We start from the raw sequence: 57,020 nt of genomic DNA, 5'->3' as shown, positions 1-57,020 counted from the left end.
CCCCACCGCATCCGCCGCCCTCCCCGCGCCCTTCGACGGCGACCCGGTCAAGGTCGCCCTCGTGCGCCAGAGCGGTGCCGGCGACTACTTCGAGGCGTGGGGCGCCGGCGCCCAGGCCCAGGCGGAGTTCGCCAACATCGAGCTGCAGGTGACGGATGCGCGCAACGACAACGCGAAGCAGGCCAGCGACCTCGAACAGGCCATCGCGTCGAAGCCCGACGCCATCATCATCGACCACGGCCAGACCGACACGCTGCAGCCCCTCGTCACCGAGGCCGTCGACGCCGGCATCCCGGTGATCGTCTACGACCTGGCGCTGACCGACTCCGAGGGTGTCATCACCTCGAGCCAGTCCGACGAGTCGATGGCCTCGGGCGTGCTCGACCAGCTGATCGACGACGTCGGAGACGGCGCGAAGGTCGGCTACGTCTCGGCCGAGGGCTTCGCCGCTCTCGACCGCCGTGCCGTGGTGTGGAACGACTACGTGAAAGAGCACGACCTCGACGTCGTGTTCTCCACCGGCAAGGTGAGTGAGTCCACCGCGACCGACAACATCCCGCTCGTCGACGCGGCGCTCAAGCAGAACCCCGATGTGCAGGCGATCTTCGCGCCTTACGATGAGATCACCAAGGGCACGGTGCAGGCCGTCATCCAGAACAACCTGCAAGACAAGGTGAAGGTGTACGGAATCGACATCTCGAACGCCGACATCGAGGTCATCACGGCCGACGGCAGCCCCTGGGTCGCCACCTCGGCCACCGACCCCGCCGCCGTCGGCGCCGGCGTCGTGCGTGCCCTCGCCCTGAGCCTCGCCGGCCAGCTCGACGAGACCGACGTGCAGTTCCCCGCCAAGACGATCACGCAGCAGTTCCTGGCCGACAACAAGGTCACGAACGTCACCGAACTCCGCGTCGCCGAGCCTTCGCTGAAGCTCGACGACCAGGTCGTCGCAGATTGGCTGCCCGCGGTCTCCGAATGACCACTGTTCCAACCACTCCGGTCGAGGGGCACGACGCGAGCGTCGTGTCCCTCGTCGGCGTCTCGGTCGCCTATGGCTCCAACGTCGTGCTCACCGACGTCGCCCTCGAGTTCCGGCCCGGAGAGATCACCGCGCTGCTCGGCGCGAACGGGGCGGGCAAGTCCACCCTGATCAAGGCGCTTTCGGGCGCCAACTCCCGCTACAGCGGCGAGATCAGCATCGGCGGCGACGTCGTGCACCTGTCGTCGCCCGTGCAGGCCAGGCACCTCGGCATCTCGGCGGTGCACCAGAAGGTGGCCGACGGCATCGTTCCGGGCCTGTCGGTGGCCGAGAACCTCACACTCGACGACCTCGCGCAGGCGTCGCGGCATCCGCTTCGCAACAAGCGCGCGGCCACGGCCGACGCCCGGGCGGCGCTGGCCACGCTGGGGCTCGACTGGTCCGACTCGGTGCTCGCTCAGGATGCCGCCGACCTCGCCATCTCCGACGCCCAGCTGCTCGTGCTCGCGCGCGCCCTGCGCAGCACTCCGCGGCTGCTCATCCTCGACGAGCCCACCTCGGCGCTCACCGCCGCCGAAGCCGAGCGGCTGTTCGACGTGCTGCGGTCGCTGCGCGCCTCCGGCCTCTCGATCATCTACGTGTCGCACCGTTTCGGCGAGATCGAGGCCCTCGCCGACCGGGTCGTCGTGCTGCGCGACGGCATCGTGCAGAGCGAGAGCGCGCGCCCGTTCGAGTGGCACGAGATTCTGCACGACATGCTCGGCCGCGCCACCGACCTCGCCCACGACCGGGGCTCGAGCCACCACGGCACCACCGTGATCGCGCGCCTCGACGGCATCCGGCTGTTCCCCGAGTCGGCCCCGGTCGATCTCGACATCAAGGCCGGCGAGGTGCTGGGCATCCTGGGCCTGATCGGCGCCGGCAAGACCGAGATCGCCGAGCTGCTCGGCGGCCTGGCCACCCCGCTGGCCGGATCGCTCACCCTGTCGGGGGCGCCGTATGCACCGAAGCGGCCGGGCGACGCCATCAAGGCCGGCGTCGTTCTCGTGCCCGAAGACCGTCAGCGGCAGGGCATCCTGCCCGGCTGGTCGGTGCTGCGCAACATCACGCTGCCGTTCCTCGCCGAATCGAGCGTCGCCGGTCTCGTGCGCCGGCGCTTCGAGCGCTCGCGCGCCGACACGGTGATCGACACCCTCTCGGTCGTCGCGAGCGGGCCGGATGCCTCGATCGACGACCTCTCGGGCGGCAACCAGCAGAAGGTCGTCGTGGGCCGCTGGCTCTCGGCCCGGCCGAAGCTCGCCCTGCTCGACGAGCCGTTCCGCGGGGTCGACATCGCCGCCCGCCGCGAGATCGGCGCGCGCCTGTCGGCCATCGCCGCCGAGGGTGCGGCCGCGGTCGTGCTCTCGAGCGACGTCGACGAGATCTTCGAGGTCGCCGACCGCATCGTCGTGCTCGTCAGCGGCCAGATCGAGCTCGACCGCTACGCCGACGAGGTCGACCGCTCCACGGTCATCGGCGCCTTCCTCGGCCAGCGCCACGAGCCACCGGATGCCGCGGCCCTCGCCACCCCGCCCGCGGCCGCCACTCCGCCCGCGGCCGCCATCCCGCCGGCCGCCGCCACCCCGGCCCCCAGCGCCCCCGAGTCCGACTCCCGAAAGGATCTCGAATGACCAGCCCCACCGTGACCCCCGGCGCGGTCGCCACGAGATCCTCCGTCGGCGAGCGCGCCGCCGCCTTCGTGGTGAAGTGGGGGTTCGTCGCGGTCACCGTGGCGCTCATCCTCTTCTTCGTCATCACCGAGCCCAGCTTCCGCACCGTCGACAACATCTTCGGCATGCTGAAGTTCATCGCCCCCACCGCCATCGCGGGGCTGGGCGTGATGCTCGCCATGACGGTCGGCGGCATCGACCTGTCGGTGGGCGCGAATGCCGGCTTCGCCGTCTCGATCGCCGCGTGGACCATGGTCATCGGCAACCAGGTGGGCGGCGTGGCCGTCTCGGTCGTGCTCGTCTGCGGCGTGCTCATCGGGGCGCTGAACGCGTTCCTCATCGTGGTGGCGCGCATCCCCGACCTGCTCGCCACCCTCACCACGATGTTCGTCATCGTCGGCCTCAAGCTCATCATCGTCGACGGCAAGTCGATCTCGTCGCAGATGACCCTCTCGAACGGCACCACCGCCCCGGGCAAGTTCACGGCCGACTTCCTGTGGCTCGACCGCGGGTCGATCGGGCCGGTGCCGGTTCCGGTCATCATCTTCGTGGTGATCACCGTGCTGCTGTGGTTCCTGCTCGAACGCACGCGCTGGGGTCGGGCGCTGTTCGCCGTGGGCACGAACTCCGAGGCGGCCCGGCTCAGCGGCATCCGGGTGCAGTGGTATCGAACCGTCGCCTACATGGGCTGTGGGCTGCTCGCCTCGATCGCGGGCCTGCTGCTGGCCGCCCGCATCGGCCAGGGCGACGTGAGCGCGGGCAACTCCCTGCTGCTCGACGCCGTGGCTGTCGCGCTCGTGGGCGTGAGCGTTCTCGGCATCGGGCGGCCGAACGCCTGGGGCACGGCGCTCGGCGCGGTGCTGATCGCCGTCATGGTGACGGGCTTCACCATGCTGGGGCTGCCCTACTACGCGCAAGACTTCGGCAAGGGCATCGTGCTACTCGTCGCCCTGCTGTTCAGCTTCACGTTCTCGCGCCGGCGCACCGTCGTCACGGCCGGTTCCACCACCTCGGCGTCGTGATGTCCGACTTCTCGCAGCTCGAGCCCGGCAGCGTCGTCGCCTATCTGGCGAGCCGTTCGACCCTGGCGACGCACATCGACGCCGGCCGCATCGCCTCGGTGCGGGAGGTGGGCGACGGCAATCTCAACCTCGTCTTCATCATCGAAGACGAGGCGGGGTCGTCGATCGTGCTCAAGCAGTCGCTGCCGCACGTGCGCACCGACCCGTCGTGGCCGATGACCCGCGAGCGATCGGCGCGCGAGGCGACCGTGCTGGGCCGCCACGTCGTCGCCGACCCCCGTCACGTGCCGGCCTTCTACGACTTCGACGCCGAGAACTACGTGCTCGCCATCGAGAACCTCTCCGACCACCGCGTGTGGCGCAACGAGCTCAACGAGGGCCGGGTGCACGACTACGCCGCGGCCGAGATCGGCGCCTACGTCGCTCGCACGGCCTTCGCCACCTCGCCGCTCGGCCTCGACCCGCTCGAGCACAAGCGCCTGATCGCGCGGGCCGTGAACCCAGAGTTGCAGCAGATCACCGAAGACCTGGTGTTCACCGAGCCCTACATCGAGCACGAGCACAACGCGGTGCTGCCGGCCAACGAGCCCGACGTCGCCGACCTCCGGGCCGACGCGGCGCTGGTGCGCGAGATGGGGGTGGCCAAGTTCCGGTTCATGACCACCGCGCAGTCGCTCATCCACGGCGACCTGCACACGGGCTCGGTGTTCGTGCGGGCCAAGACCCCGGATGCCGCGGCATCCGTTCGCGCCTTCGACAGCGAGTTCGGGTTCGTCGGCCCGACGGGCTTCGACCTCGGCGCCCTCTGGGGCAACTTCATCATCGCGGCCGCGCGGGCGGAAGCCCTCGGCGAACCCGATCGGGCCGAGCTCATCCTGAGCCTTCCCGGCCGCCTCTGGGCGAGCTTCGAGGCCGAATACCGCGCTCTGTGGCCGTCGCGCCTCGACCCGCGCGTGTTCACCGATGCCGTGCTCGAGCAGCTGCTCGCCGGCATCCGCGACGACGCGGCGGTGTTCGCGGCCGCCAAGGCCATCCGCCGCATCGTCGGCTTCGCGAAGGCCAGCGACATCGAGACCCTGCCCCCGCCCCTGCGCGAGGGTGCCGCCCGTGGCGTGCTGCACGCCGGCCGCGCCCTGGCCCTCACCCGCCACGGCATCGCCGACGTCGACGCCCTCGCCGCCGAATCCCTGGCCACCCTCCGCGCCGCCGCCACCCCCTGACCCGGGCGCGCCGCGGTCGGCTGCTGACCCTGGCGCCGCCGCCCGCCCTAACCCTCGCGCCGCCGCCCGCCCTAACCCTCGCGCCGCCGCCCGACGTCACCCGCGCGCGCTCCGGGCGCCTTCTGCTTCTCCGCGCCCTGCATGTCCTGCGCGCACGAACAATTGGGGCGCGGAGGCGGAGAACGTGGGCTCGGTCGCCACGTACGTGCGCGGAGCTCGACGCCGCGCGCGCCACAAATGTTTCGGCGCGCCCGTCATGCAGGGCGCGGTGAAGCAGAACGGGCGCGACGAGCAACCGCGACACCGGGCGGCGACACCGAGCGAACACGCGCTGTCGGGCGAGGTGCGCGTGGCCGGCGAGGTGCGCATGGCCGACGAGGGCGACGTCCGGCCCGCTGCGAGGCGGCTAGCGCGGGGTGGCGCTCGGCGCGAGCGCGAGCGCGCGCGGCGGGGCGCGAGCGCGCGGGGCGGAGGTCGAGCAGACTGGTCGGGTGGGTCACGAAGGGCGATCCGCGATGAGCAGGAGGCAGCGCGATGACGGATGATTCGAACCAGAAGCTCGGCGACCTGGTGGTGTTCGTCGACACGCCGAGCGCCACACCCGACGCCCCCGCCGCCGAAGACGCCACACCCGACGCCCCCGCCGCGAAAGACGCCCCCGCAGACGAGACCTCCCCCACCCCGCACCCGGTGCCGCTCGCCGAGGCAGCCGTCAACGTCGGCGACCTCGCCGTGTCGCGCGGGGACGGCATCTTCGAGTCGATCGCCGTGATCGGCGGGCGGTTCATCGCCCTGGGGCCGCACCTGGCGCGACTGGCGCACTCGGCCGAGCTGCTCGAGCTGCCCGCGCCCGACCTCGCCGCCTTCGAGCGAGCCGCACGGGCCGGGGTCGACGCGCACACCGCCGAACCCGAGCTGCTGGTGAAGCTCGTCTACAGCCGCGGCATCGAGGGCGACGGCCGCGCCAGCGGCTGGGTGCAGGTGCTGAGCGGCGCGAACCACGCGGAGGCGCGCGGTCGCGGCATCCGGGTCGTCACGCTCGATCGCGGGTATCGGCACGACATCGCCACCACCTCGCCGTGGCTGCTGCAGGGGGCGAAGACGCTCTCCTACGCCCTCAACAAAGCCGCGCTGCGCGAAGCCGCCCGACGCGGCGCCGACGACGTCGTGTTCGTGAGTTCCGACGACGTGGTGCTCGAGGCCCCCACGTCGAACGTGCTCGTGCGGCACGGCGACCTGTTCCGCACCCCGCGCACCGACCTCGGCATCCTCGCCGGCACGACCCAGGCCGCCGTGTTCGACACCCTCGACCGTCTCGGCTTCGAGACCGCCGAGACCGTGCTCTCCACCGCCGAGCTGGCCGCGGCCGACAACATCTGGCTGCTCTCGAGCGGGCGCCTGGTCGCGCCGGTGCGCGAACTCGACGGCCGCGCCGTGGCGGTCGACCACGAGCTCACGGCGAAACTGCTCGACGAAACCTTCGGCGTGCTGGCACCATAGGTTGCGATCGGCCCAGGTCGGGCCGAGACGCCGAGGAGTCCCCGTGAGCGAAGCCACGCCCCCCGAGCCACGCAGCGGTCCCATCACGCTCCCGCGCACCTTCTCGGGCCGACTGCGCCGCATGACCGGCCGCGACCCGAACGAGTCGCACCGCACCGCCACCCCGCTCGAGCTGCTCTTCGACCTCGCGTTCGTGGTGGCGTTCAGCCAGGCGTCGGGCCAGTTCTCGCACTTCGTGGCCGAGAACCACGTGGCCGCCGGGCTCGCCGGCTTCGCGTTCTCGATGTTCGCGGTGTGCTGGGCGTGGGTCAACTTCTCGTGGTTCGCGTCGGCCTACGACACCGACGACTGGTTCTACCGCATCACCACCATGGTGCAGATGATCGGCGTGGTGGTCGTGGCCCTCGGCATCCCGCCCCTGTTCCATTCCCTCGAAGTGGGCGAATACGTCGACAACTCCATCGTGGTGGCCGGCTACGTGGTGATGCGCATCGCGATGGTCGCGCAGTGGCTGCGGGCGGCGCACCAGGATCCCGCCCGGCGCCGAACCAGCCTGACCTACGCCGGCTTCATCACGCTCGCCCAGGTCGGCTGGATCCTCGTCGCGGTCGCGCACACCACATTCGTGATCGCCGCGCTCTGGTCGCTCGTGCTGTTCGCCGTCGAGCTGGTCGGGCCCTACATCGCCGAACGGCGGGTCGGCGGCACCCCGTGGCACGCGCACCACATCGCCGAGCGCTACGGCCTGCTCACCATCATCGCCCTCGGCGAAGGGGTGTTCGGCACGGTCACGGCGGTGTCGGCGGTGACCGAGCTCCAGGGCTGGACGCTCGAGGCCGCCCTGCTCGTGCTGGCCGGCATCGGGCTCACGTTCGGGGTCTGGTGGACCTATTTCCTCATGCCCTCGGGCATCATCCTGCAGCGCTACCGATCGAAGGCGTTCGTCTGGGGCTACGGGCACATCATCGTGTTCGCCGCCATCGCCGCGACCGGCGCGGGACTGCACGTGGCGGCCTACGTGATCGAGGGAGTGAGCGAGATCGGCACCGTGGGCGCCGTGCTCTCGGTGGCCATTCCGGTGCTCATCCTGTGCCTCGGCATCTTCGCGCTCTACGACTACCTCGTCGCCGAGATCGACCGGTTCCACTTCTGGTTGATCGCGGGCACGGTCGCGCTGCTCGTCGCATCCGTTCTCGCCGCCACCGCGGGCGCGTCACTCGGCGTGTGCCTCATTCTCATCACCCTGTCGCCCTACGTGGTGGTGGTGGGCTACGAGACGCTCGGCTACAAGCACGAGACCGCGGTGCTCGCGAAACGCCTGGCCTGACCGCGAACGGATGCCGCCACTCACGCGAGCGGCCCCTGCGAGCCGCGCGCATCGAACGCGCCGCGCGCATCGACCTCATCGAACGCATCCAGCGCGTCGACCTCGCTGCGGTCGCCCAGCAGCTCCCACCGCTGCAGCGAGAACGGCAGGTTGCCGTTCTTCCACACCCAGTCGTGGAACGCGCGGAAGTCGAACGGCCCGGTCGACCGCTCGATCGCATCGGCGAGCATCCGCATCAGCTGGAGCTTGCCCACCAGATACGACATGCCGAGCCCGGGAGTCGCCAGATAGAAGGCGGTCTCCTCGCGCGCGGTCGCGTCATCCATCGGCACCCGCTCGACGAAGGCCCGCACCCCCTGCTCGAGCGTGAACCGCCCGGTGGCGAGATTGACGTCGACCACCACCCGCAACGATCGCAGCCGGTTGAAGTTGTGCACGACGTTGCGTGACGCGGGCGCGTCGTCGAAGAGGCCCGCCTGCAGCATCATCTCCTCGTTGTAGAACGCGATGCCCTCGTTCGCGATCGAGTCGTAGTAGTGCCGCCGCAGCGCGTTCTCGTGACTCCACGCCCGCACGAGCTGCTGGTAGTGCGCCCCCTCGTGGATGATGCCGAGCCGCGGATCGATCGCGTTGGCCGCATAGAAATAGGGCAGCCCCGGCCCCGGGTCGGGCGTGTAGGCCAGCCCGTCGACCCCCGGCCGGTCGTAGTCGGTCAGGTCGTCGTTCACGCCGAACCAGTGCAACGGCTCCACATAGGCCGGCACCGGATGCACGTGATAATGCCCGTAACCCTCCTGGCTGAGCAGCGCCGACCGTTCGGCGAAGGCGCGCATCGCCTGCTCGTCGGCACGCTGCCGGGCGAGCTGGTCGTCGATGGTGGCGAACGGCTCCGGCCGCTCAGGGTGCGCGTTCTTCGCGAGCGCCTCCCACACCACGGCCCGCCGATACTCCTGCTCGGCCGCCGCCACGAGGTGCTCGGGCTCGTCGGCGATGAGGGCAACCGTGCGCAGATAGCGGATGAACCGCTCACGCCCGATCGCCACCGACGGCCCGAAACCCGGCAGCGAGGCGTCGAGCCACTCGCGGAACGACACGAGCGCGGCACCGGCCACCGCAGCGGCCTCGGTCGCCTCGGCGTGAACCCGCTCGGCCAGGTGCGGCGCGAGCGCGGCGACCGACGCGGCGAGCCGCTCGTCGATGGCCTCGAGCTCTCCGATGGCGATGCGTGCGAGGTCGGCCACGCCGTGCCCCTCGAGGTTCGCCCGGGCCTGCTCGAGCTGCCCCGGGATGGCCGTGAGGGAGTGCAGGATGCCGGCCTGGCGCTCGGCCGAGAACGGCGGCCGCGGCAGCAGAAGATCGAAGTAGGGCCCGACGACCTGGCCCACCAGGAAGTGGGCGTCGAACCGCCACGACGGCAGGTCGTCGCACTCCCAGCCGACGCGCGCCAGCACGGAACCGAGCAACCGGTGGTCGATCTGCGTGGCGACATCGGCGGCGGTGACGTCGATCGCCGCCCACTGCTCGGCGAACCGCGCCCGCTCCGCCCGTCGCTCGTCGATCGCCTCGGGTGAGAAGTCGGGCAGCCAGAGCGGGTCGTGCGGCACGCGCGGAATGTCGTCGGCGGTGCGGAACGAGGTGCACACGCGCCAGTTCCAGAGGCGTTCGCCCAGCTCGGCGACGTCGTCAGAGGTCATCATCGGCCCTTCTCACTGTTCCTCACTGTTCGTTCCACCCTCTCACCACCGGCAGCACCGTGTCGCCGAGCAGTTCGACCGCGGCGACGGGGTCGTCGCCGAGCGGCGGCCCGAAGGAGAGATGGCGGGCGCCGAGGTCTCGCAGCGACGCGCACCGCGCGATGACGGCATCCGGAGCCCCCGCGATGCCGAGCGCGAGCATGCGGGGTGTCACGGCATCCGCGGCCGCTTCGGGGTCGCCCCGACGCAGAGCGGCGTCGACCTCGGCGAAGTCGGCGCGCGAGAGTCCGGCGCGACCGAGCAGGTAGGGCGAGAACGCCGAGCCGTAGTAGGCGAGCTTGTGCGCGAGCGCCCGTTCGGCTCGGCGCTGGTCGTGATCGATCGAGAGCCACACGCAGGCCGGCAGATCGAAGGCGCCTGGCGAGCCGGCGCCTGAGCCGTCAAGCGAGCGGGCGCCGGCGCCATCCGGCGCACCGTCGAGCGACCGGCCGGCCGCCGCCGCTCCCGCCGACACCTGCGCGGCCACGGTCGAGAAGTGCTCAGGCGGAAACAGCAGCGCGAGCACCCCGTCGGCCTCCGCCCCGGCGAACTCGACCATGCGCGGACTCATCGCCCCGACGTAGATGGGCGTGGGCTGCGGTGGCACGCGCAGGTAGGCCTGGTCGGTCCAGCCCGAACCCGAACCCTCGATCGTGAGCGGCTTGCCGCCGTTCAGCAGCGCCCGGAGCGATCGCAGCGCTTCGCGCACCGCGGTCAACGGCTTCGGTTGCTCAATGCCGACCCAGCCGAGGAAGTCGGCGGCTCCGGCGGCGAGCCCGAGCAGGAAGCGGCCGCCAGACAGCTCCTGCATGGTGGAGGCCATCATCGCGATCTCGGCGGGGTGCATCGTGTAGGGGTTCACGATGCCCACGCCCAGCGAGATGCGGCTCGTCGACGTGGCCAGCGCGCCGAGCAGCACGGGCGCCGAGCGCAGCATGAGGTCGTGCGACACCCAGAGCTGGTCGAATCCGGCCGCTTCGGCAGCCCGGGCGAGGTCGATCAGCTGCCCGGGTTCGAGGTCGTTGTTGAGCCGCAGGCTGGTGCGCACGGCTCAGGCCTCCAGCAGGGCGAGTTCCCGTGCCGGTCCGCCGGCGGGCTGCAACCAGCAGGCCGCCTCGCGAGAGCCCTCGACCGTCACGAGCGCGGGGTCGTCGGTGAGGCAGCGCTCGAACGCGAGCGGGCAGCGGGGGTGGAACCGGCATCCGGCGGGCGGCGACGAGGGGTCGGGAACCTCGCCGCGGGGCGCGACCGGCGTGGTGGCCGTGAGCCCGAGCTGCGGGATGGCCTTCACCAGCGCGTCGGAATAAGGATGCAGGGGCTCCGACCAGAGCGACTCGGTCGGCGAGGTCTCGACGATGCGGCCGAGATACATCACCGCGACCCGATCGGCCATGTGCCGCACGCCCGAGAGGTCGTGCGAGATGAACAGCACGCCCATGCCGCGGTCGCGGGCGATCTGCACGATGAGGTTCGACACCTGCGCGCGGGTCGAGGCGTCGAGCGCCGACACCGGCTCGTCGGCCACGATCACGGCCGGCTGCGCGGCGAGCGCCCGCGCGATGGCGATGCGCTGGCGCTGGCCGCCCGAGAACTCGTGCGGAAAACGGTCACCGGCCGAGGCGGCCAGCCCCACGGCGTCGAGCAGCTCGTTCACGGCGGCGCGGCGGCGGCCGGCGGAGCGCGCCCCCGATGCGTCGGCCGGCAGCCCGTCGGCGATCTGACGCCAGATGCGCCGGCGCGGGTTGAGCGACGAATAGGGGTCTTGGAAGATCATCTGCAGACCGCGATCGGCCACCGGGCGCGCACCGCGGCCGAGTGGGGTCACCTCGTGCCCGTCGAGGGTCACAGACCCCCGCGCGAGCTTCTCGAGCCCCACGATGGCGCGCCCGAGCGACGACTTGCCGCACCCCGACTCGCCCACGAGGCCCACGATCTCACCGGCGCCGACCTGCAGGCTCACCCCGGCGACGGCGTGCACCACCGGCCGGCCGCTGACCTTGTAGTCGACCACCACGTCGTTCACGTCGAGCACCGTCATGAGCTGCTCCTTCCGTAGAGTTCGGCATCGGTCGGGCCCACGTTGGCTCCGGATGCCGCAGCCGCCGCGCCCGCTCGGGATGCCGTGCCCGCTCGGGATGCCGTGCCCGCTCCGGATGCCGCAGCCGCCGCGCCCGCCACCGCGCCCACCGTGGCGAACGGATCGACGTGGCACGCCAGCTCCCGCTGGCCGCCGATGTCGCGCAGCGCCGGCACCTCGGTGCGGCAGCGGTCCTCCGCGAACGCGCACCGGGGGTGGAACGCGCAGCCCGCAGGCCGCCGCTCGGGAGTCGCCGCCTCACCCGGAATCGCGACCAACGGCAGACCCAGGTTCCTGGCATCCGGCAGCGCGTCGATCAGGGCGCGGGTGTACGGATGCCGCGGGGCAGCGAGCACTTCACGGGTGCCCCCTTGCTCGGCCACACGCCCGGAGTACATCACATAGAGCGAATCGGTGGTCACGTTCATGACCCCGAGGTCGTGGGTGATGAACACCACCGCCATGCCGAGCTCGCGCCGCAACTGGTCGAGCAACCCCAGGATGCCGGCCTGCACCGTCACGTCGAGGGCCGTGGTCACCTCGTCGGCGATGAGCAGCTTCGGGTCGCAGGCGAGCGCGCTCGCGATGGCGATGCGCTGCCGCATGCCGCCCGAGAAGTGGTGCGGAAAGGCCGAGAGCGCCCGCGCCGGGTTCGGGATGCGCACGAGCTCGAGCATCTCGATCGCCCGCGCCCGCGCCGCCCGCTTCGACAGGTTGCGGTGCACCCGCAACTGCTCGGTGAGCTGGGTCTGGATCGACAGCATCGGGTGCAGCGACGTCATCGGGTCTTGGAACACCATGGCCACGGTGGTGCCGCGCACCTCGCGCAGCCGCTTCTTGTCCATGGTGAGCAGGTCTTCGCCGTCGAGGCGCACCGCTCCGGTCGCGGTCGCGCCCTCGGGCACGAAGCCGAGCGCGGTCAGCGCGGTGACGGTCTTGCCGCTGCCGCTCTCGCCGGCGAGCCCGACCATCTGGCCGGAGTCGACGGTGAGCGAGACGCCGTCGACGAGCACCCGGCCGGCACCGGTGGTGGGCAGGGTGATGGTGAGGTCGTCGATTTCGAGAAGGCTCATGGTGCTCCTAGATCTCGGCGTCCGACAGCGATTTCGACGAACGCGGGTCGAGTCCGTCGCGCAGCGCGTCGCCGAGGAAGTTGAAGGCCAGCACGATCGAGAAGATCGCGATGCCCGGGAAGACGGCGATCCACCAGTTGTTGAAGGTGCGGGCGCCGTCGCTGACCATCGCGCCCCACTCGGGCGTCGGCGGCACGGCGCCGAGGCCGAGATACGACAGGCCCGACAGCAGCAGCACGGCGGCACCGAGTTCGAGGGTGGCGAGCACGAGCACCGGTCCGGCCACGTTCGGCACCACCTCGCGCACGAGGGCTCGCGCCGACGACGTGCCGAGCAGCCGCGACGCCGCGATGTAGTTGGTCGAGCGTAGGCTCAGCACGAGCGATCTCGTCACCCGGGCATACGACGGCCACGACACCACCACGATCGCGACCACCGCGTTGGTGAGCGACGGGCCGAGTGCGGCGGCGATCGCCATGGCCAGGATGATGCTGGGGAAGGCGAAGAACAGGTCGACCACCCGCATCAGGATGCTGTCGACGACGCCGCCGGCGTAGCCCGCGACCGCGCCGATGACACCGCCGACGATCACCGAGAGCACTACGAGCACCACCGCGATCGGCAGGCTGATCTGGGCGCCGTAGATCACCCGCGACAGCACGTCGCGGCCGACGCCGTCGGTGCCCATCCAGTGCTCGGGTGAGGGCGGGAGGAAGCGCGGCGAGTCCTGGGCGAGCGGGTCGAAGGGCGCGAGCAGCGGCGCGAACAGCGCCACCAGCACCCAGAAGGCGATGATCGCCACGCCGGCGATGCCGAGCGGGCGGCGCCAGGCGCGGGGCACCCGCACGCGGATGCTCCAGCGGTTCGGCGCCGTCGGCAGGCCGTCGGGTTCGATCTTGGGGTCGACGATCGGGGCGGCGGTCATGAGGTCCTGATCCTGGGATCGATGAGTCCGTAGAGCACGTCGACCAAGAAGTTCACCGCGATGAAGACGAGGGCGACGAAGAGGGTGACGCCGACGATGGCCGGCAGGTCGAGGTTCGAGGCGCTGCGGTAGGCGTAGGAGCCGATGCCGGGCCAGGCGAAGATCTGCTCCACCAGCACGGTGCCGGCGAGCAGCGACGCGAACGCCGAGCCCAGCACCGTGATGACCGGCACGAGGGCGCCGCGCAAGGTGTGCCGGCGCACCACGAGCCCGGGCGGCAGGCCCTTCGCGTTGGCCGACCGCACGTAGTCGTTGCCGATCACCTCGAGCATCGACGACCGCGTGAACCGCAGCAGCAGGCCCACCATGGGGGCGGCCAGCACGAGGGCGGGCAGGATGAGGTGCCCGACGGCCGAACCGAAGGTCGCCCAGTTGGCCGTGAGAAGCGAGTCGAGCGTGTAGAGCCCGGTGATGTGCGGGGGCGGCGTCTCGCCGGGGTTCAGGCGGCCCGACGAGGGGAAGATCCTCAGCTGGGTCGAGAAGATGAACACGGCGATGAGCGACAGCCAGAAGATCGGGATCGAGACGCCGCCGAGGCTCACCACGCGCAGGGTGTGGTCGAGCGGACGGTCGGGGCGGAGGGCCGCCACGATGCCGAGGCCGACCCCCACGATCACGGCGATGACCGTGGCCGTCACCGCGAGCTCGAACGACGCCGGACCGAACTGGCCGAGGTCGGTGAGCACCGGGTTGCGGCTCTGCAGCGACGTGCCGAGGTCGCCCTGCACGAGGTGGCCCAGATAGATGAAGAACTGGGTGTAGAGCGGCTGGTCGAGGCCGTTGGCCTTCATGTAGGCCGCCACGATCTCGGGGTCGGCCGCGGCACGTTCACCCAGCTGGGCCGTTGCCGGGTCACCCGGCAACAGGGCCGTGAGAGCGAAGGTGACGACCACGATGCCGAAGGCGAGAAGCACGGCGGCCCCGATCCTCTTCAACAGAAATCGCCCGAACACGTCGTGCTCCTCGTCAGATCCAGGGGGTGGAGCCGGGCTCCCCCGCACGCAGGGGAGCCCGGCGGATGGGCCGGCGACGACCGCCGGCCCATCCGGGGTTGTGACTATTGTCCGATGGCCGCGATGTCGAGACCGAACGCCGGGCTGTAGAGAACCTCACCCACCGCCGACGACGCGACGACGGATGCCGAGGGCTGGAACAGCGGGTTGAACACGCCGGCCTCGTTCAGCTTGGTCTGGAACTCCTCGTAGAGCGGCGCGCGCTCCTCGTCGGAGACCGTGACGGCGGCCTGAGCGGCGATGTCCTCGATCTCGGGCGCCGATCCGGCAGCCCAGCCGGCCCGCAGGCCCACGGTCGCGCCCGGGCCGAAGACCAGGTAGTCCGACGGGTCGGGGAAGTCGGGGCTCCAGAGCCACAGTCCCATCTCCTCGGTGCCGGCGCGGTAGTTCTCGAGCGCGGTGGCGACCGGTGAGGGCGAGAGGTTGACCGTGATGCCCACCTCGGCGAGGTTGGCCTGCACGCGCTCGGCGATCGGGCCGAAGTCGAGACCGTTGCTCGAGATGTCGCTCGGGTACTCCAGGCTCACCGTCGGCGTGCCGCCGAGGGCGGCGACCGCGGCCTTCGCCCGGTCGACGTCGCGCACGATCGCGTCGCTCTCCTTGAGAGCGCCGAGGAACGAGTCGGGCACCACACCGGCGGCACGGATGGCTCCGTCGCCGGCGAGTTCGAGCAGCGAGTCGTAGTCGAGACCGTAGGTCACGGCCTCACGGAACTTCGGGTCGGAGCTGATGGTCGAGACGGCCGGGTCGGCGTTGGAGAACAGGAAGAAGATCGTCGGTGACGACGTCGTGCTGATCACCACGGCCGAGTTGCCCTCGAGCGACGCGATCTGGTCGGAGCCGAGGTCGAGAGCCACCTGGGCCGTTCCGGAGACGACATCCGAGCTCTGGGTCTCGGCGGTCGCGTTGCGCAGCACGACCTTGTCGTACTTCGGCTTCGTGCCCCAGTAGTCGGGGTTCGCCGTGATGACCGTCTCGGTCGTGATGTCGAACGAGTCGAGGATGTAGGGGCCGCTGCCGGCCGAGGCGCCGTTGAGGTACTCCTCGGCGGTGTCAGCCGTGTCGGCGCCCTCCGCATCGGAACCGCCGTTCTCCTCCACGACCTTCGAGTCGAGGATGCCGAGGGTCGGGCTCGTCATGATGGCCGGGATGGCGGTGTTCGGCGCCTCCGACGTGATGACGACGGTGGTGTCGTCGACCTTCTCGGCGGTGAGGCCCGCCATGAGGAACGATCCGTTGCCCTTGACGTTCTTCGCCCGCTCGAGCGAGAACACCACGTCGTCGGCGGTCAGCTTGTCGCCGCTCGCGAACGTGATGTCGTCGCGCAGCGTGAAGGTGTATTCCGTGGCGTCGTCGTTGCCCGACCACTCGGTGGCCACCATGGGGATGGGGGTCGAGCTGTCGCCGTTCTCGAACGTCACGAGGGTGTCGTAGAGCGCTCGGCCCAGGATGTTGCCGGTGGTCTCGAAGTTGCGAGCCGGGTCGGCCGTCTTGAGGTCGAACGACTTGTCGATCACGAGCGTTCCTCCGGCGGAGTCGGAGCTCGGCGTCGAACCGGTGGCGCTGCACGCGCTGAGCAGCAGTGCTGCTCCGAGGAGTCCGCCGAGGAGCGCGGAGCCACGTGAGAGTCGTTTCACTGGTGGGTCCTTTCGTGTGTGGTGATCGGAATGCGGTGGAATTCGTGGTGAGGGTGGTGCGGATGCCGCCGGCCGGGGTCAGCCGGGCAGCACGTCTTCATGGTTGTGCACGTTGAGCCAGGTGCCGTCGGTGAGCCGCCAGACCCCGGTGTTGCGGATGCGCTCCGGCGCCTGGGCGCCGCCTTCGAAGCGCACCGTCAGCAGGTGACGCGTGATGGCCACGTCGCCGAGCACCGTGATGACCTCGTCGTGGGCTTCGAGAGCCTCGACCTTCACGGCATCCGGCCCCGTCGGTCGCTGGTCGCGCACCGCCTGCAGCCCGCCGAGCCCGCGGATGAGGGGCTCGTAGGCCGAGTCCCACATCGTGCCGTCGGGGTGGATGTGGCGATCGGTGCGTGCCCGGTCGGAGGTGAGGAACCCCTGGTACATGTCGAGCTGCGCGGCCCAGATGGTGGCGGCAGCGTCGGGCTCGGCGTGATTCTCCATGACCCCATGTAAGGGCATTAATGTCACATGAAAGGTGTGATTGTGTTACAACAATGTAAATGCGTGCAAATCCCCCGAATTCTCAAGGCATTTGAAAGCTGACCTAACGAATCGCGTGGCGGCGTATCACTCGTGCGTCGCATCCGGGTCGCTCCGCAGCATGCGCTCGCTGTAGTCCTCGGTGATGAGGTTGCCGAGGCCGAGCATCGTCTCGATGCGGGCAACGTTCGGAATCTGCCACACCCGGTCGAGCAGCAGTTCGCGCAGGTGCCGCTGGTCGCTCAGCCGAAAGCGGGCGAGCAGGTCGTAGCGGCCCGCCACCACGGTGAGCTCCTCGAGCTCGGGGATCTCGCGGAACGCCGCGAGCGTTGGCTCGATGTCGCCGCCCGACTCCAGGGTGATCGGCATGAACACCACGACGTCGTAGCCGAGGCGGTCCCAGTCGACGTTGATCGAGTACTTGCGGATGACCCCGTTGCGCTCGAACCGGGCGATGCGCTCGGCCACGGCGGGAGCCGACATGTTGATCTGGCGGCCGAGCGCGCGCTGCGACTGCCGCGAGTCGCGCGAGAGTTCGCGCAGCAGCGCGCGATCGATGTCGTCGAGCTGCACGTGCTCCTGCGGGCGTTCGATCGCCCCGGCGAGGATCGCGGTGTGGCTCTTCTTGACCATGTGAACCTCCGGCTCGCGTTCGGTGAACGGGTGGGATCGATCCCGCTATGACTGTACTGGTCAGCCGTTGGCGACCAGGGTTCGCGGATGCTCGTTGAGGCTCACCGTGTCGCCCTCGGTCACGACGAAGACGTCTTCGACCCGCACTCCCACGCGCCCGGGCCAGAACACCGAGGGCTCGATCGTGAACGACATGCCGGGTTCGAGCACCGTGTGGTCTTCTTCGGAGATGTAGGGCAGCTCGTGCACGTCTTTTCCGATGCAATGACCGGTGCGGTGGCGGAACCACTCGCCGTAGCCGCCGTCGACGATCACCGCCCGGGTCGCGCGGTCGACGTCGGCCGCCGTCGCACCGGGGCGCGCCGCCTGTCGCCCGGCCTCCTGCGCCGCCATCACGAGTTCGTGCACCCGCACGTACTCCTCTCCCGGCTCGCCGATGTGCACCGTGCGGCCGAAGTCGGAGCAGTAGCCGTCGACGATGGCCCCGAAGTCGAAGCTCACCCCGGCACCCGGCGCGAGCACGGCGTTCGAGAGCCGCACCGAGGCGTCGCGCGCCGTGCTCGGCCCCATCGACCAGACGCCGGTGTCGAACGAGGCTCCACGGGAGCCGAGGCGGCGCATGCGCAGGTCGATCTCCGAGGCCAGATCGAGTTCGGTCGCCCCGGCCACCACGAACGGCTCGACGTCGGCCAGCACCGCGTCGACGAGCCGCGCGGCGCGGCGCATGAGGTCGAGTTCGTCGGCGTCTTTCACGCGGCGGAGCCGGTTGGTCAGCGCTCCGGCGTCGATCAGCTGGGCTCCCGGCCGGGCCTCGAGCAGGTGGATCGCCGTCTGGGCCCAGGCGCGCGGGCCGATGCCGATGCGGGTCGCCCGCGGAGCGGCGGAGTCGAGCGCCGCGCGGAACATCGCGGCCCCGTCGTCGAGCTCCGACACCGTCACCACGTCGCCGTCGACGCCCGCGGGCAGATCGAATTCGCGGATCATCCGCGGCAGCACGAACACCGGCGCCGCACCCGGAACGATGAGCGCCCCCGCCACCCAGTGGTGCGCGTAGCCGATCTCGCCGAACGACGGCAGCCGGCGCTCCAGTCCGGTGACGTACTCCAGGTCGGCCTGGGGTGGCAGGAAGAGCACGTCGATGCCCGCCTCGTCGAGAGCGGCCCAGAGTCGCGTCTGCCGGGCGGCGTGGTGGGGCGTCATCCGCTGCTCCTTCCGGCCAGCCGCGCACCGCCGCCCGTCTCGTGATACCAGGCCAGCAGCCGGTCGATGCCGACGGCGAGCTGCGGCAGGCTGGTGGCGAGCGAGAGTCGCACCTGGTCGGCCGCCACTCTGCCGAACGCCGTTCCCGGCGCGACCGCGACTCCGGCGTCCACCAGGTCGATGGCGGCCGCGCGCGAGTCGACGCCTGGCGCGAGCGGAACCATCACATAGAACGCCCCGGCCGGCGCGTCGATCGGGATGCCGCCGTCGCGCAGTCGCCCGACCACGTAGTCACGGGCCTGCCGATAGCCCTCGCGCATCACCGCGACGTCGGTCTGCGGCCCGCGCAGGGCGGCGAGCGCGGCACGCTGCGACACCGTCGACACGCACGAGATGAGGCTCTCCTGGATGTGCCCGACGGTCTGGGCCAGAGCGGGCGGCAGCACCAGGTAGCCGACCCGCCAGCCCGTCATCGCGTAGGTCTTCGAGAAGCTGAACACCGACACGACGTCGTCGGGAGCGATCGCGGCGGCGAAGGTGGGCTCGCCGTCGAAGATGAGTTCGTCGTAGACCTCGTCGGAGACCACCACCACACCGGCCCGTGCCGCGATGGCCACGATCTGCTCCACGAGGGCCCGCGGCATCACGGCGCCGGTGGGGTTGCCCGGGGAGTTGATGACGAGCACGCGCGTGGCCGGGGTGATCAGCCGCTCGATCTCGGCGGGATCGGGGAGGTAGCCGCGTTCGCGAGGCAGCCCGTAGGGCACCGGGGTGGCGCCGCGCATGGTGGTCATCGCGAGGTAGTTCGGCCACGCCGGGTCGGGCAGCACCACCTCGTCGCCCGGGCGCACGAGCGCCTCGAACACGGCGGCGATGCCCTGCGAGCCACCCTGGCTGATCACGATGCGCGACGGGTCGATCACGGTGCCGTAGCGCCGGGCGAGAGCGTCGGATGCCTCGGTGCGCAGTTCGAGCAGGCCCGCGCTCTGGGTGTAGCGCACCTCGCCGTGCGCGGCGAGCGCGCCGGCGTCGGCGATGTGCGCGGGCACCGGGTAACCCGGCTCGCCGAGTTCGAGCCGCACGACGTCGCCGCCGCGCAGCAGCACGAGGTCGAGGATCTCGCGGATGCCCGACACCGGGTAGTGCGCCATCTTCATGCGGGGCGGTCTCCTCGTCACGCGGTGCAGTGCCACCGTTGCGAACTGTGTCACTGTCATGATCTCGGCAGATCAATTCCGAAAGGTAAATTCAGGTAAATGGCATGTAACAAGATGCGAACTGGCCATAGCACCTGGCAATTGATAACTCTAGGCTGATTCCGATCAACCAACTGCAAATTGCCACCGCTGACCTGGGAGCCCCGATGACCGCGACCACCCCTGCCGACTCCGAACCGGCGTGGGGCGTCTGGGCCACCCTCGGCGAGCCGGGCCTGCTCGATCCGCTCGCCCGGGCCAGTTTCGACTGGCTCTGCCTCGACGCCCAGCACGGCCGGTTCGACGACCGGGCGCTGCGCGAAGGGCTCGACGTGAGCACCGCGGCGGGCGCGACCGCGTGGGTGCGGGTGCGCTCCAACGACGCCGGACTGATCGGGCGCGCGCTCGATTCCGGGGCACGCGGGGTGATCGTGCCGCTCGTCGACACGCCCGCCGACGCCGCCGACGCCGTTCGGTCGGCGTTCTACCCGCCGCGCGGGTCGCGCAGTTTCGGGCCCTACCTCGGCACGGGAGCCCAGCCGACCCCGACCGAGGCGAACGACTCGACCGGCGTCGCGGTGATGATCGAGACGGCCGCGGGGTTGGCAGCGGCCTCGACCATCGCGGCGACCCCCGGCATCGAGGGCGTCTTCGTGGGCCCCGTCGATCTCGCGCTCTCGCTCGGCACCACCGTCGACGACCTGCTGGCCGACGAGTCGCCTGATTCGGCACTGCGACGGATCGCTCGGGCGGCCGTCGAGGCGGGAGTGACACCGGGCGCTTTCGCGGGCAGCCCGGGCACCGCCCATGCCTTCGCCGCGCTCGGCTACCGGTTCATCGCCGCGACGACCGACTCCGCGGTGCTCGCCGCCGGTGCCGCGGGCCTGCGGGCGCAGCTGACCTGATCGCGGCCGGCGATTGCGGCGCGCACGGGAGGCGTGTTAGCGTTCCGGCGATCGTGATCACGATGATCCATCGACAGGAGGTGAGACCCATGAACGCAGTGTCCACAGTGGGTGCTCCCCCGCCGTCCACGATCGCGCGACTCGACTAGTCGCCGCGTGGGAGCGCCCGACCGGCGATCTCGCGAAAGGCGACTCCCATGAACAACTCTTCTTCCTCGCATCCTTCTTCCTCGCATCCTTCTTCCTCGCATCCCTCCTCGCCGCAGGGGCCCGCCGAGCGGGCGCTCGTGCTCGCCGGCGGTGGAGCGGCCGGCAACGCCTGGCAGCTCGGCCTCATCGCGGGGCTCGCCGAGGCCGGCCTCGACGTGACCGGTGCCGATCTCGTCGTCGGCACGTCGTCGGGCTCGACGGTGACCGCGCAGATCACGAGCGGCACCCGGCCGGGCGACCTCTACGCCGCGATCCTCGCCGAGACGCCGCCATCGCGGCCGGCGGGCGGAGCAACGGCCCCTCGGCCGGCCCGGACGCTGTCGGGCCCCGACTACCTGGCGTGGTCGAACGCGATCATCGCGTCGGCCCGCGATGCCGACGACATGCGCCGCACGCTGGCCGCCGCCGCCCTCGAGCTCGACCGCCTCGACCGCGATTCGCACCCCGACGGCGAGTCGTCCGGTGGCTCACCCGCCGAGTCGTCGGGCCGGCCCGGGCGAACCCGGTGGCACGACATCGTGGCCGCACGGCTGCCGAGCCACGACTGGCCGGCGCAACGGGTGCTGATTCCGGCGTTGGATGCCCGCACCGGGCAGCCGGTGGTGTTCGACCGTCACAGCGCGGTCGGACTCGTCGACGCGGTCGCGGCCAGCACTTCGGCCCTGACGCCCTATGCCATCGGCGAGCAGCGCTACCTCAACGGCGCCTACCGGCGCGGCTCGAACGCCGACCTGGCGGCCGGCTACCGGCGGGTGCTCGTGCTCGATCCGTTCAGCGGCCGCTCGCGCACACCGCGCGAGTGGGGCGTCGATCTCGCGACGCAGGTCGACGAACTGCGTGCGGCCGGCAGCACGGTCGAGGTCGTGCATCCGGATGCCGGCGCCGGCGACGTGTTCGACGCCCATGCGCTCGATCCCTCCACCCGCCTGCCGGCCGCCCGGGGCGGCCATCAGCAGGGCCTCCGGCTCGCGGCGAGTCTCGAGGAGTTCTGGCGGTGACGCTCAGCGCTTGAGCTCGACCTCGACGAACACGATGCCGTCGCCGTCGGCGGTCACCGTGTGCGCGAGCCCGGCCGTGCCGGTGTAGGGCACGCCCGCCTGCTGGGTGATGGTGCGGGTCGAGCCGTCGTCGGTCGACACCGCGGTGAGGGTGCCGCCGCTCACCGGCACGAGCACGTAGTCGAACTCGTGCACGTGGGCGCCGGTGCTGTCACCCGCGTGCTCGAACGACCAGGTGGTCACGCGCACGCGCTCGTCGTCGATCGTGGTCTCGCCGTGTGCCGGCATGGGGGCTCCTTCGTGGGTGTGCGGATGGTCGATGAGAGCGTCGATGAGGCTCAGCGCGTCGCGAGCGCGATCTGCAGCAGCGCCTCGGTGAGTTCGAGGTGCCAGCGGGCCTGGCGCAGGTCGGCGCCCCAGGCGTAGATGCCATGACTAGCCACGATGAGGGCCGGCACCTCGGCGGCATCCGGAGTCGACGGCTGGTAGACGCGCTCGAAGTCGTCGCCGAGCACCCGCATGTCTTGGTGGTTCTGCACCACGGGGATGACGACCCGCTCGCCGTGGGCGCTGTGGCCGATGCCCTTCAGCATCTCGAGGTCGTGCAGCACGACGCCGTCGGGCCAGGCGTGGCCGGCCCGCACCGCCGCGAGCGCGTGCACGTGGATGACGGCGCCGGCTCCGGCGACCCGGGCGATGCGCGCGTGCAGCCCGGCCTCGGCCGAGGGCTTCGACGCGAGACCGAGGTCGGCCGTGAAGGCTTCGGGCGACGCGGCATCCGTGACCCACTCCCCGCGGTCGTCGACGAGCACGATGTCGGCCGCGGTGAGCTCGCCCTTGTCGAGCCCCGAGGCGGTGACGGCGAGGCGCAGCGGATCGCGCGCCAGGGTGACCGAGAGGTTGCCCGCCGTGCCTGGCATCCAGCCGAAGCCGGCGAATCGCGCCGACTCGGCGGCCAGGGCCGCACCGGCGTCACGCAGCGACGACACGCTCACGCCGGTGTCGTCGAACACGTGGCCGGCGTCGACGGCGGAGGGGGCGGCCGCGACCGGGTCGGTCACGGCAGCACGACCTCGACGTCGTCGAACGACGTCACCACCGCGGCGGCCCCGAAATCGGCCTCGAAGAACGGCTCGCCCTCGCGCGAGAACGCCACCACCTGCCAGCCCGCGTCGATCGCGGCCGCGACCTCGCCCGGGTTGTCGGTGAAGAACACGGTCTCGCCCGGCGTGGAGCCGAGGGCGTCGGCGATGGCCTGATACGAGGCGGCCTCCTTCTTCGGCCCGGCACTGACCGTGTCGAAGAACTCGGTGATCAAGCCGGTCAGGTCGCCGTCGGGCGAGTGCCGGAACCACGGCACCTGCGACGCGACCGACCCCGACGAGAACACGGCGAAGCGCACGCCGTGCGAATACCAGTCCCGCAGCTTCGGAATGACGTCGTCGAAGAAGTGCGACGAGATCTCGGCGCGCTCGAAGCCCTCGGCCCAGATCTGTCCCTGCACCGTTTTGAGCGGGGTGGCCTTGACGTCGCGTTCCATCCACTCGTGCAGCACGGCCACGATCTGGTCGGTCGTGGCGTCGGAGGCGAGCTCGGCGTCGTGGATGACCTGCTCACGCGCCTCGGCGATCGCCGGGTCGTCGGCGTGGTCGTCGAGCCACGAACCGAGGCGCGGGCGGGCGTAGTCGTAGAGGTCGCCGAGGATGAATCCCGCGGCGCTCGTGGTGCCCTCGATGTCGATGACGACGTATCGCGCCGAGACGGCGAGCGGATCGGGCGTCGGGGTTGCGGTCACGGGGCGCTCCTTCAGAACGTGGTCGGTCGGCGGGTCGGCACGGCGGTGCCGGTGAGGATGTGGTGCCTGGCGGCGTCGAACAGGCGCATCGAGGCATCCGGCAGGGCGTCGCCCGGCAGCGACTCGATGTCGGCCGCGTGCGAGAAGCCGACCGCGCGGCGCATCGACTCCACGCCGGCGAAGCGCCACGCGTCGGCCACGATGAGGTCGAGCGATGCGTCGTCGTTCCACACGGCCGCGAAGGCGTCGAGGCTCGCGCCGATGGCCGAGTGGCGCCGCTCGGCGAGTTCGTGGTCGCCCACGGCGTCGGCCGCGATGGCGGCGAGCTCGAGGTTGGCCCAGAACAGTCCGAGGTCGAGACCGATCGGCCCGACGAAGCTGAACTCCGGGTCGAACACCTTCACCACCTGGGCTCCGTCGCGGCGGCCGACCATCACCGAACCGGTGTGCAGGTCGCCGTGCAGCAGCGCCTCGTGCGCGGTCTCGAAGGTGTTCCGGATGCCGGCGACCGCTTCGCGCACCTCGGCGTCGGCGTAGAGGGCGCGCACGCGGTCGTCGAGCGCCGGATGCCAGTGGTTGTGCTCGTGCTCCCGGTAGGGCTCGTCGAGCACCACGTCGAGCGTCATGCGGCACAGCTCCGGATTCGCGGCCACCTCCACCAGCGCCGCGTGCTCGCGGTCGCCGAGCGTGGCGAGCGAGGTCGAGGCGGCGAGCTCGCCGACGAAGCGGCCCACCACGGCGCCGAGCGTGGGGTAGTCGAGGCGGGGGCTGGTGGCCTCGCGGTCGCCGGCGGTTCCGGATGCCGCGGCCGCGGTGCTCGGGTCGCGCGAGTCGACGACCTCCCGCACGAGCGCGTCGCGCAGCACCTCGAGGTCGGAGAGGTCTTCCATGACGAGCACGTAGCGGTCGGCGTCGAAGTCGACGATGGTGGGGATCGAGTCGGGCACGCGCGCGGCCAGCCGCTCGTAGGTGCGCGCTTCAGAGGCGATGCGCGAGGGGTCGACCGGCCACTCCGGCCCCACCACCTGCACCCACGGGGGCGCCTGCTTCACCGCGAGGCTGCCACCGGCGCCCCGGGCGATGAAGACGCGGTTCATGTTGCCGGCGGTGACCTCGACGACGGCGATGTCGCTGCCGTCGCCGCTGCCGTCGCCGCTGCCGCTGTCGCTGCCGCCCGCCACGCGTTCGAGCAGGCCGCGGGCGCGCAGGTGCTGCACCACGTCGGCCGGCGTGACGAGCAGGTCGTAGCCGTGCTGCGCGGCGGTCATTCCGGGCTCCCGTGGCGCGCGCTGCCGTCGTCGCTGCCGCCGTAGTAGTCGGCCACCCGCTGCGGCTCGAACGAGCCGCGGTCGGTGACGATGCGCGTCACGAAGCGGGGAGGTGTCACGTCGAACGCGGGGTACCAGGCATCCGTCACCCGCTCCGACGCCGTGCGCCGGCCCAGGGTGTGCAGCACCTCGGTGGGGTCGCGCTGCTCCACCACGATGTCGGCCGCGGTGGGTGCGAGGCGGTCGGGCGCCTGCACGAGCGCATAGAACGGCACGTCGAAGGCGGATGCCGCCACCGCGAGACCGAGGGTGCCGACCTTGTTCACCACGGCGCCGTCGAGCGACACCCGGTCGGCCGCGGTGACGAGCGCGTCGATGCGGCCGAGCGACGAGCCGGGAGCGAGGGCGGCGGCCCCCATGCCGTCGGTGATGAGGGTGACGTGCTCGCCGAGCTCGGCGAGGGTGTGGGCGGTGAGCCGCGCGCCCTGCAGATAGGGGCGGGTCTCGGTGGCCACCCAGTCGAACCGCTTGCCGGCCTCGCGGGCCGCGCGAACGAACTCGATCAGGTAGGTGTCCATCCAGCAGTGCGTGAGAATGCGGGCGCCGTCGGGCAGCAGCGCCACGGTCTCGGCGCCGAGCCGGTGGCTGCGGTCGCGGTAGAGCGCGGCGCCGGTCCTCGCGGCGTCGACGGCGGCCTCCACCAGCGCGGCCGTCGTCGCCGAGGCGGTCGACGCGCCCGCCGGGCCGACGCCCTGGGATGCCGCAGCCGCGCCGTCGACCGCTCCCTCGACCACGGCGTCGACCGCGGCCAGCACCCGGGCGACCGCTTCGCGCGGGTGGTTGTTCGTGGGGCGGGCGCTCTCGAGTGCACGGCCGGCGGCGCGCATCCGTTCGCGGGCGGCCTGCGGAGTCTGGCCCGCGACCTGCAGGGCCGTGATCTCAAGGCCCGCGTAGGCGGCGAACAGTGGGCCCGAGCTCTGGGTCACCATCGCGGTGATCGCCGCGGCGACCTGCTCGGCGTCGTGCGCCGTGACCCACGACACCGTCTCGGGGAACACCCGTCGGTCGAGGATGCGCACCACGCCGTTCTCGACCCGCACGGAGTCGTCGAGCACGGGGGTGTTCTCGAAGCCAGTCGTCATGCGCATCCCGTCGATTTCCCCCACCGAGAATACCCTGTCCGGGAGACCTCTAAGCTGACCCTGAACGCGAGAAGGAGACCCCGTGAGCGACTCGAACGCACCCCAGTCCACCCCTCCGGGTTGGTACGCCGACCCCGCAGGCTCGCCGCAGTCGCGGTGGTGGGACGGCACCCGGTGGACCGAGCACCTGCAGGCGCCCGCGGCCCCCGCCTACCAGGCCCAGCCGCAGGCCCCGGCCTACCAGCCGCAGGCGCCCGCCTACCAGGCGCCCGGCTACCAGGGCGCCGGCTACCAGGCGCCCGGCTACGCCGCGGCCGCCATCCCCCAGGTTCCCGCGGGCACGCCGGTCTACAACGTGTTCATCTGGCTCATCACCCTGCTGCCGCTGCTGGCGTTCCTCGTGCTTCCGCTCACCCTGTCGGGGGTCGACGAATCCCTGCGGGCGTCGCTCGCCGACCCCTACAGCACCGACGTGAATCCCTACGCGGGCTTGTCGACGTCAGCGCTCGTCGCCCAGGCTGTCTCGTCGCTGCTGAGCTTCGCGCTCTACGCGGCGACGGTGGTGCTCGCCTACGTCGATCACCGCTGGCTGCTGCGTCACGGCTACGTGCGACCGTTCCACTGGGCCTGGGCTTTTCTCAGCAGCGTCTACCCGATCGGCCGCTCGGTGGTGGTGCGTCGCCGTGCCGGGCGTGGCATCGCGCCGATGTGGGTGACCATCGGGGTGCTGGCACTATCGATCATCGTCAGCATCGTGGTCGTGGTGCAGGTGTTCAACGCCGTGTTCTCGACCATGTCGACCTACGGCAGCTACACCTGATCCGGCGCCGCGCCCGCCCCAGCGCGTGAGCCGCCGGCCGCGCGTCAGACGACGATCGTCAGCAGTTCGTCGAGCGCGCCGATGACGTGCGAGGCGCCGGCGGCCCTCAGGGCAGCGGCGCTCGCGTGGGCGTCGGTCACGCCGATCGGCGTGTAACCGGCGGCCGACGCGCAGCGCAGGTCGTCGGCGCTCTCGCCCACGAAGAACGCATTGGGCCGCGTCGGCCGGTGCCGCAGCAGCAGCTCGAACTTGTCGGTCACCGACGACTCCACCGAGTTCCAGACCGACGGCACCGCGAGCGACCGCTGATCGAACCGCACGGCCGCAGCGGATGCCGCCGACACCACGCCGAGCCAGGCGCCGGCCTTGGAGAGTGCCGAAAGACACGCTGTCGCACCCTCGCGCAGATGGGCGTGCGTGTCGGCCATCTCGGCGTTCCATTCCTGCTCGGCCGCCGCCCGGTCGGTGGCCGGAATGCCGAGGCGGCCGAACAGCTGCGTGAGAGGCAGGCGGAATCGCAGCGAGAACTCGGTCTCGCCCAGCACCGGAAGGCCCCGGCGGGCCAGCACCGCGTTGAGCGCCGCGCGCGCCCGATCGGCGTCGACGACGATGGCGCCGTTCCAGTCGAAGAGCACCATCGTCTCGCCGAGGGTCGCCACCGGCCGATCCACCGCCCTGGTCACCGTGCCCCCATCCGTCGCCGTGCAGGCCGCCGCCCGGGCGGCGCTTCGGCTTCTGCACATCATGCGACGGCGTGTCACCCGATCAGGGCACCGCCATCCGACGCCCGGGTGAACGTGCGGTGAAGCTCTGGGGCGATTCGGTGCACGGGGGTCGACGCGGGCCGACGTGCGTCAGCGCGGCGAGGCGCACCCGGGAGTCGAACCGCTCCCCCGGGCCGAGGTGCGTCAGCGCGCCGAGCTGGTTCCGTGCGCGTCGGCTGCCTCCTCGGCCGCCGTCTCGAGCGGCACCTGGGTCTTCGCCGCCGCGACGGCGGCACGGCCCGACGGCAGCAGCAGGGCCACCACGATCACGACGATCGTGGCCACTCCACCGCAGACCAGCAGCAGTTGCACACTGATGACATCGGCGAGCGGGCCGAACACGAGCATGCCGATCGGAGTGGCGAGCGCCATCACGATGCCCACGTAGCTGAACACCCGCCCGTGCATGGCCGGCTCGACGGTCTCCTGCACCAGCGTCATGAACGGAGCCGAGAAGAGGGGCACCAGCAGGCCGAACGCGAACATGAAGCCGTAGAACACCCAGAGGTTGGGGCTCAGCCCGAGTGCGATGGTGAAGATCGCGAACCCGAAGGTCGAGAACAGGATCAGCCCGATGCGGCTGCGCTTGGCCAGCAGCGTCGACACGAGCACGCCGCCGAGCAGCATGCCCACGCTGAAGGCGATCTCGAGCACCGTCACCATCCACACCTCCGTGCCGAAGGTGCGTGCCACGAGCAGCGGCGTGATGAACGACGGCGCCACGGTGAGCAGGAAGATGATGGCGAACACCATGAGCAGCCAGCGCACCACCGCGTGGTGGGCGATGTAGCGCATGCCCTCGACGAGGTCGTCGCGGTAGCTCGAGGTCTTCGAGGCGATGGTGGCGAGGGTCGGCACCGACACGAACACCAGGAACCCGATGCCGATCACCGCCGTGACCACGTCGATGAAGAACAGCGGCACGATGCCGAAGAGCCCGAACACGGCGCCCGCGGCCGCCGGAGCGAGCAGCGCCATCGCCGACTGGATGGTCTGGAAGATGCCGTTCACGCGCATCAGCTGGTCGGGCGGCGCGATCTGCGGAATCATCGCCTGCACCGCCGGGGTCTGCACCCCCGCGCCCACGGAGCGCACGGCGACGGCGAGCAGGATGATCCACAGATCGGTCACACCGTTCAGCATCAGCAGCGCCAGCCCGAGGGTCACGGCCGCGATCGATCCGTCGGCCATGATGACGAGCACCCGCCGATTCATGCGGTCGGCGAGCACGCCGCCGAAGATCGACACCACGCCCTGCGGCAGGAACGCCGCCACCGCGTAGAGCGCCACGGCGAGGCCCGACTGGGTCTCGAACGTGACGTACCACATCACCGCGTACTGCACGATCATCGAGCCGAACAGCGAGATGGTCTGGCCGCTCAGGAAGAGCCCGACATTCCGCTGCCAGTGCGCGGGAACGGCGGCGGGCTCCGGCGCGGGCTCGCCCGGCGTGGCAGGGTGCGCGGTGAAATCGGACATGTGAACAGCGTACACATCCCCTCTGACATCGGAAGGGTCGAGGCGCCTCACCGGTCGGCGAAAGCGGCTGCGTCAGCGGCCGGCGAACCCCGCGGCGTCAGCGGTCGGCGAAGCCGTCGGTGGCGGTGATCAGGGCATCGAGGATGCCGGGCTCATCGAAGGCGTGACCGGCATCCGGAATCAGGTGCAGCTCGGCCTCGGGCCACTGCCGGTGCAGATCCCACGCGATGTAGGCCGGCGTGCAGAGGTCGTAGCGGCCGTGCACGATGACGCCCGGGATGTCGCGCAGGAGGTGCGCGTCGCGGATCAGCTGCTCGGGCTCGAACCAGCCCTCGTTCACGAAGTAGTGGTTCTCGATGCGCGCGAAGGCGAGGGCGTAGCTCGGCTCGGCGAAGGCGGCGATCAGCTCCTCGCGCGGCAGCAGGGTGATGGCCGACGCCTCCCAGGTCGACCAGGCGACCGCGGCGGGGCCGTGCACCGCGGGGTCGCTGTCGTTGAGCAGGTCGTGGTAGCTGCGGATCATCGAGCGCCGCCCCGCTTCGGGCACCGGCTCGACGAACGTCTCCCAGCGGTCGGGCAGGATGGCCGAGGCGCCGCCCTCATAGAACCAGTCGAGCTCGCTGCGCCGCAGCGTGAAGATGCCGCGCAGCACGAGCTCGGTCACGCGGGCGGGGTGCGTCTCGGCGTAGGCGAGGGCGAGGGTGCTGCCCCACGAGCCGCCGAGCACCTGCCAGCGGTCGATGCCCCGGGCCTCGCGCAGGCGCTCCATGTCGGCCACGAGGTTCCAGGTGGTGTTCGACGACAGGTCGGCGCCCGGTTCGCTCGCGTGCGGCAGGCTCTTGCCGCACCCGCGCTGGTCGAAGAGCACGATGCGGTATTTCGCCGGGTCGAACAGCCGCCGGTGGGTGGGGTTCGTGCCGCCGCCCGGGCCTCCGTGCAGGAACACGACGGGCTTGCCGGCGGCATTGCCCGACTCCTCCCAGTAGATCGTCTGGCCGTCGCCGACGTCGAGCATGCCCTGCTCGTAGGGTTCGATCTCGGGGTAGAAGGTGCGCATGCCTTCCAGGGTATTCGGCTAGGCCAGCCCCGCCGAGTAGGCGAAGATCACGGCCTGCACCCGGTCGCGCAGCTCGAGTTTCATCAGCACGCGGCCGACGTGGGTCTTCACGGTCGACTCCGAGAGATAGAGGCGCGCCGCGATCTCGGAGTTGGTGAGCCCCTCGGCCATCGCCACGAGCACTTCGCGCTCCCGTTCGGTGAGTGTCGCGAGGCGGGCCGACGAGTCGTCGGCGGGGTCACCGGATGCCGCCGCTCGACCCTCGGGCGACGCCGCGGCCGCGGCCCCGCCGGGCAGTTGCGGCCCGAAGAGTTCGAGCAGCTTGCGGGTCACCCGCGGCGACACCGCGGCGTCTCCGCTCGCGACGGCCCGGATGGCGGCCGCGAGCTCGACGGGCTGCGCGTCTTTCAGCAGGAACCCGCTGGCTCCCGCGTTGAGGCCCGCGAACGCGTACTCGTCGAGGTCGAACGTGGTGAGGATGATCACCCGGCTCGCCGGATCGCCCGCCACGATCGCGCGCGTGGCCTCGATGCCATCCATGCCCGGCATCCGCACATCCATGAGGATGACGTCGGGCCGCAACCGGGCCGCCGCCGCCACGGCCTCCCGCCCGTCGCCGGCCTCGCCGACGACCTCGAACTCGTCGTTCGACTCCAGCACCAGACGCATGCCGAGCCGGATCAAGTGCTGATCATCCACGAGCAGCAACCGGATGCGTCGCGCCGCCGGGTCGGTGGTGGCACCGGCCGCGGGTGGCTGGTGCGGTGGTTCGTGGGATGGTTCGTGGCGTGGCTGGTGGGATGTCTCGTGCGTGCGGTCGGTCACCATTCGTCTCCTTCGAGGTCGCGCGCCGGGGGCCCGGTGGGTGCCGCCGGCGACGCGGGTGCCGCCGGCGCAACGGGTGCCGCAGGCGTAGCGGGTGCCGCAGGCGACGCGGGTGCCGCGGGCGAGGGCGTGGTCGGCGCTGCCGGCGACACCGGTGGTGCGGACACACTCGATGCCGCGGGCCACACCGGCGCATGGGGCGCGATCGGGGCCGTCGTTCCCGGGGGCGACGACGGCGGAGACGGGAGTTCGGCGTGCACCCGCCAGCCGCGCGCACCGGCGGGGCCGACCACCACGGTTCCGCCGTGCACCGCCACGCGCTCGCGCAGGCCGATGAGGCCGCGGCCCGATCCGGCCGAGGCGGCGCCGCGGCCCGGGTCGAGGCCGTCGTCGCTGATGTCGATGGTGATGCCGCGGCCCGCGCCCGCACGGGCGTCGAAGTCGAGCACGACCTCGACCGCCGACGCCTGCACCGCGTAGCGCAGTGCATTCGTGAGGCTCTCCTGCACCACCCGGAACACCGCGAGCTGCAGCATCCGGTCGCCCGGCGGCTCGCCGTGTGTCGTGTAGCGAACGGGCAACCCTGCAGCCCGGAACGACGCGATCAGCTCGCCGAGGTCGTCGAGACCCGGTTGAGGCGCCAGGAGTGCGGCGGCATCCGTTGCTCCTCCACCACCCAGTCCGGCTCCCGCTGCTGCTCCCGCTCCCACCCCGGCTGCAGCTCCCACTCCTGCCCCTGGTGCGGCTCCCGCGGAGGCCATTCCCCCGCCGGACTCGATCGGGAGGCCACCACGGCCTCCCCCACGCGCATCGGCCTCCCGACCGAGGGTGCCGAGGCTTCCGGAGGCCGGCTCGCCCCCCGCCCCACCGCCGGCCCCCTCCGCGGCCGTGAGCACCCCCAGGGTGCGCCGCATGTCGGTCAACGCCCGCCGTGCCGTGCTCGCCGCCTGGTGCATCGCCTCGCGGGCGGTCTCGGGCGAGCGGTCGACGCTGGCCTCGGCGCCGTCGGAGAGCGCCACGATCACGGTGAGACTGTGCGCCACGATGTCGTGCATCTCGCGGGCGATGCGCGCGCGCTCGGCCGCCGCCGAGAGCTGGGCCTGCTGATCGCGTTCGCGGGCGAGCTGCGCGGCCCGGTCGAGCAGCGCCTGGATATAGCGGCGCCGATTGCCGAACGTGATGCCGACGAGCGTGGCGATCACCATCACCAGGGCGAGCAGGATGCCGTAGCCGATCGCCTCCACCAGGTCGGTCGAATCGTTGATGAACGCCGACACGGCGCCCACCACCACGGCTACCGCCGTCCAGAGCCAGGCCGCGCGCGCCGTGCGGTAGACCGCGAGCGCATACAGCGCGAACACCATCGGCACCACGTCGATCTGCTGCGTCTCGGTGCTGAGCAGCACCAGCGACGCCGCCGAGATCGCCGCCGTGATGTGCGGCACGTAGCGCCGGAACAGCAGACCGACCGACACGGCCCCGGTGGCGTAGACGAACAGGAAGCCGTACCACGGCACCCCCTCCGCCACCGAGCGCCCGAAGACGTAGAGCGAATACGCGCCCATCGGCACGAGGTAGGCGCCGGCGATGAGCCCGTCCAAGAGCCACGGATGCCGGTTGAAATACGACCTCACGAAGCCCGGCGGTTTGGGCAGCCGCAAGTCCTCGGCGCCGGACGGACGAGCCGCCGGCGCCGAGGTCTCGAAGCCTGGACCCCCTGCGGGGCCGGGTGCCGCCATCGTCAGGCGTCCCTCCGTTTCAGCAGAACCACGGCCGCCGTAGCGAACACCGCGATCCACCCGAGCATAACGAGCACGGCCTGCCACGGCTCGAACGTGCTGCTGCCGAGGAACAGCGTCTGGCCGACGTTGCCGGGCAGCCAGTCGACGAGCACGCGCACCCAGTCGGCGTCGATGAACGACAGCACCGAGGGCAGCACGAGCAAGAGGCCCAGTGCCGCTGCGATGCCGCCGGCCGTGTGCCGCAGCACCGCGCCGAGGAACAGCGCCATCAACCCGACGAGTGCGAGGTAGCCCGCGCCGCCGACCAGACGGCCCCAGAGATCGGGGTCGCTGAGGTCGGAGGCGACACCGCGCGCCTCGAGCAGCGGCCACGTGACGGCATAGGCCGCGAACACCGAGACCAGCCCCACCACGAAGGTCGTCACCGAGAACACGATCGCCTTCGCCACCAGCACGGGCGTGCGCCGGGGCACCGCTGTGAGGCTGGAGCGGATCTGGCCGGTGCCGTACTCGCCACTGATGACGAGCACGCCGAGCACCGAGATCACGAGCTGATTGAGCAGGATGCCGAGGGTCGACGGCAGCACGGCCAGCTGGTTCGCCGCCTGGCCCGGCGCATCCAGGTCTCCCTGGGTGAGCACGAGCACCACGCCCATGCCGATCTGCACCACCACGACGATGGCGTAGGCCCAGACGGTCGAGCGCAGCGTGGTGAGCTTGATCCACTCGCTGGCGAGGATGCCCGAGAAGCGCAGCCGCACCGCGGAGGGCTGCTCGAACGAGGCGCGCGAGGGCGCCGGAACGACGGCGGCGGTCATCGGGCCACCCCCTCTGCCTGGGCGAGGCCGGAGCCCACCGTGGTGCGGTACTCCACCTCGTCGCGGGTGAGCTGCATGTAGGCCTCCTCGAGCGACCCCTGCACCGTGGTGAGCTCGTGCAACGCCACACCGATCGCGAGCGCGGCGTCGCCGATCACGTCGGCCGAGAGGCCACGCACCTCGATCGTGTCGCTCTCGACGCTCGTGACCGTCACGTCGGCCTGCGCGATGCGGCGGGCGACCTCGTCGATGCGGGGGCTCCGCACGCGCACGAAGGTATGGGTCGATCCCACGATCTCGGCGACGGTCGCATCGGCGACCACCCGGCCCTTTCCGAGCACGATGATGTGGTCGGCGGTGAGCGCCATCTCACTCATCAGGTGGCTCGAGAGCAGCACCGTGCGCCCCTCGGCGGCGAGCTGCCGCACGAACCCGCGCACCCAGAGCACGCCCTCGGGGTCGAGCCCGTTGACCGGCTCGTCGAGGATCAGGGTCGCCGGATCGCCGAGCAGAGCGGCCGCGAGCCCGAGCCGCTGGCCCATGCCGAGCGAGAATCCGCCGACGCGTTTGCCGGCGACCGACTGCAGACCGGTCAGTTCGATCACCTGGTCGACGCGACCGCTCCGGATGCCGTGGGTCGCCGCGATCGCCCGCAGATGGTTGCGCGCGCTGCGGCCGGTGTGCACGGCCTTCGCGTCGAGCAGGGCGCCGACCTCGCGCAGCGGGGAGTGGTGCTCGGCGTAGGGCTTGCCGTTGACGGTGACCCGGCCAGCGCTCGGCCGGTCGAGCCCGACGATCATGCGCATGGTGGTCGACTTGCCGGCGCCGTTCGGCCCGAGAAAGCCGGTCACCTGCCCGGGCCGCACCACGAAGTCGACCGAGTCGACGGCTGTTCGCGCTCCGTAGCGCTTGGTCAAGGATGTCGCCTCGATCATGAATTCTCCTGACGAAAGGTTCGTGCGCTCACTGCGCACTCCTCACGCTACGGATGCCGCCACGGCGCCCCATCGGCCCCCGGTGCCGTCTGCCCCGGCCCGCGTCATACCCGGGTACCGCCCCCCTCCCCGCGCCCCCCTTCCCCGCACCCCCCCATTTCGCCGAGTGGTCACTTTCTGCGCCAAGGCGCGGCGGGAACCGCCGAAAGTGACCACTCGGCGAAAACGAGGGGCGGGGGGTGCGTGGAGGGGAGGGGGGCGGGGGCGGGGGGCTAGGCGCGCGTAGCCGCGGGCTTCTTGGCGGCCGCCTTCTCCGACACGGGCGCGGTGCCCGACTCGCGCTGAGCCCGGTAGTAGTCGCGCGCCTCGGTCTGCCGCGCCTTCTCGGCACCCGTCGCGATGGCCGCCCGCACGTGCTCGGGCCCGTAGCCGAACGCGCGCACGAGATCCTGGGCATGCGGCCGCAGGCGGGCCGACAGCCGCTCGGTGTAGAGCCCCACGGCCTGAGCGCGCTTCGGCGAGAGCCGGCCGTTCATGAGGTACCAGGCGAGGTGCTTCTCGATCAGGCCGAGGCCGAACAGGTCGCGCAGCCAGGTGAGCACCACGCGCGTGCCGTCGTCGAGTCCGGCCGCGATTCCCGAGGCGCCCTCGATCGCTTCGGTGAACGCCTCCCACTGCAGTAGTTCGGCATGGGCCCGCGCGGCCTCGATGATCTCGCTCTGATGCAGGTTGAAGAGGTCGGCGGCATCCTTCTTCGACAGCTTCGACGCCGGGCGCAGCTTCGCCGCCACCTCGGCGACCATGGTCTCGACCCGGTCGGTGAGCAGTTGCCGCTGGGCCGCGGCGTCGCGCAGCTGACCCACCGAGCGCGCGGTCGAGCCGAAGTCGGCCACGGTCTGTGCGAGCGAGCGCAGCCCGGTTCCGTTCACGGTGCGGCCGCGCGCCTGCTCGACGGCATAGCGCGCGAGCACGCCGAAGTCGGCCTTGGCGAACCGGCGGCTGTAGTCGCTCAGCAACCGCTTGGCCACGAGCTGCAGCAGCACGTGGTTGTCGCCCTCGAAGGTGGCGTACACGTCGAGGTCGGCGCGCAGCCCCACCAGCCGGTTCTCGGCGAGGAAGCCGGCGCCGCCGCAGGCCTCACGGGCCTCTTGCAGCGTGTCGAGCGCGTGCCAGGTCGACAGCGGCTTGAGCGCCGCCGCGAGGGTCTCGAGGTCTTGCCGGTCTTCGTCGGTGTCGCTGGCGCCCGAGAACACCTCGTCGAACTTCGTCAGCAGCTGCTCGTGCGCGAAGCTCGCGGCATAGGTGGTGGCGAGCTTGGGCATCAGCCGCTTCTGGTGCAGCTGGTAGTCGAGCAGCACCTCCTCGTCGGTGTCGCTGCCAGCGGTGAACTGCCGGCGCTCGTTGCCGTAGGTGACGGCGATGGTCAGGGCGATCTTGGCGGCCGCGACCGAGGCGCCGTCGAGCGAGACGCGGCCCTGCACGAGGGTGCCGAGCATGGTGAAGAAGCGACGGCCGGGGCTCTCGATGACGGAGTGGTAGCTGCCGTCCTCGGCCACGTCGCCGTAGCGGTTGAGCAGGTTCTGCCGCGGGATGCGCACCTGGTCGAAGTGCAGCCGGCCGTTGTCGATGCCGTTGAGGCCGCCCTTCAGACCGTCGTCCTCCCCGCCGATGCCCGGCAGGAACGCGCCCGTCTCGTCGCGCAGCGGAACGTAGAAGGCGTGCACCCCGTGGTCGACGTCGCGCGTGATCAGCTGGGCGAACACGACGGCGGCGGTGCCGTGCACGGCGGCGTTGCCGAGGTAGTCCTTCCAGGCCCCGCGGAACGGCGTGTGGATGACGAACTCCTGCGTCGCCTCGTCGTAGGTGGCCGTGGTGCCGATGGCCGCGACATCCGACCCGTGGCCGGTCTCGGTCATGGCGAAGGCGCCCGGCACGTCGAGGCTCATGATGCCCGGCAGGAAGGTCTCGTGGTGGTAAGCGGTGCCCAGGTGCAGCACGGCCGCGCCGAACAGCCCCCACTGCACGCCCGACTTGATCTGCAGGCTCGGGTCGGCGGTCACGAGCTCCTCGAAGCCGGCGATGTTGCCGCCGTGGTCGTCTTCACCGCCGAGCGACGACGGAAAGGCGCGGTGCACCTGCCCGTTCTCGACCAGCAGCTTCAGCTGGCCGAACACGCGCTGCCGGTGCTCGTCGAGGGTGAGGCCGTCGATGCGCTGCAGTTCGGGGCGGGCGGTGAGCTCGCGCGCAGCGAGCCGCACGTCGGCCCAGGTGCCGAGCAGGTACTGGCCGAGGCGCTCGACGTCGGTGCGGGCGACCACCACGTCGTTGGTCGACGCGCGGCGGGAGTCCCCCGCGCCGGGCTTCTTGGCCACGCGAGCCGAGGCGTCGAGCTCGCTCTCGATCGCCGCCGCTTCGACCGCGTCGTCGGCGCGGCGCGAGCCGTCGGAATTCTTCGTGTCGACCGTGTGCGTCATCGTCGTCCTCATCGTCGTGGCGCGCATCCGCGATGGCGCGCGCCGAGCCGCTTCCCACGCTAGAAGGCGCTCGCGCGAAGAGGAATCCCGCCGTGACCGGGCTACAAACGGCACCGGATGCCGCGACCGCACGACTGTGGACATTCCACAGTCAGGCGCGGGTTTGCACCACCGAGGCAGACAAACCGGTCGCGGCATCCGCGCGCCGCTCGCGCCGCTCGGCGGCCAGGTGCACGGTGGCGAAGACGATCGCGGCCACGGCCAGCACGCCCACGATCGGAGCCAGGATGTCGACCGCCGGCGCGAGACCGGCCGCCGTGGCGAGGGCGCCGGCGCCGATGGCCGTGATCGCCTGCAGCAGGTAGGAGAACAGGTAGAGCATCGACAGCGTGGCGCCGCGGTGGTGGGCCGGCGCGGTGCGGTTCACGAGGCCGAGTCCGCCGGTGAACGCGAACGAGTAGCCCACGCCGCCTACCACGCACCAGGCCAGGAACAGGGCGATCGAGCCGCTCGCCGCCGCTCCCGCCATGAGTGCGAGCCCGGCGAGCGACACGATGCCCCCCACGATGATCGAGATGTGGGCCGGAACACGCCGCAAGAGCAGCGCCGTGACCCCGATGGCGATCGACGAGATGCCGAGCAGGGCGCCCACGACGAGCAGATCGGTGGTGCCGGTGAGGTCGCGGGCCATCTGGGCGCCGAGCGACAAGAAGATGGCACCCACGCTGTAGGCGAGCGACACCGACACGGTCGCCGCGATGAAGGCGAGCAGGATGCCGCGGGGGAGCTTGAGGGCGGCCGGCCGCCAGCTCGGCCTCCCGAGCCCTGCGGTGTCGACCGGGGTGAACCACACCGCGACGAAGGCGACCGCGGCGAGCACGAGGAGCACGGCGAAGCTGAGGAAGAGGGGCAGCGGGGCATACTGCGCGAGCACTCCCGACACCAGCAGGGCGAGCGTGAGGCCGGTGGCGGTCGACGCCGCCGTCAGGGTGCTCGCCACCCGCGGGTTGGCCGAGGTGTTGTTCTCGACGAGCGCCGCGCTCGCGGCCCCGAGCGCGAAGCCGGTGCCGACGCCCTGCAGCACGCGGGCCGCGTAGAGCCAGCCCACGTTCGGTGCCACGGCGAACACCGCGGCGGCGATGGCGATGAGCGCCACGCCCAGAAGGATGGCGCGCCGCCGGCCGATGCTGTCGGAGAGACCGCCGAACAGCAGCAGCACGATCAGCAGCGCGAGCGGGTAGGCCGCGAACACCGATGTGGTCACCACGGCGGGCAGGTGCCACTCGGCGGCGTAGACCGGGTAGAGCACACTCGGCGCCCCGCTCGCCCAGAGGCAGAGCGCGAGCACGGCCGAGGCCGACCAGAAGGTTCCGCGGCGGCCGAGGCGCCAAGTTGTCGTCATGACGGCACTGTACGCCTTCTGACTTGGAATTTCCAATTTAGACGCGGACGACGTACCCTGGGCGCATGGTCACAACGAAGCAGGCCGAGCCCCGAGAGCCCGCGTCGCAGAGCGAGGCGCGGTGCCAGATCGTGCGCACCCTCGACATCATCGGCGAGAAGTGGTCGCTGTTGATCATTCGCGACGCCTTCCGCGGGCGCACGCGGTTCTCGGAGTTCCGCGAGTCTCTCGGCGCCCCGAGCGACATCCTGTCGGCCCGCCTCACCAAGCTCGTCGACGCCGGCGTGCTGGAGAAGCGCGCCTACCGCGAGCCCGGCTCCCGGGAGCGCTCGAGCTACCACCTCACCGAGAGCGGCCGCGGCCTGGCCCTGGTGGTGGGCTCGCTCGTGCAGTGGGGCGACACCTACAACCCCTACAGCGGCGGCAAGACGTCGGTGCTCGTCGACGCGGTCGACCAGCGCCCCCTGTCGGTGGCCTTCGTCGACGACGAGGGGCATCCGGTGGCCACCGACGAGGCCGTCTTCGTGCCGGGGCCGGCGGCGCGCGAGCCCTGGGAGCCCCTCCGCTAAGCGCCGACGTCGTTGCGCACACATGCATTTTCCAGGCATCCTGTGAATAGTTGTAGCGTCAAGTCCTGCGAGCGCCCCTGCTCGCCGCCATCGAAATGAGAGCCGTTGCCTTCCCGTTCCGATTCCCCCGACTCGTCGTCGAACTCGTCGTCGTCGCTCCCGCCCAAGGCGAAAGACCAGGCGAAGAAGCTCACGGTCAAGCAGGAACGCGACGCGCGACGCGCTGAGAAGGTGGCGGCCATGGTCGCCCAGCAGAAGCGCCAACGGCGCAACCGCCTGATCGGCTGGATCACCGGAGGTGTGGCCGGCGTCGCGGCGATCGGCCTGCTGATCGGCTTCGTCGTGTCGAGCGCCACCCCCAAGGTCGACCCGGCGTCGATCTCGATCGCCGGTCTGCAGACCTACTCGGGCCTCACGGCGAACCACGTCGACGGCACGGTGGACTACCCGCAGACCCCGCCGGCCGGCGGCGACCACAACGGCGTGTGGCTGAACTGCGGCGTCTACTCCGAGCCGGTGCCCAACGAGAACGCGGTGCACGACCTCGAGCATGGCGCCGTCTGGGTCACCTACGACCCGACGCTGGTCGACTCCGCCGGGGTCGACACGCTGAGGTCGCAGCTGCCCGACACCTTCGTGGTGCTCTCGCCCTACGCCGACCTGGGCTCCCCGGTCGTCGCCTCGGCCTGGGGCAACCAGGTCGCGCTCGACGGCGTCGACGACCCGCGCCTCGGGGAGTTCGTGGCCAAGTTCTGGAAGTCGGCCGACGCCCCCGAGCCCGGCGCCCCGTGCACCGGCGGAGTGGACGGTCCCGGCAAGGTCGCGTGACGGGCATGACGGGCGTGAGGGCGTGAGCGACGCCGAGACGACGCCGCGCCCCGGCGTGTCACGCGGGCGCGTGGCGGTCGCCGCGATCGTGGCCGCCGTGCTGATCGCGGTGGTCGCCTTCGCCGCCGGATGGCTGGCCGCCCCCCGCACGCCGACCCCGTCGACCACGAGCGTCGAGGCGGGGTTCGCCCGCGACATGCAGCAGCACCACGACCAGGCGGTGCAGATGGCGATGATCATCCGTGCCCAGACCGACGACCCCGAGATCCGCCAGCTGGCCTACGACATCGCCACCAGCCAAGCCCAGCAGTCGGGCCAGATGTATGCCTGGCTGAACGCGTGGAACCTGCCGCAGGCCTCGTCGCAGCCGGCGATGACCTGGATGCTGCAGCCCGTGTTGAGCGGTGCCGACGGTGGTGCGGGGTCGCACCAGCACACCGCCGATGCCGACATGCAGCCCGGTGAGCCGATGCCCGGCATGGCGACCGATGACGACATCGCGCGCCTCTCGGAGCTGACCGGCGTCGACGCCGAGCGCCTGTTCCTGCAGCTGATGATCGCGCACCACCAGGGCGGCGTCGAGATGGCCGACGCGGTGCTGGCGCGGTCGACCGACCCGCTGGTCGTTCCGCTCGCCAACTCGATCGTGTTCGCCCAGACGGGCGAGATCGAGTACATGAAGTCGCTCTTGGCCGGGCTCGGCGACTAGCGCCGCGGCGGCATCCGCGTCACGCCGTCGACTCGCGCAGCGGTTGGGTAGCCCCGGCGGCGCCTCGACGGCTCACCGTCCGGTCCGAGGTCTGACCCGCTCGTGCCCCGCGCGGTCAGGCGGGCGGAGCGTCGCGTTCAGGCGGGCGGAGCGTCGCGATCAGGCGGGCGGAGCGTCGCGATCGTCATAGCGCCCGAAGTCGTCGAACGGCGGTGCATCGTCGAAGGGCGCGTCGTCGAACGGCGGAACGTCATCGAAGGGCGGCGCCTCGTCGAGCGGCGGGGCTTCGGCGTCGAACAGCGGGCCCTCGGTGCGGTCGCCGCGCGACACCGTGCGGGATCGCCCTCGTGATGCCCGCGCCTTCTCGAATCGCGGCGCGCGTTCGGCGGCGGGCTCGGCCCCACCCTCAGGCGGCACGAAGGCTCCGGCGACGACCGTGGCCACGAGGCCCGGCCCATAACTCTCGCGCTTGCGCTCACCGATGCCCGGCACGCCGGCCAGGTCGCTGACGCTCGTGGGCTTCAGCGCAGCGACCGCCGCGAGGGTCGCGTCGTGGAACACCACGTAGGCCGGCACGCCCTGCTCTTTGGCGGTGGCCGCGCGCCAGGCGCGCAGCACCTCGAACAGTTCACCATCGGCATCCGACAGCTCGAGCTTCGCGCTCGATCTCGACGCCCGGCCGCTCGAGCTGCCGCCGCCCGACCGGCTCGACGCGGGGCGCTCCGGTTCGCGGCGCAGCTGCACCGCGCGTTCGCCCGAGAGCACCGCCGCGCTGTCGGGGGTGATGACGAGGGTGCCGAAGCCGTCGTCGTGCACGGCGAGCAGACCCTGGGCCAGAAGCTGCCGCACCACTCCGCGCCACTGCTGCTCGCTGAGGTCGTCGCCGATGCCCCACACGGTGAGACTGTCGTGGCCCCACTGGGCGACGCGATCGGTGCGCTTGCCGCGCAGGATGTCGATGAGGTGCCCGGCACCGAAACGCTGGTTGCGCTCGCGCTCGAGGCGAACCACCGTCGAGAGCAGCTTCTGGGCCGGAATCGTGCCGTCCCACGACTCGGGCGGCTCGATGCAGGTGTCGCAGTTGCCGCAGGGTTCGCTCTTCTGACCGAAGTAGGCCAACAGGTTCACCCGTCGGCAGTGCACGGTCTCGCAGAGGGCCAGCATCGCATCGAGGTGCGCCGACAACCGGCGCCGGTGGGCGAGGTCGCCGGGCGACTCGTCGATCATGCGCCGCTGCTGCACCACGTCGTTGAGCCCGTAGGCCATCCACGCCGTGGACGGCAGACCGTCGCGGCCGGCGCGCCCGGTCTCCTGGTAGTAGCCCTCGACCGACTTCGGCAGGTCGATGTGGGCGACGAACCGCACGTCGGGCTTGTCGATGCCCATGCCGAACGCGATGGTGGCCACGATCACGACCCCTTCGTCGCGCAGGAACCGGGCCTGCGTGCGCGCTCGCACCCCGGCGTCGAGACCGGCGTGGTAGGGCATGGCGTCGATGCCGTTCTGGGCCAGGAACTGCGCGGTCTGCTCGACCGTCTTGCGCGACATCGCGTAGACGATGCCCGCGTCGCCCCGGTGCTCGGAGCGGATGAACGACAGCAGCTGCTTGCGCACCTCGTTCTTCGGGTCGATGCGGTATTGGATGTTCGGCCGGTCGAAGCTGGCCACGAAGTGGCGGGCGTCGCCGAGCGACAGGCGCTGGGTGATCTCTTTGTGCGTCGCCTCGGTGGCCGTGGCCGTGAGCGCGATGCGCGGCACGGTGGGCCAGCGCTCGGCGAGCTCGGCGAGCGCGAGGTAGTCGGGGCGGAAGTCGTGGCCCCACTGCGACACGCAGTGCGCCTCGTCGATGGCGAACAGGGCGATCTTGCCGTTCTCGAGGAACCGCTTCGTGCTCTCGGCCGACAACCGCTCGGGAGCGACATAGAGCAGATCGAGCTCGCCCGACAGGTAGGCCTGCTCGACCTCGGCCCGCTCGGCCGCACCCTGGGTGGAGTTGAGGAAGGCGGCACGCACACCCACGGCCTTCATGGCCTCGACCTGATCGTGCATGAGCGCGATCAACGGCGAGATCACCACGCCGGTGCCGGGCCGCACGAGAGACGGCACCTGATAGCAGAGCGACTTGCCCGCACCGGTCGGCATCAGCACCACGGCGTCGCCGCCCGCGATCACGTGGTCGATGACCTCGGCCTGGTCGCCGCGGAACGACTCATACCCGAAGACCCGGCTGAGGGTGTCGAGAGCTACGGATGCGGATGCTTGGGTCACGCAACGAGCCTAGTTCGCGCGTGCGACATCCGGTCGCTGTGCACAGCCTTCGCTCGGCCGACCACGCCTCCCGAGAATGTGCAGGAGAAGTCGCTCCCTCATGCCACCCCTACCACTCGCCCTACCGCCGCCGCCGAGAAGTCAACATCCGCTCTAGAACGAGCCGTCGAAGACCACTTTTCGACTTCTCGAGGGGAAGGGCGGCGCGGGCACGACCTCAGCGCGCGAGCGGCACCTCGAGGATGCTGGGGCCCGCGGCCGGCGACGCGAGCGCCGAGTCGAGGTCGCCTCGCCCGGTGACGAGCCGGTGCTGCCAGCCGTAGGCGGCGGCGAGGGCGGCCAGATCGACCCGGTGCGGAGTGAACATCACCCGGTCGAACGCGTCGCGGTCGGCAGTGCCGGCCACTTCGAGCGAGTCGAAGATGGTGCCGCCACCGTCGTTGCCGACGACCAGCTGGATGCGCGGACGCACCTCCCCCGCCCCCAGCAGCAGCCCGCCCACGTCGTGCAGCAGCGTGACGTCGCCGAGCAGCACACGCGTCGTGCCCGCCCGGGCCCGCGCCGCGGCGCCGGTGCCGGCCCCGGCCCCGGTCCTGCTCGCGCCCCCCGCCAGCGGCGCCGTCTGGCTGGCGAGCGCGATGCCCACGGCCGTCGACACCGTGCCGTCGATGCCCGCGAGGCCGCGATTGGCGTGCACCGTGATCTTCTTGCCCGGCGCCACGGCGTCGAGCTCCCGGATGAGCCGCGACGCCCCCAGCACGAGCCGGTCGTGCGGCCAGGTCGCCCGCCACACGGCTAGCGCAAGGGCACGCCGCGAGATCGGCGCCCGTAGCGCCGCCAGCTCGGCCCGCGCGAACTCGCGGGCCGCCGCGAGGTCGTCCGATCCCCCCGCCGACACCAGGGGCGCCGCCACCTCGTCGCTCTGCTGCTCGAGCAGCTCGCGGCTCGCGAACACCCACTGCCCCGTCCAGGCCCGGGCTGCGCGGTCGAAACGGTCCTCCGGGTCGGCGGTCACGGCGTCGGCCACGAGCGTTCGCGCATGCGGCCGCACCGGTTCACCCGCTCCCCGCACCACGATGGTCTCGACGTCGTCGCGCGCCAGCAGCGCCGGCACCTCTCGACTCAGCGTCGGATGCCCGAACACGACCGCCCGCTCGACCCTCCCCCCGAAGTCGTCGTGCGCCAGCAGCTCCCGGTAGAGCACCACGAGGTTCGGCCCGAACCGGGCCCCGCTCGACACCTCGGCGAGCAACGGCCACCCGGCCGCGAGCGCGAACTCGTTGGCAGCCTCGCCGGCATCCGCTCCCGCGATCACGACCGTGCGGGGCCCGCGCTCCACGTGCACCACCACGGTCGAGACCGCCGGATGCCGCCACTCGGCGCCCTCGTCGGCTCCGCTCATGGCGTCCGCACGCGCCCGGCCGTCGCCGGCCGGCGACCCGTCGCCCCCGCTCGTCTCCCCGGCGTCGACGGTCTCGGGGTCGCCTTCCGCCTCGATCTCGCCCGACAACGGCTCCACGAACTGCAGATTCACGTGCACCGGGCCGGCACCGGCCGAGGCCGCGGCATCCGTCGCCTCCGCAGCACCACCAGCACGGTCAGCATCCGCGACACCTGTACCACCAGCACTTGCGGCACCCCCAGCACCCGCAGCACGCCCGGCCCCAGCACCCGCAACACCCCCCACGGCGGCCGCGAACGCCTCGGCGGCGAGCGCCCGCGCATCCGGAATCGCGTCGGGCCGCGGCGCGTCGACATCGAACTCCCGCCGCACGAACCGCCCGAAGATGCCCGGCTGCCAGGTGGTCTGGTTCGAACCAGTGCCCCGCAGCCCCTCGGGGCGATCGGCGGCCAGCACGATCAGGGGCACGCCCGAGTGCGACGCCTCCACCACCGCCGGCAGCAGGTTCGCCACCGCGGTGCCCGAGGTCGTCACCACCAGCGCCGGCCGCCCGCTCTCACGGGCGATGCCGAGGGCCGTGAAGGCGGCATCCCGTTCGTCGATGCGCACGTGAAGGGTGATGCGCCCCTCGTTCTCGAGTGCGGCGAGCGCGAGGGCCAGCGCCTGCGACCGCGACCCGGGCGACACGATCGCGTGCTCCACCCCGAGGGCGGCGAAAGCGCGCACGAGCCGGGTGGCGAACGTCGCTGCCGGGCTCGGCGTCACCGGTCGGTTCTGCCGTTGTCCTGCTCGTCGTCGGTCTCGGCGAGACGCTTCTCGAGCTCGCGGATGCGCTCGTCTTCGTTGGGATCGCGGATGGGCCGGATGGTGCCCAGGAAGTCGGGATCGTCGTCGGGGCCCACCGCTCGAACCGGCCGCGTCGTCGCGCGCCGGCCGCGCCCGATGAGCAGCCACAGAATGCCCCCGAGGGGCGTGAACAGCAGGATGATGAAGAACCAGGCCACCCTCGGAAGAGCCTTCACACGCGCCTTCGGCAGCATCAGACAGTCGACGAGCGCGTACACGGTAAAGGCCACCACGATGATGACGAGGGCAAGGAGTACGCGAGCCATGTCAGTAACTGTACCCCCGGCATCAGGGAGTCGACTGCGTGTTTCCAAACCGCAACCTGACCGTGCCAATGGCCCGTGAATCCGGGCTTTTCGGCAGGTGCCGGGCGGGGCCGTCATAGACTCGAAGGCGTGAAACCCGGACAGACCTGGCTCGTTTACACCCTCCTCCGCCTGGGGGTGTTCGCGGTCACCCTCACCGTGCTGATCCTGCTGCAGATCACGCCGTGGATCGCCACGGTCATCGGAGCCCTCATCTCGCTCTGCATCTCGATCATCTTCTTGCGCAAGCCCCGCGAAGAGGCCTCGAAGACCCTCTACGAAGCGCGCAACAACCGCCATCAGGCCGCCCGCGCGACGGCCCAGAAGTCCGAAGACGAAGACGTCGAAGACGACGCCGTCGACAACGCGAAATAACGTCCCTCCCCCGAAACCCGTCAACCTGCAAGGAGACACCCATGCCCGCTCACTTCGACGTCGTCGTGCTCGGAGCCGGCCCCGGCGGCTACGTCGCCGCCATTCGAGCCGCCCAGCTCGGCAAGTCGGTCGCCGTCATCGAGAAGCAGTACTGGGGCGGTGTGTGCCTGAACGTCGGATGCATCCCCTCGAAGGCTCTTCTGCGCAACGCCGAGCTGGCGCACATCTTCACCCACCAGGCCGCACAGTTCGGCATGTCGGGTGAGGTCACCTTCGACTTCGGCGTCGCGTTCGACCGCAGCCGCCAGGTCGCCGAGGGCCGCGTCAAGGGCGTGCACTTCTTGATGAAGAAGAACAAGATCACCGAGCTCGACGGCCACGGCCGCTTCACCGACGCCCACACCATCGAGGTCGCGCTCTCGAACGGCGGCTCCGAGACGGTCACCTTCGACGACGCCATCATCGCCACCGGGTCGACCGTGCGCCTGCTGCCGGGCGTTGAGCTGAGCGACAACGTCGTCACCTACGAGACCCAGATCATGACCCGCGACCTGCCGCGCTCCATCGTGGTCGTGGGCGCCGGGGCCATCGGCATGGAGTTCGCCTACGTGCTGAAGAACTACGGCGTCGACGTCACCATCATCGAGTTCCTCGACCGCGCGCTGCCCAACGAAGACGCGGATGTCTCGAAAGAGATCGCGAAGCAGTACAAGAAGATCGGCATCGACATCCTGACCTCCACCAAGGTCGAGGCGGTCGTCGACGACGGATCGTCGGTCACGGTCACCTACACGGCCAAGGACGGCTCGACCGGGTCGATCCAGGCCGACAAGGTGCTCATGTCGATCGGCTTCGCGCCGCGGGTCGACGGCTTCGGCCTCGACACGACCGGGGTGGCCCTCACCGAGCGGGGTGCCATCGCCATCGACGACTTCATGCGCACCAACGTGCTGAACATCTACGCCATCGGCGACGTCACCGCCAAGCTGCAGCTGGCCCACGTGGCCGAGGCGCAGGGCGTGGTGGCGGCCGAGACCATCGCCGGCGCCGAGACCATGGCGCTCGGCGACTACCGCATGATGCCGCGCGCCACGTTCTGCCAGCCGCAGGTCGCCTCGTTCGGACTCACCGAGCAGCAGGCGCGCGACGAGGGGCACGACATCAAGGTCGTGTCGTTCCCGTTCCAGGCCAACGGCAAGGCGCACGGTCTCGGCGAGCCCGTCGGCTTCGTGAAGATGATCACCGACACGCAGTACGGCGAACTGCTCGGCGCCCACCTCATCGGACCCGACGTCTCGGAGCTGCTGCCCGAGCTGACCCTGGCTCAGAAGTGGGATCTGACGGCCACCGAGCTCGCCCGCAACGTGCACACGCACCCCACGCTGAGCGAAGCCCTGCAGGAGGACTTCCACGGCCTCACGGGGCACATGATCAACTTCTGACGCCCGGCGTTCAGGGCGCGGCGCGCGCCTCAGAACGCGAAGGCGAGCCCCAGCCCGATGCCGTAGAGCAGCCCGAACAGGCTGGTCAGCTGCAGCACCGTGATGTATTCGCGCGGCTTCTTGGCGGTGAACATGATGATCGCCGCGGGAACGGTGAGCAGCAGCGTGAAGAACACCAGCGGCGCGAGCGGGTAGAGCAGCGCGAAGAACGCGAGGTTCGCGTAGGCGACGAGCAGCCAGAACACGTAGACGACGCGCGAGCCCGTGCGCCCGATCAGCACGGCGAGCGTGCGCTTCTTCACCAGGCGGTCCTGATCGATGTCGCGGATGTTGTTGGCCATCAGCACGGCGCACGCGATGGCGCCGGCGGCGATGCCCGAGGCCCAGCTCTCGGTGTTGACGTCGCCGGCGAGGATGAACGTCGTGCCGATCGTGGCCACGAGCCCGAAGAAGACGAAGACGAACAGCTCTCCCAGGGCGTAGTAGCCATACGGATGCTTGCCGCCGGTGTAGAACCAGCCCGCGGCGATCGCGGCCGCGCCCACGACGAGCAGCCACCAGTACCCCGTGAGGATCACCAGCGCGAGCCCCGCCACGGCGGCTAGGCCGAAGAACACGAGCGCGACCGCGAGTACGCGCTTGGCCGGCACGAGCCCCGACCCGGTGAGACGCGGCGGCCCGACCCGCACGTCGTCGGTGCCGCGAACGCCGTCGGAGTAGTCGTTGGCGTAGTTGACGCCCACCTGCAGGAAGATCGCCACCAGCAGGCAGAGCAGGATGCGGAGCTTCGAGACATCCGTCATCACCATCGCCGCACCGGTGCCGAGCGCCACGGGTGCGACACCGAGGGTCAGCGTGCGCAGGCGGGCGCCGGCGATCCAGGCGCCTGCGGCGGATCGAGGGCCGGCAGGACCGGCGGCGACTGGGGCTTTGCGGCCCGCGGAGACGCGAGCGGGATGGCCCGAGGGGCGCTTCTTGGTTTTCGACATCGGGCTGATTCTAGTTCGCGCGCGCTCGGAGCGACCTGGCGGCCGAGAGGCGGTCGGGCTTGCCCGAGGCCAGGCGGGGCAGCCGATCGACACGGCGGATCTCGACCGGCGCGGCGGCCCGGCCGGCCGCGTCGATGACGGCGGTTCGCACGATCTCGAGCGAGTCGTCGGCGACCGGGCCGTCGGTCACCACGACGCCAACCTGGCCCCAGGCGTCGCTCGGCTGACCCACCACGATCGCCTGCTCGAAGCCCGGCAGGCCCTGCACCACCCGCTCGACTCGGTCGAGTGCCACTTTGATGCCGCCCGAGATGATGACGTTGTCGAGCCGGCCGGTGACCTGCACGAGGCCGTTCTCGACCGTGCCCCCGTCGGCGGTGCGATACCAGCGCACGCCGGCGTCGGAGTGGAACTTCTGCGCCGTGAGGTCGTCGTCGCCCAGGTAGCCCTCGGCGAGGGTGGGACCAGAGAGCTCGATCTCGCCATGGTTCTCGCGGGCGACGGTCTGGCCGATGGGCCGGCCGTCGTAGACGCATCCCCCGGCGGTCTCGGTCGAGCCGTAGGTGCGCACGATCGAGAAGCCCATCTCGGCCGCCCGCTCGGCGAGCGCCGCCGGCAGCGCCTGACCGCCGATGAGGATGCTGTCGAACCTCGCGATCGACCTCCGGATGCCGCCGTCACCCTCGGCGGCATCGACCAGCCGCAGCAACTGGGCCGGCACGAGCGACGTGAACCGCAGCGGCGCCTCGAGCTCGTCGGCCATCGCGGCGAACCGCGGCGCCGAGAAGTGGCCCCCCGGGTGCGTGATCGGGGTGGTGCCCGCCACGATCGACCGCACCAGCACCTGGGCACCCGCGATGTAGTGCACCGGCAGCGCGAGCAGCCACTGCCCCTGCCCGCCGAGCACCACCTCGACCGCGGCGGCCGACGCGAGCAGCGCGTTGGTGCTGAGAGCGACCCGCTTCGGCACGCCCGACGACCCGGATGTCTCGATCACCAGCGCGACCGCCTTCGGCACCTCGGCGGGAACCAGGCCTTCGTGGGCGACCTCGGGGTCGCCGAGCGCCGGGGCGGCGTGCCGGCCGTGTTGCGGCCCGGCCACGATCGCCGCGGGCTCGCGCGGCAGGATCGCGGGGCCGTCGCCCGACAGCGCCGCCCGCAACGCGGCTTCGACGCCCCTCGTGTCGGAGCCGTCGAGCACCTCGAGTCGCCGCGTCATGGTGTCACCCTAGACGGGTCGGGCTGATCACGGCCTGATCAGTCCCGCCGCGGCATCCGCTCGCTCAGCCCTTCATGCCCGAGAACGCGAGCCCCTGCACCACCCGGCGCTGCAGCGCGAGGAACAGGATGAGAACGGGCAGCGTCGCGAGCAGGCTCGCGGCCATCAGCACGGAGTAGTCGGTTGAGAACTGGCCCTGCAGCGCCGCGAGGCCGACCGAGAGCGGCATGTTCTCGGCCCTGGTCGTGACGACGAGCGGCCACAGCAGGTCGTTCCACGACCAGAGCACGGTGATGATGATCAGCGCACTGATGCTCGGCCCGATGAGGGGCAGCATCACCCTGTAGAAGGTCTGGAACACGTTCGCGCCGTCGAGGCGAGCCGCCTCCTCGAGCTCGGTCGGCAGGCCGATGAAGGCCTGGCGCATCAGGAAGATGCCGAACGCGCTGAAGAAGCCGGGCAGCGCCACGCCGAGGGCCGTGTTGAGCAGGCCGAGATCTTGGATGATCAGGTACTGCGGGATCAGATAGATCTGCGGGGGCACCATCAAGAGCGACAGCACGAGGGCGAACACGATGTTCTTGCCGCGGAACTGCATGCGCGCGAACCCGTAGCCCGCCAGGGTGCACAGCACGAGTTGCCCGGCTGTTCGCAGAACGGTGATGAGCACCGACGTCCACAGTTGATCGAAGAACGGGATCTTCTGGAAGACCTCCACGAAGTTGCCGAACTGCAGCTGGCCGGGCCAGAACGTGGGGGGCACGCTCATCACCTGCGAGTTCGTCGACAGCGACATGACGATCTGCCACAGGAACGGGAACACCATGACGATGCCGCCGATGGTCAGCACCAGGTAAGTGAGGAACGAGCCGATGCCGGCGCGGCGGCGTGACCGTTGTCGAAGCGCGTCAGTCAATGTTCGCCCACCTTCTCTGGAGCCGGAACTGGATGGCGGTCACGGCGCCGATGACGACGAGGATGAGCAGCGCGATCGCGGCCGCGTAACCCTTGTCGTTCGAGACGAACGCCTCGGAATAGAAGAGGTAGATCAACGACTGCGTCTGCGGCATCGCCGGGTTCATCGCGCCGAGCAACGCGAAGAGCAGATCGAACACCTGGAACGCGGTGATCGTCGTGATCACGACGACGAAGAACAGGGTCGGCGCGAGCAGGGGCACGGTGACCGAGAAGAAGATCCGGATGCCGCCGGCGCCGTCGAGCTGGGCCGCCTCGTAGAGCTCCTGGGGAATGGAGGCCAGTCCCGAGCTGATGATGATCATGTTGAACCCGATCGACGCCCACAACCCCACCACCCCGAGTGCGACCAGGGCCAGACCCGGGGTCGAGGTCCAGTGCGGCCCCTCCACCCCCACGACCGCGAGGGCGGCGTTCACTATTCCGAAGTCCCCGTTGAACATGAGCCGCCACACCAGTGCAACCGCGACCGGCATCGCCACATAGGGCATGAAGAACAGCACCCGGTAGAGCTTCGCCAGCCGCAGACCGGGCCGGTTGATCAGCGACGCGGTCACGACGGCGATGGGCACACCGAGAAGCACGATGGCGGTGTAGACGATCGTGTTGCGCAGCGACGTGAGAACCGCCGGGTCGCTGAGCAGCTTCTGGTAGTTGGCGATGCCGGCCCAGGTCGAGCCGCCGAAGACGCCCCACTTCGTGAAGCTGAAGTAGGCGGTCTGAACGAGGGGCCAGAGGTAGAAGACGAAGAGACCCGCCACCGCCGGACCGATGAAGGCCCACCCCCAGAGTGACCGCTGGCTCGATCGGCGCGAGCGGCGTCGAGGCGGCCGCACCGGGGTGCCGGCGCGCGGGCCGGCGGCCGGCTGGCGCAGATCGCCAGCCGGCCGCGGCACCGTCGTCAGTCGAGTCACTGTTCCTCAGCCAGGAGGGCGTTCATGCGCTCGGCCAGTTCGTCAGCGACCTCCTTGACCGGCCGTTCGCCGGAGAAGGCCTGCGGGAGCAGCTCGTACTCGAGGTCGCGCCACGCCGTCGTGTTGTACGACTCGGGGTCGGGCACGGCGTAGCTCGTGGCGTCGAGGAACATCTGCAGACCGAAGCCGGGCTCCGAATCGACCCAGGTCTGCTGGGTTCCGTTGAAGGCCGGGATCGCGGCCCCGAGCTCGGCGAGCGTGAGAGCAGCCTCCTTCGAACCGAGGTAGGCCTGGAACGCCTGGGCGGCGGCCTTGTTCTGGCTGTCGGCGGCCACCACGTTGGCGACACCGTGGATGACGGTGGCGCTCTTCTCCTCGGCGGGCATCTGCACCGTCTTCACGTCGGCCGCGATCGGGGACTCGGCGATCTCGCTCGCCATCCAGCTGCCCGCTTGGTAGAACGCGGCCTTGCCGGAGGTGAACCACTGGTTGGGCGTGGTGTCGGAGAGCTGCTGCACCGAGGGTGACGCTCCGGATGCGATGAGGTCGGTCCAGAGCTGCAGCCCCTCGATGGTCTTCGGGTCGTCATAGCCCGACGTCTTCATGTCGTCGGAGATGACGTATCCGCCGGCCTGGAAGATGGAGTCGTAATAGCTCTGCTGACCGGTCAGCTCGGCCACGACGCCGTAGACGCCATCGCCCGAGAGCTTGTCGCTCACGGTCTGGGCCGCGGCCTTGAAGTCATCCCAGGTCCAGTCCGCGGTGGGCTCGGGCACGCCCGCCTTCTGCAGCAGGTCGGTGTTGTACCAGACGCCGATGGTGTCGAAGTCCTTGGGCACTCCGTATTGCACCCCGTCGATCGTGTAGAGCTCGTCGAGCGACTCGGGATAGTTCGCCGGGTCGATCTGCCCGTCGTCCACGAGCGACGTGATCGGTTCGATCAGGCCGCTCGGGGCGTAGATCTTGGCGTTGGGGCCGTTCATCCAGAACACATCCGGGAGGGTCTTCGCCGAGCCCTGGGTCTGGAGCTTCGTCCAGTACTGGGTGAACGGGGTGACCTCGACCGTGACCTTCACGTCGGGGTGCTCAGCCATGAAGTCGTCGGCCATCTTCTCCATCGCCGGCTGCTGGTTCTGATCCCAGATGGCGTAGGTCAGGTCTCCGCTGATGTCACCATCAGCCGCGGGCTCCGATCCGGAGCCGGAACAGCCGGCCAGACCGACGAGCAGGGCAGACGCGAGGATCGCGACGGCGTATTTGCCTCTCATTGAACAATCTCCTTGGGGTCGATGGTGCCTGGGGTGCGTTGGGTGATGCGGTCTGGATGCGGTCTATCGGGCGGGTTGGCCGAGTTCGAAGTAACGCGTCACCTCGTCGTCGACCGGGGTGATGGTCTGCGGCTCCGAGTCCGCCCGGAGTGAGCGGGTCGCCGCGACTCCGGCGGCCACGGCGAAGCGGCCGCCCAGCACCGAGGTGACCGGCGAGGTGCCGTCGGCGACGAAGCGGAGGAATTCCTCGACGCACTCGCGATCGGCGGAGTCGTGCCCGAAGTCGTCGCCCCGGAACTCGTATTCGGCGTCGCCCGATGGGGAGTACGCGGAACGTCGTTTCCAGGCCCGGATGACTCCGTCGCCGCTGTCGCCGAAGTTCTCGAGGCGGCCCTCGGTGCCGATCACCGTGAAGTTGCGCCAGTAGTCCGGCGTGAAGTGGCACTGCTGGTAGCTGCCCATGGCGCCTGATGCGAAGCGCATGAGCACCATCGAGACGTCTTCGACGTCGACGACGGGGTTCAGACCCGTCTGCTCCAGCGGGGGCCAGTTGTCGAGCGAGAACCACTCCTTCATCCGCTCTCCGCTGCGGTCGCGGCGGTCGTGGATGCGGCCGTAGACCAGCAGGTCGCCCATGCCCACGACGCGGGTGCTGTACGAATCGGCGAGCCAGTGCATGAAGTCGATGTCGTGCGCGGCCTTCTGCAGCAGCAACCCCGTCGAGCGGGTGCGGTCGGCGTGCCAGTCCTTGAAGTAGTAGTCCCCGCCGTGCCCGACGAAGTGACGGCACCAGATGCCGGTGACCTCGCCGATCTCGCCCGACTGCACGAGCGACTTCATGGTCTGCGCCATGGCGGTGTGCCGCATGTTGTGGCCCACGTAGATGCGCGTGCCGGTGCGTGCCGCGGCGTCGAGAATGGCATCGGCGTCTTCGACTGTCGTGGCCATCGGCTTCTCGAGGTAGACGGGGATGCCGCGCCCGAGAAGCTCGATCGCGACGGCGGCGTGGGTGTCGTCGGGGGTGGCGACGATCGCCGCGTCGATCTGCGGAGCCCGGATGCCGGCGAGGCCGATCTCGAGCTCGACGGAACCCCCGAAAGTCGTGCGGGCGACGCTGCGGCATTCCTCCGACGGGTCGACGATGCTCACGAGTTGAGCAGGTGTCGAAGCCGACCCGATCCACGTGGCGAGATCGCGCCCTCGCTCGCCATAGCCGATGACGGCGACCCGCAGGGGCTGGGCAGTTCCGGGCCGGTCTTCCACGCTCATCTGGATGGCTCTCCGTACGCTAAATGATTCAAGTTGCTCGCTTGAAGTCATGTTGAATCATTAACGTGCAGCGTGTCAACACATTTTTGCAAAGATGCGACAACTGCGTCGCGCCGGAGAAGACGCTGAGGTCAGGCGAGAACGACGCGCACGCCGGTCGCGCGGAACCGTTCGATGACGTCGTCCGGCGCTTCGCTGTCGGTGACCATAACGTCGACGGCGTCGATGCCGCAGATCTGCGAGAAGGCGCGCTTGCCGAGCTTGGTGTGGTCGGCCACCACGATCACCGACGAGGCGCGCTCGATCATGAGACTGTTGATGATCGACTCGTCTTCGTTGTGCCCCGTGAGGCCGTGCACCGCGTCGATCGCATCGACGCCGATGATCGCCACATCCACGTGGATCTGCTCCAGGACGTGCCGGGCGTACGGGCCGATCAACTCGTAAGAATGCGGATGAGGCACCCCGCCGGTCGACACGATCTTGATGTTCGTGCGCACGGCGAGCTCGCTGGAGATGTTGAGGGCGTTGGTGACGATCGTCAGGCTGCGACCGTGGACATCGGGCTCGCCGGTCTTGAGGGCCAGGGCCCGCGCCACCTCGGTCGTCGTGGTTCCGCCGTTGATGCCGACGATCGACCCGTCGGTGACCAGTTCGGCGGCGGCCTGGGCGATCCGCTGCTTCTCGGAGGCCTGGCGGGACGACTTGTAGCGCAGCGGCAGGTCGTACGAGACGGAATGCGAGACGGCCCCGCCGCGCGTGCGCACGACCATCTGCTGCTGGGCGAGTTCGTCGAGATCACGCCTGATCGTGGCGGTCGAGACGTCCAGGAGGGCTGCCGTCGACTCCACGTCCACCACCCCGTGCGTTCCGATCGTCTCCAAGATCCGGTTCCAGCGGTCAGCGCGCTTCATGCTTCCTCCCTCGCGTGATCCCCTCCGAGCATAGGGGCCGACGTGCCGCTAGGTGCCGGAATGCGCAGCGACTACCGAAGCGAATGTCACATAGTGCTTGAAACATTGACTTAACAAGCATTTATGTACATTGTGGAAGCAGATTACGTGAGAGGAGCCGATCATCAGCTACGTTGCGGCAGAAATTGCCAGCCAGCCCGACTGCTGGCAGCAGGCCACAGAACTCGACCGCGCCAGTGACCTGCCCGCACCGGGCGAGAAGGTCGCCGTGATCGGCTGCGGCACATCCTGGTTCATCGCCCAGTCGTACGCGCGACTCCGCGAGGCCGGCGGTTTCGGCGTCACCGACGCCTTCGCCGCGAGCGAGCATTCCCTTCGGGGGCGCGACTACGACACGGTGCTCGTGATCAGCCGGTCGGGAACGACGACCGAGATCCTCGATCTCGTCGCGGAGCTCGGCACGAGCACTCGCGTGATGGCGCTCACCGCCGACCCCGACGCGCCGCTCGCCCAGGCCGTTCCGGGGGCGATCGTGCTGGACTGGGCAGATGAACGATCGATCGTGCAGACCCGGTTCGCGACCACGGCGCTCATGGCGCTCCGCGCGTCGCTCGGCGAAGACCTGCGCTCCGTGATCGAGGCCGGGCGGGAGGCCGCGCTCGAGGAGATCGACGCCCGGGCGCGCGTCGCCGGTCAGTTCACCTTCCTCGGCCGCGGATGGAGCGTGGGGCTCGCGAACGAGGCCGCCCTGAAGCTGCGGGAGGCGGCTCAGGTATGGACCGAGTCCTACCCCGCGTTCGAATACCGCCACGGCCCCATCAGCATCGCCGAACCAGGCCGGGTCGTGTGGTCGCTCGGCACCGAGCCGAGCGGCATCGCCGACGACGTCGAGCCGACCGGAGCGCTGTTCATCGAGAACCTCAGCGATCCCGTCGTCGATCTTCTGCGCATCCAGCGTCTCGCGGTGCTGCTCGCGAACGATCGCGGTCTCGACCCCGACCGCCCTCGCAGCCTGACCCGGGCCGTCACCCTCACCGATCGCTGAGGCGACGATGCGCGAAGCGGTGCTGGCCGTCGATGTCGGCGGAACGCGGATCAAGGCGGCCTGGCTCGATCGCGACATCCGGAGCCTCGCCGCCTGGACCGTTCCGACACCGGTCGGCCGCACCGTTGACGAGACCGTCGACGCCATCATCGCCCTCGTCGGTGAAGAGGCCGTGCAGCCGCCGGAGGGCATCCGGCCCCTCGCCATCGGCGTCGCCGTTCCGGGCTTGGTCGACGAAGAGCGAGGAGTCGCGATCTACTCCGAGAACCTCGGATGGCACGACCGCGACTTCGAACGGCTTCTCGCCGCACGAACCGGCCTCCCCGTCGCGCTCAGCCAGGACGTGCGGGCGGGTGCCCGGGCCGAGGCGCTCGACGGTGCGGCGGCCGACGTCACGTCGGCCCTGTTCGTTCCCATCGGAACCGGAATCGGCGGCGCTGTGATTCTGGATGGCGAGGTGCGCTCGGGCCCGAACAATCGTGCCGGGGAGCTCGGTCACGTCAGGGTCGGCGCCGAGACCGACGCCTGCCTGTGCGGCCAGCGGGGATGCCTCGAGGCGATCGCCTCGGCGGTGGCGATCGCCCGGCAGTACCGGGAACGCACCGGAGCGGCGCTCGACGCCGCCGGGGTGGTCGATCGCGCGCAGCAGGGCGATTCCGATGCCCGGGCCGTGTGGGCGCGCGCGACCGACGCGCTCGCGAGCGTGCTGAGCGGCGCCGACGCCCTGCTCGACCTCGAGGCCGTCGTGCTCGGCGGCGGCGTCGCGCTCGCCGGCGACTTTCTGGTCGAGCCCGTGAAGGCGGGGCTGGGCGCCCTCGGCTCGCCCCATGTCGCCGTGCTCACGGCCCGCCATGGCGACCGGGCGGGGTGCCGCGGGGCGGGCCTGCGCGCCTGGGCGACGGCTCGATGACAGGCCTCGTGCTGAGCGACGCCCGCATCGTCACGCCGTCGGGTGTCGTCGACGGCTGGCTCGAGATCTCCGGTGACCGCATCACGCGCATCGGCCGCGCAGACGAGGGAACCCCTCCGGCCGGAGCCCGCTCGCTCGACGGCAGGTGGCTCCTGCCCGGATTCATCGATCTGCACGTGCACGGCGGTGGCGGCGGCTCGTTCGCCGACGGGCCGCGCGGCGCGGCGACGACGATCGATGCGCACCGGCGCACGGGCACCACGTCGATGCTCGCCAGCCTCGCCACGGCCGCGCTGCCGCAGATGCTCGA

The 57,020-nt window shown here is 70.7% G+C and carries 53 protein-coding genes (2 of these 53 running past the window's edge); 18 read left to right on the top strand and 35 right to left on the bottom strand.

Annotated elements, in window-relative coordinates:
* The 7 genes from N1032_RS00565 to N1032_RS00535 form a co-directional block, all read left to right on the top strand.
* Positions 1-979, top strand: partial view of a substrate-binding domain-containing protein gene (locus N1032_RS00565; protein ID WP_259536763.1) — the 3' portion only. It extends 122 nt beyond the left edge of the window; 979 of the gene's 1,101 nt are visible here — the last part of the coding sequence; its start codon lies off the left edge, out of view; its stop codon occupies positions 977-979.
* A complete protein-coding gene (locus tag N1032_RS00560) occupies positions 976-2,649 on the top strand; it encodes a sugar ABC transporter ATP-binding protein (RefSeq protein WP_259536762.1) in 1,674 nt (557 codons plus the stop codon). The genes N1032_RS00565 and N1032_RS00560 overlap by 4 nt, the downstream gene beginning before the upstream one ends.
* Positions 2,646-3,710 carry an ABC transporter permease gene (locus N1032_RS00555; RefSeq protein WP_259536761.1) on the top strand — a complete coding sequence of 355 codons (1,065 nt, stop codon included), beginning with the start codon at positions 2,646-2,648 and terminating at the stop codon, positions 3,708-3,710. The genes N1032_RS00560 and N1032_RS00555 overlap by 4 nt, the downstream gene beginning before the upstream one ends.
* The gene (gene mtnK, locus N1032_RS00550; RefSeq protein WP_259536760.1) at positions 3,710-4,930 is read left to right on the top strand and encodes an S-methyl-5-thioribose kinase; all 1,221 of its coding nucleotides are present in this window, start codon (positions 3,710-3,712) and stop codon (positions 4,928-4,930) included. Before N1032_RS00555 ends, mtnK begins: the two co-directional genes overlap by 1 nt.
* 256 nt (positions 4,931-5,186) lie before the next feature.
* Positions 5,187-5,468 carry a hypothetical protein gene (locus N1032_RS00545; RefSeq protein ID WP_259536758.1) on the top strand — a complete coding sequence of 94 codons (282 nt, stop codon included), beginning with the start codon at positions 5,187-5,189 and terminating at the stop codon, positions 5,466-5,468.
* Positions 5,465-6,430 (top strand): aminotransferase class IV, encoded by a 966-nt coding sequence (locus N1032_RS00540; protein ID WP_259536756.1) that lies wholly within the window; start codon positions 5,465-5,467, stop codon positions 6,428-6,430. The genes N1032_RS00545 and N1032_RS00540 overlap by 4 nt, the downstream gene beginning before the upstream one ends.
* A gap of 43 nt (positions 6,431-6,473) precedes the next feature.
* A complete protein-coding gene (locus N1032_RS00535; protein ID WP_259536753.1) occupies positions 6,474-7,757 on the top strand; it encodes a low temperature requirement protein A in 1,284 nt (427 codons plus the stop codon).
* A gap of 20 nt (positions 7,758-7,777) precedes the next feature.
* Here N1032_RS00535 and N1032_RS00530 read toward each other — a convergent pair whose 3' ends face one another.
* The 11 genes from N1032_RS00530 to N1032_RS00480 all read right to left on the bottom strand — a co-directional run bounded on the left by N1032_RS00530 (position 7,778) and on the right by N1032_RS00480 (position 19,844).
* Positions 7,778-9,454: a DUF885 domain-containing protein gene (locus tag N1032_RS00530; RefSeq protein WP_259536752.1), complete on the bottom strand. Its 1,677-nt coding sequence runs from the start codon at positions 9,452-9,454 to the stop codon at positions 7,778-7,780.
* A gap of 19 nt (positions 9,455-9,473) precedes the next feature.
* A complete protein-coding gene (locus N1032_RS00525; protein WP_259536751.1) occupies positions 9,474-10,538 on the bottom strand; it encodes an LLM class flavin-dependent oxidoreductase in 1,065 nt (354 codons plus the stop codon).
* A gap of 3 nt (positions 10,539-10,541) precedes the next feature.
* Positions 10,542-11,528 carry an ABC transporter ATP-binding protein gene (locus N1032_RS00520; RefSeq protein ID WP_259536750.1) on the bottom strand — a complete coding sequence of 329 codons (987 nt, stop codon included), beginning with the start codon at positions 11,526-11,528 and terminating at the stop codon, positions 10,542-10,544.
* The gene (locus tag N1032_RS00515) at positions 11,525-12,640 is read right to left on the bottom strand and encodes an ABC transporter ATP-binding protein (protein WP_259536748.1); all 1,116 of its coding nucleotides are present in this window, start codon (positions 12,638-12,640) and stop codon (positions 11,525-11,527) included. The genes N1032_RS00520 and N1032_RS00515 overlap by 4 nt, the downstream gene beginning before the upstream one ends.
* A gap of 7 nt (positions 12,641-12,647) precedes the next feature.
* Positions 12,648-13,565 (bottom strand): ABC transporter permease, encoded by a 918-nt coding sequence (locus N1032_RS00510; RefSeq protein ID WP_259536747.1) that lies wholly within the window; start codon positions 13,563-13,565, stop codon positions 12,648-12,650.
* Positions 13,562-14,578 (bottom strand): ABC transporter permease, encoded by a 1,017-nt coding sequence (locus N1032_RS00505; RefSeq protein ID WP_259536745.1) that lies wholly within the window; start codon positions 14,576-14,578, stop codon positions 13,562-13,564. Before N1032_RS00505 ends, N1032_RS00510 begins: the two co-directional genes overlap by 4 nt.
* A 104-nt stretch (positions 14,579-14,682) precedes the next feature.
* A complete protein-coding gene (locus N1032_RS00500) occupies positions 14,683-16,275 on the bottom strand; it encodes an ABC transporter substrate-binding protein (protein ID WP_259536744.1) in 1,593 nt (530 codons plus the stop codon).
* Between the two features lie 78 nt (positions 16,276-16,353).
* Complete coding sequence (locus tag N1032_RS00495) at positions 16,354-16,761, bottom strand: nuclear transport factor 2 family protein (protein ID WP_259536742.1); 408 nt, start codon at positions 16,759-16,761, stop codon at positions 16,354-16,356.
* A gap of 126 nt (positions 16,762-16,887) precedes the next feature.
* A complete protein-coding gene (locus N1032_RS00490; RefSeq protein ID WP_259536741.1) occupies positions 16,888-17,433 on the bottom strand; it encodes an Lrp/AsnC family transcriptional regulator in 546 nt (181 codons plus the stop codon).
* A gap of 60 nt (positions 17,434-17,493) precedes the next feature.
* The gene (locus tag N1032_RS00485) at positions 17,494-18,633 is read right to left on the bottom strand and encodes a M24 family metallopeptidase (protein ID WP_259536740.1); all 1,140 of its coding nucleotides are present in this window, start codon (positions 18,631-18,633) and stop codon (positions 17,494-17,496) included.
* Positions 18,630-19,844, bottom strand: coding sequence for a pyridoxal phosphate-dependent aminotransferase (locus N1032_RS00480; RefSeq protein ID WP_259536739.1), 1,215 nt, complete (start codon positions 19,842-19,844; stop codon positions 18,630-18,632). Before N1032_RS00480 ends, N1032_RS00485 begins: the two co-directional genes overlap by 4 nt.
* 152 nt (positions 19,845-19,996) lie before the next feature.
* Between N1032_RS00480 and N1032_RS00475 the strand changes: the two genes are divergently transcribed.
* Both N1032_RS00475 and N1032_RS00470 read left to right on the top strand, forming a co-directional pair.
* Positions 19,997-20,734 (top strand): HpcH/HpaI aldolase family protein, encoded by a 738-nt coding sequence (locus N1032_RS00475; RefSeq protein ID WP_259536736.1) that lies wholly within the window; start codon positions 19,997-19,999, stop codon positions 20,732-20,734.
* Between the two features lie 197 nt (positions 20,735-20,931).
* Positions 20,932-21,942 (top strand): patatin-like phospholipase family protein, encoded by a 1,011-nt coding sequence (locus N1032_RS00470; RefSeq protein WP_259536734.1) that lies wholly within the window; start codon positions 20,932-20,934, stop codon positions 21,940-21,942.
* A gap of 3 nt (positions 21,943-21,945) precedes the next feature.
* Here the strand turns inward: N1032_RS00470 and N1032_RS00465 are convergent, their stop codons facing one another.
* From N1032_RS00465 to N1032_RS00445, 5 genes are read right to left on the bottom strand one after another with little or no spacing between them, the layout of a single operon-like run.
* Positions 21,946-22,230, bottom strand: coding sequence for a cupin domain-containing protein (locus tag N1032_RS00465; protein ID WP_259536732.1), 285 nt, complete (start codon positions 22,228-22,230; stop codon positions 21,946-21,948).
* Between the two features lie 50 nt (positions 22,231-22,280).
* Positions 22,281-23,003 (bottom strand): methylthioribulose 1-phosphate dehydratase, encoded by a 723-nt coding sequence (mtnB, locus tag N1032_RS00460; protein ID WP_259536731.1) that lies wholly within the window; start codon positions 23,001-23,003, stop codon positions 22,281-22,283.
* Positions 23,000-23,737, bottom strand: coding sequence for an acireductone synthase (mtnC, locus tag N1032_RS00455; RefSeq protein ID WP_259536730.1), 738 nt, complete (start codon positions 23,735-23,737; stop codon positions 23,000-23,002). Before mtnC ends, mtnB begins: the two co-directional genes overlap by 4 nt.
* Before the next feature lie 11 nt (positions 23,738-23,748).
* Positions 23,749-25,005 carry a phosphotransferase gene (locus tag N1032_RS00450; protein WP_259536729.1) on the bottom strand — a complete coding sequence of 419 codons (1,257 nt, stop codon included), beginning with the start codon at positions 25,003-25,005 and terminating at the stop codon, positions 23,749-23,751.
* Positions 25,002-26,147, bottom strand: coding sequence for a translation initiation factor eIF-2B alpha/beta/delta subunit family protein (locus N1032_RS00445; RefSeq protein ID WP_259536728.1), 1,146 nt, complete (start codon positions 26,145-26,147; stop codon positions 25,002-25,004). Before N1032_RS00445 ends, N1032_RS00450 begins: the two co-directional genes overlap by 4 nt.
* 82 nt (positions 26,148-26,229) lie before the next feature.
* On the opposite strand from N1032_RS00445, the gene N1032_RS00440 reads away from it, so the two are divergent.
* Complete coding sequence (locus N1032_RS00440; RefSeq protein ID WP_259536727.1) at positions 26,230-26,967, top strand: DUF2510 domain-containing protein; 738 nt, start codon at positions 26,230-26,232, stop codon at positions 26,965-26,967.
* 44 nt (positions 26,968-27,011) lie between these two features.
* Here the strand turns inward: N1032_RS00440 and N1032_RS00435 are convergent, their stop codons facing one another.
* The 9 genes from N1032_RS00435 to N1032_RS00395 all read right to left on the bottom strand — a co-directional run bounded on the left by N1032_RS00435 (position 27,012) and on the right by N1032_RS00395 (position 38,463).
* A complete protein-coding gene (locus tag N1032_RS00435; RefSeq protein WP_259536726.1) occupies positions 27,012-27,713 on the bottom strand; it encodes an HAD family hydrolase in 702 nt (233 codons plus the stop codon).
* A 162-nt stretch (positions 27,714-27,875) separates the two neighbouring features.
* Complete coding sequence (locus tag N1032_RS00430; protein ID WP_259536725.1) at positions 27,876-29,210, bottom strand: MFS transporter; 1,335 nt, start codon at positions 29,208-29,210, stop codon at positions 27,876-27,878.
* 97 nt (positions 29,211-29,307) lie between these two features.
* Positions 29,308-30,267, bottom strand: coding sequence for a prolyl aminopeptidase (gene pip / locus N1032_RS00425; protein ID WP_259536724.1), 960 nt, complete (start codon positions 30,265-30,267; stop codon positions 29,308-29,310).
* Between the two features lie 18 nt (positions 30,268-30,285).
* The gene (locus tag N1032_RS00420; protein ID WP_407933004.1) at positions 30,286-30,936 is read right to left on the bottom strand and encodes a response regulator; all 651 of its coding nucleotides are present in this window, start codon (positions 30,934-30,936) and stop codon (positions 30,286-30,288) included.
* Between the two features lie 152 nt (positions 30,937-31,088).
* Positions 31,089-32,831 carry a sensor histidine kinase gene (locus tag N1032_RS00415; RefSeq protein ID WP_259536722.1) on the bottom strand — a complete coding sequence of 581 codons (1,743 nt, stop codon included), beginning with the start codon at positions 32,829-32,831 and terminating at the stop codon, positions 31,089-31,091.
* A gap of 2 nt (positions 32,832-32,833) precedes the next feature.
* Positions 32,834-33,652: an ABC transporter permease subunit gene (locus N1032_RS00410; RefSeq protein ID WP_259536720.1), complete on the bottom strand. Its 819-nt coding sequence runs from the start codon at positions 33,650-33,652 to the stop codon at positions 32,834-32,836.
* On the bottom strand, positions 33,649-34,587 hold the full coding sequence (locus tag N1032_RS00405; RefSeq protein ID WP_259536719.1) for an ABC transporter ATP-binding protein: 939 nt from the start codon (positions 34,585-34,587) through the stop codon (positions 33,649-33,651). The genes N1032_RS00410 and N1032_RS00405 overlap by 4 nt, the downstream gene beginning before the upstream one ends.
* A 272-nt stretch (positions 34,588-34,859) precedes the next feature.
* Positions 34,860-37,061 (bottom strand): acyl-CoA dehydrogenase family protein, encoded by a 2,202-nt coding sequence (locus N1032_RS00400; protein WP_259536718.1) that lies wholly within the window; start codon positions 37,059-37,061, stop codon positions 34,860-34,862.
* A 151-nt stretch (positions 37,062-37,212) separates the two neighbouring features.
* On the bottom strand, positions 37,213-38,463 hold the full coding sequence (locus N1032_RS00395; RefSeq protein ID WP_259536714.1) for an MFS transporter: 1,251 nt from the start codon (positions 38,461-38,463) through the stop codon (positions 37,213-37,215).
* Positions 38,464-38,528: 65 nt separating this feature from the next.
* On the opposite strand from N1032_RS00395, the gene N1032_RS00390 reads away from it, so the two are divergent.
* The 3 genes from N1032_RS00390 (at position 38,529) to N1032_RS00380 (ending at position 40,569) form a co-directional block, all read left to right on the top strand.
* Entirely contained in the window at positions 38,529-39,032 is a 504-nt protein-coding gene (locus N1032_RS00390; RefSeq protein WP_259536712.1) for a winged helix-turn-helix transcriptional regulator, read from the top strand.
* A gap of 105 nt (positions 39,033-39,137) precedes the next feature.
* A complete protein-coding gene (locus tag N1032_RS00385; protein WP_259536711.1) occupies positions 39,138-39,860 on the top strand; it encodes a DUF3105 domain-containing protein in 723 nt (240 codons plus the stop codon).
* A 22-nt stretch (positions 39,861-39,882) separates the two neighbouring features.
* Complete coding sequence (locus N1032_RS00380; RefSeq protein WP_259536710.1) at positions 39,883-40,569, top strand: DUF305 domain-containing protein; 687 nt, start codon at positions 39,883-39,885, stop codon at positions 40,567-40,569.
* A gap of 159 nt (positions 40,570-40,728) precedes the next feature.
* Here the strand turns inward: N1032_RS00380 and recQ are convergent, their stop codons facing one another.
* The 3 genes from recQ to N1032_RS00365 all read right to left on the bottom strand — a co-directional run bounded on the left by recQ (position 40,729) and on the right by N1032_RS00365 (position 45,351).
* Positions 40,729-42,837, bottom strand: a complete 2,109-nt coding sequence (recQ, locus tag N1032_RS00375; protein ID WP_259536709.1) for a DNA helicase RecQ — start codon at positions 42,835-42,837, stop codon at positions 40,729-40,731.
* A gap of 217 nt (positions 42,838-43,054) precedes the next feature.
* Positions 43,055-45,004 (bottom strand): thiamine pyrophosphate-binding protein, encoded by a 1,950-nt coding sequence (locus N1032_RS00370; RefSeq protein ID WP_259536708.1) that lies wholly within the window; start codon positions 45,002-45,004, stop codon positions 43,055-43,057.
* Positions 45,001-45,351: a PLDc N-terminal domain-containing protein gene (locus N1032_RS00365; RefSeq protein WP_259536702.1), complete on the bottom strand. Its 351-nt coding sequence runs from the start codon at positions 45,349-45,351 to the stop codon at positions 45,001-45,003. The genes N1032_RS00370 and N1032_RS00365 overlap by 4 nt, the downstream gene beginning before the upstream one ends.
* A gap of 129 nt (positions 45,352-45,480) precedes the next feature.
* Between N1032_RS00365 and N1032_RS00360 the strand changes: the two genes are divergently transcribed.
* On the top strand, positions 45,481-45,765 hold the full coding sequence (locus N1032_RS00360) for a DUF4229 domain-containing protein (RefSeq protein WP_259536700.1): 285 nt from the start codon (positions 45,481-45,483) through the stop codon (positions 45,763-45,765).
* A gap of 41 nt (positions 45,766-45,806) precedes the next feature.
* Positions 45,807-47,207 carry a dihydrolipoyl dehydrogenase gene (gene lpdA / locus N1032_RS00355; protein WP_259536698.1) on the top strand — a complete coding sequence of 467 codons (1,401 nt, stop codon included), beginning with the start codon at positions 45,807-45,809 and terminating at the stop codon, positions 47,205-47,207.
* Positions 47,208-47,236: 29 nt separating this feature from the next.
* Here lpdA and N1032_RS00350 read toward each other — a convergent pair whose 3' ends face one another.
* From N1032_RS00350 to N1032_RS00320, 7 genes are all read right to left on the bottom strand, one after another.
* The gene (locus N1032_RS00350) at positions 47,237-48,196 is read right to left on the bottom strand and encodes a 1,4-dihydroxy-2-naphthoate polyprenyltransferase (RefSeq protein ID WP_259536692.1); all 960 of its coding nucleotides are present in this window, start codon (positions 48,194-48,196) and stop codon (positions 47,237-47,239) included.
* 10 nt (positions 48,197-48,206) lie between these two features.
* Positions 48,207-49,415 carry an AMP-binding protein gene (locus N1032_RS00345; RefSeq protein WP_259536686.1) on the bottom strand — a complete coding sequence of 403 codons (1,209 nt, stop codon included), beginning with the start codon at positions 49,413-49,415 and terminating at the stop codon, positions 48,207-48,209.
* A gap of 64 nt (positions 49,416-49,479) precedes the next feature.
* Complete coding sequence (locus N1032_RS00340) at positions 49,480-50,331, bottom strand: carbohydrate ABC transporter permease (RefSeq protein ID WP_259536684.1); 852 nt, start codon at positions 50,329-50,331, stop codon at positions 49,480-49,482.
* Positions 50,324-51,304: a carbohydrate ABC transporter permease gene (locus N1032_RS00335; protein WP_259536683.1), complete on the bottom strand. Its 981-nt coding sequence runs from the start codon at positions 51,302-51,304 to the stop codon at positions 50,324-50,326. The genes N1032_RS00340 and N1032_RS00335 overlap by 8 nt, the downstream gene beginning before the upstream one ends.
* Entirely contained in the window at positions 51,301-52,572 is a 1,272-nt protein-coding gene (locus tag N1032_RS00330; protein WP_259536681.1) for an ABC transporter substrate-binding protein, read from the bottom strand. The genes N1032_RS00335 and N1032_RS00330 overlap by 4 nt, the downstream gene beginning before the upstream one ends.
* Before the next feature lie 63 nt (positions 52,573-52,635).
* On the bottom strand, positions 52,636-53,841 hold the full coding sequence (locus N1032_RS00325; protein ID WP_259536677.1) for a Gfo/Idh/MocA family protein: 1,206 nt from the start codon (positions 53,839-53,841) through the stop codon (positions 52,636-52,638).
* A gap of 131 nt (positions 53,842-53,972) precedes the next feature.
* Positions 53,973-54,755: a DeoR/GlpR family DNA-binding transcription regulator gene (locus N1032_RS00320; RefSeq protein WP_259536676.1), complete on the bottom strand. Its 783-nt coding sequence runs from the start codon at positions 54,753-54,755 to the stop codon at positions 53,973-53,975.
* A 268-nt stretch (positions 54,756-55,023) separates the two neighbouring features.
* Here N1032_RS00320 and N1032_RS00315 point away from each other — a divergent pair, with 268 nt between their 5' ends.
* The 3 genes in view from N1032_RS00315 to nagA are tightly spaced (at most 7 nt apart) and all read left to right on the top strand, a layout consistent with a single transcriptional unit that may run on beyond the window.
* Positions 55,024-55,800: an SIS domain-containing protein gene (locus tag N1032_RS00315; protein WP_259536673.1), complete on the top strand. Its 777-nt coding sequence runs from the start codon at positions 55,024-55,026 to the stop codon at positions 55,798-55,800.
* A 7-nt stretch (positions 55,801-55,807) separates the two neighbouring features.
* Positions 55,808-56,710: an ROK family protein gene (locus N1032_RS00310; protein WP_259536672.1), complete on the top strand. Its 903-nt coding sequence runs from the start codon at positions 55,808-55,810 to the stop codon at positions 56,708-56,710.
* Positions 56,707-57,020, top strand: the beginning of a protein-coding gene (gene nagA / locus N1032_RS00305) for an N-acetylglucosamine-6-phosphate deacetylase (RefSeq protein WP_259536671.1). It continues 829 nt past the right edge of the window; only the first 314 of its 1,143 coding nucleotides appear in the window; its start codon is at positions 56,707-56,709; its stop codon lies beyond the right edge, outside the window. Before N1032_RS00310 ends, nagA begins: the two co-directional genes overlap by 4 nt.

This window comes from Herbiconiux daphne (genome assembly GCF_024979295.1).
In the GTDB taxonomy this organism is placed as follows: domain Bacteria; phylum Actinomycetota; class Actinomycetes; order Actinomycetales; family Microbacteriaceae; genus Herbiconiux; species Herbiconiux daphnes.
The sequence above is the reverse complement of the archived record's forward strand: the minus strand, read 5'-3'. Positions and strand labels throughout refer to the sequence as shown.

Bases quoted from the DNA above. Each gene is read 5' to 3' on its own strand.
- N1032_RS00560 (WP_259536762.1), top strand. From the start codon at position 976: ATGACCACTGTTCCAACCACTCCGGTCGAGGGGCACGACGCGAGCGTC.
- N1032_RS00555 (WP_259536761.1), top strand. From the start codon at position 2,646: ATGACCAGCCCCACCGTGACCCCCGGCGCGGTCGCCACGAGATCCTCC.
- mtnK (WP_259536760.1), top strand. From the start codon at position 3,710: ATGTCCGACTTCTCGCAGCTCGAGCCCGGCAGCGTCGTCGCCTATCTG.
- N1032_RS00545 (WP_259536758.1), top strand. From the start codon at position 5,187: ATGCAGGGCGCGGTGAAGCAGAACGGGCGCGACGAGCAACCGCGACAC.
- N1032_RS00540 (WP_259536756.1), top strand. From the start codon at position 5,465: ATGACGGATGATTCGAACCAGAAGCTCGGCGACCTGGTGGTGTTCGTC.
- N1032_RS00530 (WP_259536752.1), bottom strand. From the start codon at position 9,454: ATGATGACCTCTGACGACGTCGCCGAGCTGGGCGAACGCCTCTGGAAC.
- N1032_RS00520 (WP_259536750.1), bottom strand. From the start codon at position 11,528: ATGACGGTGCTCGACGTGAACGACGTGGTGGTCGACTACAAGGTCAGC.
- N1032_RS00515 (WP_259536748.1), bottom strand. From the start codon at position 12,640: ATGAGCCTTCTCGAAATCGACGACCTCACCATCACCCTGCCCACCACC.
- N1032_RS00510 (WP_259536747.1), bottom strand. From the start codon at position 13,565: ATGACCGCCGCCCCGATCGTCGACCCCAAGATCGAACCCGACGGCCTG.
- N1032_RS00495 (WP_259536742.1), bottom strand. From the start codon at position 16,761: ATGGAGAATCACGCCGAGCCCGACGCTGCCGCCACCATCTGGGCCGCG.
- N1032_RS00490 (WP_259536741.1), bottom strand. From the start codon at position 17,433: ATGGTCAAGAAGAGCCACACCGCGATCCTCGCCGGGGCGATCGAACGC.
- N1032_RS00485 (WP_259536740.1), bottom strand. From the start codon at position 18,633: ATGACGCCCCACCACGCCGCCCGGCAGACGCGACTCTGGGCCGCTCTC.
- N1032_RS00475 (WP_259536736.1), top strand. From the start codon at position 19,997: ATGACCGCGACCACCCCTGCCGACTCCGAACCGGCGTGGGGCGTCTGG.
- N1032_RS00470 (WP_259536734.1), top strand. From the start codon at position 20,932: ATGAACAACTCTTCTTCCTCGCATCCTTCTTCCTCGCATCCTTCTTCC.
- N1032_RS00465 (WP_259536732.1), bottom strand. From the start codon at position 22,230: ATGCCGGCACACGGCGAGACCACGATCGACGACGAGCGCGTGCGCGTG.
- N1032_RS00450 (WP_259536729.1), bottom strand. From the start codon at position 25,005: ATGACCGCCGCGCAGCACGGCTACGACCTGCTCGTCACGCCGGCCGAC.
- N1032_RS00445 (WP_259536728.1), bottom strand. From the start codon at position 26,147: ATGACGACTGGCTTCGAGAACACCCCCGTGCTCGACGACTCCGTGCGG.
- N1032_RS00435 (WP_259536726.1), bottom strand. From the start codon at position 27,713: ATGATGTGCAGAAGCCGAAGCGCCGCCCGGGCGGCGGCCTGCACGGCG.
- N1032_RS00430 (WP_259536725.1), bottom strand. From the start codon at position 29,210: ATGTCCGATTTCACCGCGCACCCTGCCACGCCGGGCGAGCCCGCGCCG.
- pip (WP_259536724.1), bottom strand. From the start codon at position 30,267: ATGCGCACCTTCTACCCCGAGATCGAACCCTACGAGCAGGGCATGCTC.
- N1032_RS00420 (WP_407933004.1), bottom strand. From the start codon at position 30,936: ATGCGTCTGGTGCTGGAGTCGAACGACGAGTTCGAGGTCGTCGGCGAG.
- N1032_RS00415 (WP_259536722.1), bottom strand. From the start codon at position 32,831: ATGGCGGCACCCGGCCCCGCAGGGGGTCCAGGCTTCGAGACCTCGGCG.
- N1032_RS00410 (WP_259536720.1), bottom strand. From the start codon at position 33,652: ATGACCGCCGCCGTCGTTCCGGCGCCCTCGCGCGCCTCGTTCGAGCAG.
- N1032_RS00405 (WP_259536719.1), bottom strand. From the start codon at position 34,587: ATGATCGAGGCGACATCCTTGACCAAGCGCTACGGAGCGCGAACAGCC.
- N1032_RS00400 (WP_259536718.1), bottom strand. From the start codon at position 37,061: ATGACGCACACGGTCGACACGAAGAATTCCGACGGCTCGCGCCGCGCC.
- N1032_RS00395 (WP_259536714.1), bottom strand. From the start codon at position 38,463: ATGACGACAACTTGGCGCCTCGGCCGCCGCGGAACCTTCTGGTCGGCC.
- N1032_RS00390 (WP_259536712.1), top strand. From the start codon at position 38,529: ATGGTCACAACGAAGCAGGCCGAGCCCCGAGAGCCCGCGTCGCAGAGC.
- N1032_RS00365 (WP_259536702.1), bottom strand. From the start codon at position 45,351: ATGGCTCGCGTACTCCTTGCCCTCGTCATCATCGTGGTGGCCTTTACC.
- lpdA (WP_259536698.1), top strand. From the start codon at position 45,807: ATGCCCGCTCACTTCGACGTCGTCGTGCTCGGAGCCGGCCCCGGCGGC.
- N1032_RS00350 (WP_259536692.1), bottom strand. From the start codon at position 48,196: ATGTCGAAAACCAAGAAGCGCCCCTCGGGCCATCCCGCTCGCGTCTCC.
- N1032_RS00345 (WP_259536686.1), bottom strand. From the start codon at position 49,415: ATGACGCGGCGACTCGAGGTGCTCGACGGCTCCGACACGAGGGGCGTC.
- N1032_RS00330 (WP_259536681.1), bottom strand. From the start codon at position 52,572: ATGAGAGGCAAATACGCCGTCGCGATCCTCGCGTCTGCCCTGCTCGTC.
- N1032_RS00325 (WP_259536677.1), bottom strand. From the start codon at position 53,841: ATGAGCGTGGAAGACCGGCCCGGAACTGCCCAGCCCCTGCGGGTCGCC.
- N1032_RS00320 (WP_259536676.1), bottom strand. From the start codon at position 54,755: ATGAAGCGCGCTGACCGCTGGAACCGGATCTTGGAGACGATCGGAACG.
- N1032_RS00310 (WP_259536672.1), top strand. From the start codon at position 55,808: ATGCGCGAAGCGGTGCTGGCCGTCGATGTCGGCGGAACGCGGATCAAG.